This window comes from Sphingomonas sp. Leaf20 (assembly GCF_001421535.1).
Taxonomy (GTDB): domain Bacteria; phylum Pseudomonadota; class Alphaproteobacteria; order Sphingomonadales; family Sphingomonadaceae; genus Sphingomonas.
In genome coordinates this window covers 57,331-113,707 of sequence record NZ_LMKN01000009.1, presented here as the reverse complement: position 1 = coordinate 113,707, position 56,377 = coordinate 57,331, and the positions used below count along the sequence as shown (strand labels likewise).

Here is a 56,377-nt window from a genome sequence, read left to right as displayed (position 1 = left end):
CGGCGCTGACGATGGCCAGGTTGCGCAATGCCCCGCCAAGGGCGATCGACGCGTCGGGCATCATCAACGCCAGCGTCAGTGCGGTCATGTTCGCGACCGAATGCTCGAAACCGGGCGCGACGAACGCCAGCAGGATCCAGGCCATGCCGATGCACTTCGCGGCATCCCCCTTCATCCGCGCCGACGTCCAGATTGCCAGACACACGAGCCAGTTGCAGAGCACGGCACGCGCAAACAGCGCGCCCGCGTCGGCGTCGACCTTGTGCGCGACGAACGCGCTGAACATCGTGTCGGCGTGATCGAACACGGGCCCGTCCCCGCAGGCAGCGAAGATCGCCGCGAGCATGATGCCGCCGACGAGATTGCCGATCCACACCACGACCACGAGACTAATCGCCTGGCTCGCGGTGATCGTCCTGCGCGCAAGCCCGAACCCGAGATACATGACATAGCCCGTGAACAATTCGGCGCCGGCAAATACCGTCAGCACCAGCCCGACGCCGAACGTCGCGCCCATCACAAGCGGTCTGATCCCTGCATCCAGCCCCGCGGCGGCGCTCAGCGCAAGGATCATCGCGATACCGATATACGTTCCCGCCAGCATCGCCCCGACGAAAAACCCGCCTGGCGATCGACGCAATGCCGCCATCTTGGCGGCAGCGGTTTCGGCATAGGTTTCAATCAGCGGCGTATAGCCCGCACTCATGCCGGTACGCGTTCCTGCTGCCCCACCACGCCTTCCCGAACGACGCCGCGCTCGACGCCCATGTCTGCTTCAGCCGGCCGGACCACCACCGGCACCGACTTGTAGGACGGCGTGAAGCTCTGCGGATCGTGATCCTCGAGCGCGATCAGCGGCTGCGTCTCGGGGTAATAGGACGCGATACACCCATCGGGCAGTGCATAGCGGACCAGCGTCAGCTTCTGCACGACGCGGTCCGGCGCGGCAAATTGCAGCGCGGTGGCGACGTCCACCACGTCGCCCTCGGCATAGCCCAGCCGGGCCATGTCTCGTTCGTTCATGAACAACACGTCGCGACGGCCAAACACGCCGCGATAGCGATCGTCCAGACTGTAGATCGTCGTATTGTACTGGTCGTGCGCGCGGAGCGTGGTCAGGCGCAGGACATTCGGCTCGTTCGCCGTCTCGTCCTTCTGGACCCCCTCGGCGACGATGAAGTTCGCCTTTCCGCTTTCCGTCTTCCAGATCCGCAACGCAGCGGAGTTGGGAAGATGGAACCCGCCCGGCTGGCGAATGCGCTCGTTATAGTTGGCAAAATCGGGAAAGACCGCCTCGATCTTGTCCCGGATGAGATCGTAATTCGCGGCGTAGCCGTCCCAGTCGATCCCCCCCTTGCCCTTCAGCGTCGCCTTGGCGATCTCGGCGACGATCCAGATCTCGGACTTCACATTCTCGCCCGGCGGCATCAGGAAGCCGCGCGACGCGTGCACCATCGACATCGAATCCTCGACGGTGACCGACTGCGGCCCGCTCGCCTGCGTGTCGAGTTCGGTGCGTCCGAGGCATGGCAGGATGTACGTGTCCTTCGCCATCAACAGCATCGTCCGGTTCAGCTTGGTCGTGATGTGTGCTGCGAGATCGAGGTTGCGAAAACCCTCTGCGCACGCCTGCGGATCGGACGAGGCGATCGCGAGGTTGCCGCCGAGGCAGACGATCGCCTTGGCCTTGCCGTCGCGCATCGCGGCGATGCTTTCGACCACCGAATGACCATGCTCGCGGGGTGGTTCGAAGTTGAACACGTCGCGCATCCGGTCCAGCAACAGCGGCATTGGCCGCTCGGTGATGCCGACCGTACGGTCGCCCTGAACGTTGCTATGGCCCCGCAGCGGGCAGATCCCCGCGCCCGGCCGGCCCATATTGCCGCGCAGCAGCAGCAGGTTGGCGAGCTGCTGCACGTTGCTCGTACCCGTGCGGTGCTGCGTGATCCCCATGCCGTAGCACGCGATCGTCGCCTTCGAGGTCGCGTAGATCCGCGCGACGTCTTCAAGATCGGCACGTGACAGACCGCTCGCCTGTTCGATGTCGGTCCAGTCGGCCGCCGCCAGATCGGCGATGTACGCATCGAGCCCCGCGGTATGTTCGGCGATGAACGCATGGTCGAGCGCCGGCGCGCCGCCCGAACTGCGTGCCGCGTCGTCGAGCGCGACGAGTGCCTTGGCAATGCCCTTCAGCGCCGCGGCATCGCCACCGACCTTGACCTGGAGATAGCTGCTGGCGATCTGGGTCGAAGTGCCGGTCGCCATCTCGACCACCGACTGTGGCGACTCGAACCGCTCGAGCGAGCGCTCCTTCAGCGGATTGAACACGATGATCTTGCCGCCGCGGCGCGATACCTCGCGCAGCGTCGCCATCATCCGCGGATGGTTCGTCCCCGGGTTATGACCGATCGAGAGGATCAGATCGGCATGATCGAAATCCTCGAGGCTGACGGTCCCCTTGCCGATCCCGATCGATTTCGGAAGACCGACCGACGTCGCCTCGTGACACATGTTCGAACAGTCGGGAAAGTTGTTCGTCCCGTACAGCCGCACGAACAGCTGGTACAGGAACGCCGCCTCGTTCGAGCAGCGACCCGAGGTGTAGAATTCCGCCTGGTTCGGATCGGGCACCGCGGCGAGGCCCGCGCCGATGCCGGCAATCGCCTCATCCCAGCTCACGACCTCATAATGGTCGGTCGCCGCATTGTAGCGCAACGGTTCAGTGACGCGTCCCTGCGACTCGATCCAGTGATCGCTCTGTTTCCAGATGTCCGAAACGCTGTGCTCGGCAAAGAAGTCCGCACCGATCAGTTTCGCGGTGGATTCCCACGCGACAGCCTTCGCACCGTTTTCGCAGAATTCGAACGACGACGTGTGCTTCGGGTCGGGCCATGCACAACTCGGGCAGTCGAACCCGTCGGGCTGGTTCGATTTCAGCAGCGTCTGGCCGCCACGGACCACGATCTGCTGCGCCTTCAGCGATGCAGCGACCGCACGCAGGGCTCCCCAACCGCCGGCGGCGCCCTTGTAATCCTCGATCCCGTCAGGGCGTTTGTTACGCATACCAGTCTCCAACTCTCTTTGCGCGACGCGAATATCGCCGTTCATACGCATTGAACCATTGGTGATGCTATTAGCTGCCTAGGCTATGGTCGCCAAAGCGGGATTATCGCGTCCGGTGATCGCCTTACTAGGTCAGGGAAGATAGGCCGACACCATCGATCGAACATCCACACGCGCCTTCAGCCGCGCGGCGAGCAGCGCGGTACCGCTGATCTTGCGCTGAACCAGGAGCATGTCCGCGGACGGAATATGCCAGCTCGCCCGGTCGCGCGCGACGGTCGTGCCTTCGTCGCGCAACACGGAGACAAATCCACGATCGCCGAAGTCGAACGCGCCGGTCCGGTTCATCTCCTCAAGGATCACGTCGATCATCCGGTCGATCGCCGGTCGATGCGCAGTGACGGCATTCTCGCCCAGGAACCCGGCCGCGACAGCCGCGTCGCGCACCGCGTCGCGGTCACCGGCCAGCCCGGCGGCCAGGAGGCGCCGATACCCGTCGGCGACGACGGCGGGCACCGCGCGCGCCGCGCCGAAATCGAGCAGCACGATCCGTCCCGTCTCGGGCTGCCAGCGATAATTCGCGAAATTGGGATCGGTCTGCATCAGCTGCCAGTCGAGCAGTTCGCGCAAGGTCAGCGCAATCAGCCGCGCCACCGTCCTGTCGCGGACATCCTGCGGCTCGGTATCGAGCGTCTCGATCGGGACGCACTCGATATAGTCCATCGCGAGAACGCGCGATGTCGACAGGGCCGGCTCGAGCTTGGGCACGATCAGCGTGGGATCGTCGCCTACCAGCCCGCGATAGCGTTCGAGCATGGCGCCTTCGCGCTCGTAATCCGCCTCGTCGTGCAGCTGCCGCTTCGCGTCAGCAAGCAGTGCGGAGATATCGAGGCCCTTGGGCAGCAGTCCCGACACGCGCAACAAGGTCGCGACATTGTCGACATCGGCGTCAATGCTTTCCTTTACCCCCGGATACTGGACCTTGATCGCCAGCATGCGCCCATCGGGCAGTTTGGCGCGGTGAACCTGACCGATCGACGCCGCGGCGATCGGGTGTGCCTGGAAGTGCGCGAAGCGCCGCCGCCAGTCGCGCCCCCATTCGGCGGTGAGAACGCGGTCGAGCTGCGGCGGCGGCATATGGTGCGCATTGTCGCGCAGGCGCGCCAGGATCGCAGCCAGTTCGGGCGGGAGCATGTCGCCCGCGTCCATCGACACCATCTGCCCCAACTTCATCGCCGCGCCACGCAGATGCGCCAGCTGGTCAGCGACGCGCACCGCATTGGCGGGGGTCATCAGCAGATCCGCCATGCGGGGCCGCTCCCCGCTCGCCAACCGACGCGCGCCCTCGCTGACGACACCGCCCGCGACGCCGCCCGCCATCCGCCCGAACACACCGAGCCGCGACAGGCGCCCCTTGGGGACGGATCGCCCTGAACCGGCGCGCGCCGGGTCGCGCGCGCCATCGAAATCGTCGTTGCTCATAGTCTCCTTGATCGGGCTGGCCCCGCAAAACGTGTCGACGATCGGATCAGGCGGGTTGCTCGTTGCCGCCCGTCGACCCGAAGATCTGTCCGGTCGAATAGCTCAATGATGGATCGGCCGCCGCCACGTACAGCCCGGCAATCTCGGCGGGCTGACCGGGGCGCCCGAGCGGCGAGGTTTCGCCGAAGGTACGCTGTTTTTCCGGCGTCGCACCGCCGCTGACCTGCAACGGGGTCCAGAACGGCCCCGGCGCGACGGCATTGACGCGGATGCCCCGCTCGGCGAGCTGCTTGGCCATGCCCTTGGTGAAATTCAGCACGGCGGCCCGCGTCATTGCATAATCGATGATGTCCTTCGACGGTGACCCGGCCTGCTCCGAAGAGGTGTTCACGATCACCGCGCCTGCGGTCATGCGCTCGAGCGCCGCCTTGGTCAGCCAGAATGGCGCATAGACGTTGGTCTTCATCGTATCGTCGAAGTCCTGGCTGGTGATGTCCGCAATGCCGGGCCTCGTCTGCTGCCGCGCTGCGTTGTTCACGAGGATATCGAGCCCACCGAGCTGATCCGCCGCCTGTTGCACCAGCCGGCGACAGAATTTCTCGTCACGCAGATCGCCGGGGATCGCGACCGCCTTGCGGCCGGCCGCGCGGATCAACGCGACGACTTCGCGCGCGTCGGGCTCCTCGGCAGGCAGATAATTGATCGCGACGTCGGCGCCCTCGCGCGCATAGGCGATCGCCGCCGCGCGGCCGATACCGCTATCGCCGCCGGTGATCAGCGCCTTCTTGCCATTCAGCCGCCCCGACCCCTTGTAGCTCGTCTCGCCATGATCGGGCCGCGGCGACATCTTCGATGCGAGCCCCGGCCAGGGCTGACGCTGCACCGCGAACGGCGGTTTCGGGTAGGCGGCAGCGGCAGGCGCGGTCGCGGCTTGAACGCCACCGCCCGCCTGTGCGGACGCGGAGTTCGCACCGGCTGCGGCTGCGCCCGCGACAAGCGCTGCGCCCGTCACAAATGTACGGCGATTGGTATCGGTCATGTGGAGCTCCCGCTGGTCTGTCATGGACACCAAAGGCCGGTCGCTGCTTACGTTCCCGATTCTGCGCGCTATTTCGAGAATGTGCGCAAAGGATAACGCGCATCATCCCGCCGCAGCCGGACCACGCGCGAGCAATACTGGTACGAATTCGGGGATTGTCCGATGATAGCGCTATCGATAGGTTCGTCCCAATAAGAAAAATGGGAGAGCGCGATGAGAACTGTACACGGCATCCGTCGGAAGATCGCCTGGCGCCTGACGATGACCGCGCTCCTCCCCCTGCTTGCTGCAGCACCGGCGCTGGCGCAGTCCGCGACATCGATCTCAGCCGACGCGATGACCCCGTTGCCCGTCCCCGATCAGCCGACTGCGATCATCCTGGATACCGGCAAGCTCGCTGGCACGAACGCCCCCGAGGCCTGGCATAGCCAATATGGCAGCGTCTTCGCGCGCAACGTCACCGTCGCCACGCTGACGCCGTTCCTGCCCGACCCTGCAAAGGCGACGGGTACCGCCGTCATCGTGGCACCCGGCGGCGGGTTCCGTACGCTGTCGATGGAGAATGAAGGCTGGGATGTCGCGAAAGCGCTGGAGGCGCGCGGCGTTGCCGCGTTCGTCCTCAAATACCGGCTCAACCCGACACCCGTCGATATGCCCGGATTCGAGCAGTCGATGCGCGCGATGTTCGCCCCCGGCGCACGCCCCCCGCGACCCGACCCTGCCACCATGATGGCGAGTCTGAAACCGCAGATCGCGGATGCCCGCGCCGCGTTCAGCCTGGTCCGCAAGCGTGCCGGGGAATGGCACGTCGATCCGGCGCGAGTCGGCATGGTCGGATTCTCGGCGGGCGCGATGCTGACGATGGCGACGACGCTGGTCGGCGAGGATGCGAAACCCGCGTTCATCGGCAACGTCTACGGCCCGCTCTCCGCCATGCCGGTGCCCGGCGATGCGCCGCCAATGTTCGTGGCGCTCGCGGCGGACGATCCGTTTTTCGGCAACGCCGGCTTCGGCCTGATCGATGCCTGGCATGCAGCGAAGCGCCCCGTCGAGTTCCATTTGTACGAACAGGGGGGACACGGATTTGGCATGTATCCGAAATCCACGACCAGCACCGGATGGTTCGACGCGTTCACCCGCTGGATGACGATGCATGGATGGATGAAGCCCGCGTCGTAGCGGCATAGCCGACGCCGTGGTTCATCCGATCCAGGAAGTGATTCCCGCGCAGGTGCGGAAGTCGTCAACCGCGCGGACATCGACCATCGGATAGGTCGCGCGCACCATGTCGGCCAGCGCGGTGCCGGGCCCGAGTTCGAGCATCCGGTCGACACCGCGCTCGATCAGCGCTTCGAGCGTCGCCGCCCAGTCGATTGTCGTGTCGATCTGCGCTGCAAGCCCCTCGATCGCCTGCTGCCCCCCCACGATGGTCGGGCCCGTCGTGCTGAGCAGCGTCCGTCCCGGGGCCGGTCTTGCCATATCCGCGGTCAGCAGCGCGTCGCGAAAGGTCGGGACCGCCGCCGACAGGCGTCGCGTGTGCGAGGCGACATGAACCGCAATCGGCCGCGCGCTGGTCGCGCCTGACGCGAGCGCCGCCTCGCAGCAGCGCGCGACGTCGTCGCGGATACCGCCTATGACGAACATCTCGCCGGGATTGACGATCGCGATCGCGCAGCCGAATTGCGCGGTCAATCGCGTGACGGCATCGATCGGCAGTCCGCGGACGAACCCGAGTCCGTCATCGGGCCCGCCCGCGGCGTCCATGATCTCGGCCCGCAGCGCCGTCAGCCGCAATGTCCGTTCGGGCGACCAGAGCCCCGCGACACCCCAGGCCGTCATTTCGCCGACGCTGTACCCACTCACGATGAGCGGCGCGCTGGGTGCGAGGCAGGCAGCGGCTGCCAGACCGCGCGCGACGCACAGGATCTGGCTCGTCCGGTTGGCATGCCACGCCGCATCATCGCTCGTGCGCAATACCGACCGGACATCTTCGCCAAGCAAACGACTGGCCTCGGCGAGGATCGCCCCCGCGGCGGGCGCATCGGCGAACAGATCGAACATCGCCGGATCCTGGCGCCCCTGCCCCGAACACAGCAGCGCCAGCGTCACGTCAGACGCTCGACAAATATCGCCATCGCGAGAAGATCGGCGCAGCCACCCGGGCTGAGCCGACGCGCGGTGAAGCGCTCGTGGATCGCTACCGCGCGGTCATGCCATCCCCTGGTCGCAATGCTCCCGCCCTCGAGAAATGCCCGTGCCTCGGCCTGCGCGTACGCCAGCCCCTCGGCGCCGCCGCGATAAAGGAGATTGGTATCCGCGACGTCGGCTATCAGCACCATCACCGCGTGAACCTGCGCCGCATGCGGCCAGGTCTTCGCGTGCAGGCGCGCCAGGCTCCGTCCCTGGACGAGCGCGGGTATCGCCAGTTGATAGAGCGACGGGAAGCCGGCGGCTGCTTCCGCGCGCGCGCCGCCGGCCGAATGGCGGCGTGCGACCTCGCTGCCGTGGCTGTGCGGCTGCGTCGGGCCGCGCTCGATCGCGGCACCCCACCGGTTCCTGACGATCGCGCCAAGCGACGCCGCCACGTGATACCGCGCTCGAAATCCTGCCGCCGCGCACAGCAACCCCATCCCGAAGATGGCACCCCGATGCGTATTCACGCCGCGCGTCGCAACCATCATTGCCGCCTCCGCCTCGATGCCGATCGCGCGAAGGCGGCTCATGTCCGCACCGTCTGCGCCCGCACCCGCCAAGGCCGCGAAATAGGGCTCGAGGGCGTCCGCGCTCCGGTTCATCAACGCCGCGTCCATATCGTCATGCGCGCCGGGATCGACGGGACTGACCAGGCCGGGCTTCGGATAGGTCGCCACCTCTGTCTTGAGACTTAGGGTCGCGAGCGAGGCGAGCAATTCGGCATCGCCTGTCGGCGCGAGACGTCGCAACGCCGTCATGCAAACACCGCGTCACGGCGTACCAGCCGATTGCCATCGGCCGTCTTGGCCAGCAGGTCGGCGGCGTCGCCGCGCCATTCCTGCCACTGGATCGCCAGTCCGGCAGGCGTGACCATTTCGCCGTCGATCCGCATCGGCGCCGCAGCGGCAATCGCGACCAACGCAGGTAACAGCCGGTCGACATCGCCGGCACGGCCCACGCGCCACACCAGATCGAGGTCCGAAGTGGCAGTCAGGTAGGACAGCCCGGTCAGATATGCCCAGGCAAGGCCGCCGAAACACCGCGTCGCAGGATCGAGCGCAACGACCGCCTCGATAGCGTCCTGCCAGCCAGCGGGTGCTGCGATACGCGCATCGGCGAGCAGGGGTGGCGGCTCGATCGACAGCAAGGCGTCCGACGGGACAATGAACGCAAGGCGCTGCTTGCCGTGTGACGGCGGCAGCGGGAGGCCAAGCGGCACATGGTCGCGCACATCCTCGAACAGCGGCCGCCGGACGATCAGCGGGCGCCCCGCCCTCACCCACTCGACGACCAGCGGGATCCGGCGCGCCTCGGCGTGCCCCGCCAGAATCTCTGGCCAGCGTTCCGGGTCGAGCCGGACGATGTGGTGCCGGTCGAACCGCATTACCCCTGCGCCGCCGCGACGACCGCAGACGCGATGCGGGCGGACACTGGCCGCCCGCCGCGCGCGGCACCACGCGCGCCGCGTTCGTCCTCCTTGGCGGGCGAATGATCCAGTATCATCGCCAACTGCTCCGCAAGACCGTTGGCCGGATCCCAAGTCTCCGCAATGCCGCCGACCTTGACGATGTTGTCGAGGCCCGGCGCAAATACCGGCGTCGCCGCGGCCTTCGCCTCGAGCACATCGAGCGGCAGCTTTGTGACGCGCGCCATCGAGGCGAGGTCCATCACTTCGGGATGCGCGCCGGGCAGCGCGACCAGCGTGCCGCACGCCAGCGCGGTCGCGATGAACGCGCCCGCCGCGCTGCCACCATAGAGCAGCCCGATCGTGCGATGCCCCTGCGCCTCCGCCAGCAGCAACGACTTGGCGAGGTGCGCGAGATATTCGCTTAGCCCGAGCAGTTCGTCGCGCCGGCTCATCCGCTGGCTCGCGCTGTCGACGAGGAACAGGATCGGCGCGGCGTCGTCGGTCGACGCGATCTCCAGCACCGCGGCGGACAGCCGGATCGCCTGGTCGATCCCGATCGGTGCGCGGCCGGTCGCGCCGACGACATGGACGACGCCGTCGCCGAACGCCGCGCGGCCGAACAGAAGATCGCCTTCGGGCGTGACGTCGTGCCCTGCGGGGAAGAGCGAATCGAGGATCTCAGCGGGCGTCATCGGCGCTCTCCCGGTACTGGGCGGCTAGGGTCGCGAAGGCGTCGGCGGGCATGTCGGGAATCGCCTTCGGATTGTCGATTCCGAGCGCGTTCCAGATATCGGTCGCATCGCCCAGATCGCCGAACCGCGTGATCCGCCGCTCGAGTCGCGCCTGTTCCGCTGCCAGCGTGGCGGCGTCGAGCCTGGCCGGTCGCGCGAGCGCCGCCGTCGCCGCGGCACGGAACGCCGCCGCGTCGTCGTCGACGAACACGTCCGCGCCGCCGATCAGCGTGCGGTGCTTGCCGCCCATCGTCCGCCACACCAGCGCGCGGTCGCGCGAGTCGAATTCCTCGACGCCCTTGTTGGTCTCGATCACCTCGGGCCCGGTCACGCTGATCCGGCCCTGTTCGGACACGATCAGCGTCGAGCAGCACCCCGCGATCAGCCCGCCGCCGCCGTAGCAGCCTGCGCGCCCACCGATCAGCCCGACGACGCGGATGCCGTCCAGCCGCGCTTCGGCGATCGCGCGCATGATCTCGGCGATCGCGATCTCGCCCGCGTTGGCCTCCTGCAAGCGCACGCCGCCGGTGTCGAACGCGATGACGACGTCGCGTGCCAGCGCCTTGGCCGCTCGCAGCAGCCCGGTGAGCTTCGCGCCGTGGACCTCGCCGAACGCGCCGCCCATGAAGCGGCCTTCCTGCGCCGCAACGAGGACGGGCGTGCCGTCGATCGTGCCGCTGCCGACGACAACGCCGTCGTCGAACTGCGCGGGCAGGTCGAAGATGCCCAGATGCGGGCTCGTCTCGCGGCATTCGGGCCCGACGAACTCGGCGAAGCTGCGCGGATCGACCAAAGCGGCGATCCGCTCGCGCGCACCCGCTTCGTACCAGCTCTGGCGAATATTGCTCATGCCTCGGGCTCCTCGATCAGGCGAACGGCCTGCGCCAGCCGCAACGACACCGTATCCGGCCGCGCGCCGCCGTCGTTGATCGCGATCCGCAAGCCCCCCGCCGCGCGCCGGCCGACGAAATCGGCGACCACCGCGTCCCACAGGTCGCGAAACCCGTGTGCCGCGGTGCTGATCTCGATCGCGCACCGATCGGCCGCGTCGCCGCGCTCGACCAGCACCTCGAGATTGCCCGACGCGACGACGCCGACCAGCGCCATCGCGCGCGTCCCGCCCGCCGGTATCGGCGCCGCGATATCGAAATGGAGAATTTCCATGCGTCGTCTCCTACCAGTTCCGGAACCGGCTCGGCGGCCGGTAGAGCCCACCCGAGGCGAGCATGAGATCCTTGATCGAACGCGCGGCCAGCATGTTCCGGTTCGCGTCGAGCGGGTCGATCCCGAGGTCCTCGGGCCGCTGGATGATCTTCCGTTCGCGCAACCGCTCGACCATCGCCCTGTCGCGGCCGCGGCCGATCTCGGTAAAGCCCGCGACGCCGCGGATCGCCTGTTCGCGCTCGTCCGCATTGCGGCACAGCAGCAGGTTGGCGATGCCCTCCTCGGTCACGATGTGCGTCGTATCGTCGGCGTAGACCATGACCGGCGCGAGATCGAGATCGAGCTTTTCCGCAAGTTCGAGCGCCCCCAGCTTCTCGACGAACAACGGCGCATTGCCCTCGCCGAACGTCTCGCCGATCTGGACCACGAGTTTGCGTCCGCGCCGAAGCGGCGCCGCGGTGTCGGGATCCGCCTCCGCGCCGGCCTGCAACCAGGGAGCGCTGGGATGGCGCCGGCCCCGCGCGTCCGATCCCATGTTGGGCGCGCCGCCAAAGCCCGCGATGCGGTTCGCGGTGATCGTCGAGCTGTGCCCGGCAAGGTCGATCTGCAGCGTCGAGCCGATGAACATGTCGCAGGCGTACAGACCCGCGGTCTGGCTGAACGCGCGGTTCGAGCGCAGCGAGCCGTCGGGTCCGGTGAAGAAGATGTCCGGCCGCGCGGCGAGATAATCCTCCATGCCGACTTCGGAGCCGAAGCAATGGACCTGCTCGACCCACCCCGCCTCGATCGCGGGGATCAGCGTCGGGTGCGGATTGAGCGCCCAGTGCGTGCAGATCTTGCCCTTCAGCCCGAGCTTCTCGCCATAAGTCGGCAGCAGCAGCTCGATCGCCGCGGTGTTGAAGCCGATGCCGTGGTTCAGCCGGCGCACGCCGTAGGGCTGATACAGTCCCTTGATCGCCATCATCGCGGTGAGGATCTGCGTCTCGGTCATCGCCGCGGGATCGCGCGTGAACAGCGGCTCGACATAAAAGGGCCGCCCCGCGTCGAGCACGAAATGGACCTGGTCGCCGGGGATATCGACGCGCGGCAGCGTATCGACGATCTCACCGACCTGCGCGATCACCAGCCCGCTGCCGAAGCTCGTTGCCTCGACCACGGTCGGCGTGTCCTCGGTATTCGGACCCGTGTAGAGATTACCGTGGCGATCCGCGCTGACCGCGGCGATCAGCGCGACCTGCGGCGTCAGGTCGACGAAATAGCGCGCGAACAGTTCGAGATAGGTGTGGATCGCGCCAAGCTCGATCTTGCCCCCGAACAGCATCTTGGCGATCCGCGCCGATTGCGGGCCCGAATAGGAGAAGTCGAGCCGCTTCGCGATACCGCTGTCGAACACGTCGAGATGCTCGGGCAGCACGACGCCCGATTGCACCATGTGCAGGTCATGGATCCGCGCCGGGTCCATCGCGGCCAGCCCCTTGGCCAGCACGTCCGCCTGCTTCTGGTTGTCACCCTCGATGCAGACCCGGTCACCGGGCCTGAGCACCGCCTCGAGAAAGTCGACGAGCGTTTCGGGATCGACCAGCTTGTCGGTGGCAAAGCCACGACCCGCCGCGATCCGCTCCTCGCGCATCTGCTTGCGCGTATTCCATTGCCGCACCGCATCGTCTCCTGACGCTTATTCCACCGCTCTTGTATTCCCTATTGCTCGAAACGCAACCCTGTGCATACTTAAGGAGGTATAAGACGCTAGATCGAATACATTGAGAGGATATGCCATGAGCGAGTCCCTACCCGTTGCCGCCCCATATGCGGGACGCGGCGCATGATTGCCGGAGTCGCGCTGCTCGCGATCTGTACATTGATCGGGCAATTGCTCGGCGAAGGCCTTGGCGTGCTGCTCGGCGTGAAGGCCAATGTCGGCGGGGTCGGCATCGCGATGATCCTGCTGATCGCCGCACGGATGTGGCTGAAGACGCGCGGCCGCTACAACGAAGGCGTGTCGCGCGGGATCGGCTTCTGGGGCGCGCTGTATATCCCGATCGTCGTCGCGATGGCGGCGCAGCAGGATGTCGTCGCCGCGGTCGAGGGCGGTCCGATCGTCCTGATCGCGGGCGTCGGCGCGCTGCTGCTGTGCTTCAGCGCGGTGGCGATCATCAGCCGGATGTCGGGCACGCCCGAGACGATGGACGAGATCGAGGCGCGCGAGACGCGTGAAGCCGAGATGGCGATCGCAGCCGGATCCCCCGCCCCGATCACCCTGCGCTAAGGACCGAACCCATGGAAATGATCACCAAGGTTCTCACCGCCAATGCGCTGCTCACCGCGTTCGCAGTCGTCGGCATCGTCATGTGGTTGTCGAACATCCTGTCCGCCAAGCTGACGATGGGCCGGGTCCATGGCTCGGCGATCGCGATCCTGATCGGGCTCGCACTCGCCTTCTGGGGCGGGATCGCGACGGGCGGGCACAAGGGGCTTGCCGACCTGCCGATGCTCGCGGGGATCGGCCTGATGGGCGGCGCGATGCTGCGCGACTTCGCGATCGTCGCCACCGCGTGCGAGGTCGATGTCGAACAGGCCAAGAAGGCAGGGCTGATCGGCGTCGTCGCGCTGCTGCTTGGCACGATCCTGCCGTTCATCGTCGGCGCGCTGGTCGCGGCGTCGTTCGGTTATACCGATGCGGTGTCGATGACGACGATCGGCGCAGGCGCGGTCACCTATATCGTCGGGCCCGTCACGGGCGCGGCGATCGGTGCGAGCTCACCCGTCATCGCGCTGTCGATCGCGACGGGCGTGTTCAAGGCGGTGATGGTGATGGTCGGAACCCCGCTCGTCGCAGGGCTCATCGGTCTCAACAACCCGCGCAGCGCGATGGTGTTCGGCGGGCTGATGGGCACGGTCAGCGGCGTATCCGGCGGGCTTGCCGCGACCGATCGTCGCCTCGTTCCCTATGGCGCCTTGACCGCGACCTTCCATACCGGGCTAGGGTGTCTGGTGGCGCCGTCGATCCTCTACCTGATCGTCCGCGCGATCGTGGGGGGCTGAGGACACGTGGCGGATATCGACACCGAAGACACGGGCCTGTTGTCCGACCGGATCCGCAACGCGCTGACCGACGCGATCTCGTCAGGCGAGCTGGCACCGGGCACCACGCTCGACGAACAGCAGCTCGCCGACCGCTACGGCGCCTCGCGCACCCCGGTCCGCGAGGCGCTGCGCCAGCTGGCGACCAGCGGCATGGTCGAGGTCCGCCCGCGCCGCGGCGTGATCGTCCGCCACGTCACCGCCGACGAGGTGATGGACATGTTCGAGACGATGGCGGAGCTGGAGGCGGTGTGCGTCCGCCTCGCCACCTACCGCATCACCCCGCTCGAACGCAGCCGCCTGCTCCGCATTCACGAGGCGAGCCAGGCCGCGGTCGAGCAGGACGACGTCGACGCGTATGATGCGCTGAACCGCGACTTCCACGAGGCGATCTACCGCGCCGCGCATAACGACTTCCTCGCCGACCAGGCGATCGCGGTCCGCACGCGCCTCAACGCCTTCCGCCGGATGCAGCTGCGACAAGCCCGCCGCCTCGCCAGTTCGCGCGCGGAACACGATGCGGTGATGCAGGCAATCGCCGAGGGCAATGGTGAGGAGGCCGGTCGCCGCATGCGCGCGCACATGCTCAACGCCGCCAGCGCGCTCGACAGCTACATCGCGCATCAGGATCGCGCGCACACCGGCGCCACAACCTAGCTCGGGCGCAGTTTAAGCTGGGCGCGCCGCAGGCTTCGCGGCTGTTTCCCAGAGGATCAGCATGCTCGGCGCAACGGCAAAACGTCGCTGCGCAGGAGCACGACGTTTTCCTTCAGCAGTACGGCTCTGACGCTCAGGCTTGCGCGATCAGCGCTCGCCTTCCCCCTCACCTTCGCCACGTTCGTTTTCGCCACCCTCATACTCGCCCTCGCCGCGCTGGCCGGCGTGTTGCCGCGCGGCCTGGGCGCGACGGGGATTGCGAACGATCTGACGCGCCTTGCTCGAGCGTGCGACGGGGCGTCGTCCTTCGCCCTCCCCTTCACCTTCGCCGCGCTCGTTCTCGCCGCCCTCCCCGGACCGGCCCGCGACCTGGTCGGCGACGGCCGAAGATGGCGAAGCGGCATGGGCGATGACGGCCTGCCCGGACTGCGCCACGACGAACGCACCAACGCCGACCCATAATTTCGTACGCATATACTTACCATTTCCGACGCGCATTCCCGCGCCTGCTTGGCTAGAGCCTCGTGCCCGGCATCATGCCGCAGCGAGAGGGTTCCAGATGTTGATCATGATCGCAAACGTTCTGGATGCCGAGAATGTTCAGTGGCTCCGGGATAACCTTGCGCAAGTCCGCTATGTCGATGGCCGCCAGACAGCGGGGCGCGAAGCGCGTCTCGTCAAGCGCAACGATCAGGTCGATCGCGCCGATCCGCTGCTCGCACGGATGCAGGATCTCGTGACGGACCGACTGCTCGATCACCAGCTTTTCCGGATGGCGGCACGGCCTCATCTCGTTCGCCCGCCGCTCTTCAGCCGGTACGAACCCGGGATGGCGTATGGCAGCCATGTCGACGACGCGATCATGGGCGGCATGCGTACCGACCTCTCCGTCACCGTGTTCCTGTCCGATCCCGAAGACTATGACGGCGGTGAACTCGTCATCGAGTCCGCAGCCGGCGAGCAGGACGTCAAGCTCGCGGCAGGCGACGCGGTCGTGTATCCAACCACTTTCCTGCACCGCGTCGCGCCGGTCACGAAAGGCGAACGCCATGCCGCGGTGACGTGGGTCCGCAGCCTCGTCCGCGATGCCGCCAAGCGTGAAATGCTGTTCGACCTCGAAACCGCACGGCATGCGCTGTTCGAGCGCCTCGGCAAGACGCCGGAACTCGACCTGCTCGCAAAAACGCAATCGAACCTGCTGCGGCGCTGGGCCGAGGACTGATACTGCCAGGCGCGCCGGCCGCGCAATTTCGACGCATCGACAACGCGTTCGCGACATTCCCGGCGTTTGCGCGCTGGCGAAGGCCACACTCGCAACAGGCTGCGGCGATGCCGGGGTTGACGACGGCGCGCGTTGCGCGAACTAGGACAGGCATGATCGAAGCTTCGGGTGGCCCACATGAACGATAGCACGGCCGTGACGACCGACGGCGGAGGAAAGCTGTATCGGCGGATCGTCAAGGCGATCATCGCCGACATCGAGGACGGCGCCTATCCGGTCGGATCGCGGTTACCGGCGGAACGCGATCTGACCGAACGGTTCCAGGTAAGCCGGCCGACGATCCGCGAGGCGATGATCGCGCTGGAAATGAAGGGCATGGTCGAGGCGCGCAAGGGATCGGGCGTGTTCGTCCTCGCCGCGTCCACCGCGAACGCCGACCAGGAACTCGACATCGGCGCGTTCGAGATCACCGAGGCGCGCCGTCTGCTCGAGGGCGAGGTTGCCGCCGTCGCCGCGACCGAGATCACCGAACCGCAGCTCGCCGAACTGCGCAAGATGCTGACCGAGATGGAACAGGAAGACGTCACTGCCGCCGAAGACGCCGACCGGCGGTTTCATATCGCCATTGCAGAAGCGACCGGCAACGCAGTTATCATCTCCGCCGTCACCGATTTCTGGGACCTGCGCTATCGGTCGCCGCTCGCGCGCGAAGTCCTGCTCAAGGCGGGCAGTCTCGGGATCGAGAACCGGATGGAGGAACATGGCCGGATCCTGACCGCGCTCGAGGCGCGGTCACCGGTCGATGCGCGACTGGCGATGCGCGATCACCTCGCGCGCGTGATCGATCATCTGCTCGACGTGACCGAGACCGAGGCGGTCGAGCGCGCCCGCGCCGCAACGACACAGCGCCGACGCGCGCTGGCCCGTCGCTCGGTCTGATCCACTACCGGATCGCTCGCCGGTCGGCCGGCCCCTTCAGAGAGGCGGCGTCGCTTTCTCCCGAGCGATCCAGGCGAGCATCTCGCGCTCCATCGCCGGAAGCGGCACGGACCCCAACCCGAGCAGCCGGTCGTGGAACCGACGCTGATCGAACCTCGGGCCAAGCTCGCGCTCGGCTGTCGCCCGAAGCGCACGCATCTTCATTTCGCCAAGCTTGTAGGCCAGCGCCTGTCCAGGCCAGCTGATATACCGGTCCACCTCGATCTCGACGTCGAGCTTGGCGAGCGCGGTATGGCTGGCGAGATAATCGATCGCCTGCTGCCGCGTCCAGCCCTGGCTATGAAGCCCCGTATCGATCACCAACCGACACGCACGCCACATCTCGAACGTCTCGCGTCCGAATTCCTCATACGGCGTCCGGTACATGCCGAGCTTGGTGCCCAGCCATTCGGCATACAGCCCCCACCCCTCGCCATAGCCCGAGAAATATGTCGCGCGCCGAAAGGCGGGGCGATCGGGCGCCTCGAGCGCCATCGCCGCCTGGTGACTGTGCCCGGGCACGCATTCGTGCAGCGTCAGCGCGACGATATTATAGAGCGGCCGCGACTTCAGGTCGTAGGTGTTCATCAGACAGCCGCTGAGCCCGCCCCGGCCCGACGTGTAGAGCGGGGCGATCGCATCGGGCACGGGCTGAATGGTGAACCGATAGCGCGGCAGGACGGTGAAGACATCCTTCAGCCGTCCATCCATGCGCTTGGCGACGTAGGATGAAAAACCGAGCAGCTCGTCGGGGGTCCGCGCATAGAATTGCGGATCGCTCCTGAGAAAAGCGAGGAAGTCGGCAAAGCTGCCCGTGTAACCGGTCTGCGCGATCGTCGCCTTCATATCGGCATCGATCCGGGCGACCTCTTTCAGGCCGATCGCGTGGATTGCCGCGGGCGTCAGGTCGAGCGTGGTATATTCGCGAACCTGGCTTTCATAGAAGGCCTTGCCGTCGGGCAGCGCCGATGCGGCGAGCGTCTCGCGCGCGCCGGGCAGGTAGACCTTGCGGAAGAAGTCGAGCAATCGGGCATAGGCCGGTACCGCCTGCGCGTCGATCGCCCGCGCCGCCTCGGCGCGCAGCGCGGTCTGTTCGGGCACAGGGATCGAGGCCGGCATCGTCTCGAACGGGTCGTAGAGCGGGTTCTCCGGCCCGGTCACCGCGAACGCGGCGATCGTCGCATCGCGGCCAGCGAGCGTAACCCGCGGCGGCGTGTACCCGCGCTTCAACCCGGCCTGCATGTTGAGCGTGTTCTCGGCAAACCAGCGCGGCACGTCCCGCAGCCGCGCGATATAGCGGCGATATTCGGTGGCGGTCTGCAACGGCGAATAGGGTTTGACCGAACTCCAGAACGCGGAGTCGCTGTTGAGCGGGGCTTCGTACGTCCGATACGCGATGTTCGCGATATCGGCGCGCAGCGTTTCGGTCAGCACAGCCGCATTCAGGCGCTCCTCGTCCGAATAGCCAGCCGGAGCAATCCGGGCGATCTTCGCGAGCACGTCCTGCCAATATGCCTTGCGCCGGGCCCAGTCGGCCGCGGTCACCGCGGGCCAATGATCGTCGGCCTTGGTCTCCAGGCCGTCCGTGAGTTCGGCAAACTCCTTTTGCCGCCACTGCCATTCGGCATCGTACAGCGCCTTGAGCTGTCGGTCCGCCGCGCTCGCAGTCGTTGCCCCCTCCGCCCCCGGCGCGATGGTCAATGCGAGGACAAACCCCAGCGTCGCATGCATCCTCGTCATGTCCTCAACCCTTCCAGCTCAACCGAGCGATGGTCATTACCCAATGCAAAAGCCCCGCCGACCCGCTTTCCCGAGGGTATGCGTATCCAGGCGCGCGGTGCAACGGGAGACGGCGTTTTTGCGGTGGAGGATGGCGCGGCGCGGAGCGCGCGCTGTCTCGCGTTGCGATGCGATCGTGCCTAAGGACGCGCGATGCGCCTGTGTCGACATGAGCCTTGCGAGGAGCGATGATAGCCCGTCGTTCGATCCTGCTGTTCGCCTCGGGCGATTTCGCGTTCAATCTCTATTGGCAGAGCATCAACCTCTACCTGCTCTTCTTCTACATCGACGTGCTGGCGCTACCGCCTGCCACGGCGGGGCTGGTGTTCATGGTCGGCGCGCTCTGGGACGGGGTTGCGGATCTGCTGACGGGCATCTTTGCCGAGCGCACGGGGGTGTCGTACGCGCGGATGATAGGGTGGCTGACGGTGCCGCTGGGCATGGGTTTCGTCTGGGCGTTCTGGGGGGGCATGACGTCCGTGGGGGGACTGATCGCTGCGCAGGTCCTGTTCCGGTCCTTCTACGCCGCGACCAACGTCCCCTATGCCGCGTGGACAGGACGGCTGAGCGCACACAGTGCGACGCGGACGATGCTGACGGGACTGCGGATGACGTTCGGCGCCGCCGCCGCCGCCGCGGTCGCGATGGGTCTCCCGGCGCTCGCGCGTCTCACCGCATCGTCGCCGGTCCTCGGCTATCCGCGCGCCGCCGCGATGCTCGCAGGCCTCGCGACACCGATCCTGCTGCTGATGGCGTGGCAGGTACCCGAACCCCGCCGGCCCGCGCAGCAGACGCGCCGCGCCGAAGGACCAAAGCTCGCCGCGCTGCTCCGGAACCGGGCGTTCATGCTGCTCAACATCGCCGCGGCGGCAGGCGGTGCAGCGGCGGCGTTGCTGGTCCAGTCGGTCCCCTATTATTTCCGCTATGTCGCGCATGATCCGGGCCGCGGCGCGCAGGCGTTGGCGGCAATGGGCGTGGCAAGCGCGCTGGCACTGCCGCTCTGGACCGCGCTGGCCACGCGCATGGGCGCACGCGCCGCATGGCTTGTGGCGATCGCACTCGCCCTAGCGAGCCTCGCTGCGGCCTTCGTGCTCGGACACTCGACGGCGGACCCGACGCTGTCTACGGTGGTGCCGATCATCCTCGCCGCGATCGCGTTTGCCGGCATCAACCTGACGGCATGGTCGTTGCTCCCGGACAGCCTCGACTGGGGGGAAATCCAGGGGCAGCCCAGGGTCGAGGCGCTTGCCTTCGGTGCGTTCGCCTTCCTCCAGAAAGCCGCGCTCGCAGGCGCGGGCATGGCGATCGGCGCGGTATACGCCTCGAACGGCTTCAACGCGGGCGTGACGCAGACTGCGGGCACGATCGCCTCGATCCGCTGGCTAATGCTCGCCGGGCCAGGCATCCTGATCCTCGCCTCGGCGCTGGCGATCGCGGCGCACCCGTTGCGCTGCGATACGCTCGCAACGCTCGGGGCACGGCGCGACGCTGCGCGAGCAATCAGACCAGCGTAATCGTTCCCGCGACGCCTTCCGCCTGCGCGGACGGCGCGATCCAGACGCGGAACTGACCAGGCTCGACCGTCGCGACGAGATCGCGGCCGATGAACAGCAGGTCGCTGCGCGTGAGCGTGAACGTCACGACGCGCGCCTCGCCGGGCTTGAGCGCGATCCGACGGAAGCCCTTGAGCGCGCGGACGGGCTGCGTGACGCTTGCGACGACGTCCTGGATGTAGAGCTGGACGACCTCGTCGGCGGCGTGGCTGCCGCTGTTCGTGACCGTCGCGGACAGCGTCAGCCCGGCCTCGGCGGTCAGCCGCCCGCCCCCCGTATCAAGGTTCGAATAGCTGATCTTGCCGAACGTCAGGCCGTGCCCGAACGCGAACGCCGCATCATTGGCAAATTCACGGTAATGCGCCTTGTACTCGGCAAGCGGCCCCGGACCATTGGGGCGGCCCGTACTCTTGTGCGCATAGTGATAGGGCTGCTGTCCGGTGGCGTGCGGAAAGCTGACCGGAAGCCGTGCGGAGGGCGCGACGACCCCGAACAGGACATCGGCGATCGAGCGTCCGGCCTCGGATCCGAGGAACCACGTCACCAGCAGGCTGGAGGCATCGAGCACTGCGCCCGACAGCGCCAGCCCGCGCCCCGTCGAGAGCAGCACGACGACCGGCTTGCCCGTCGCCACCACCGCCTCGACCAGCTGTAACTGCGCCGCCGGGATGACGATGTCCGACCGGCTCTGCGCTTCGCCCGACATGCGCTGGCTTTCCCCGACCGCAAGGATGGCGACATCGGCCGCGTTTGCCGCCGCGACCGCCGCGGCAATGCCGCCGGGCAGCGCGGTTTCGATACCCGACCCGTCGACGACGGTCACCGCGCGGGGATCGGCAACGATCTCGCGCACGCCGGTCGCGAGATCGACCGCGTCGGCGTCGGTGCCGTAGACGTTCCACGGTCCGATCAGGTCGTGGCGCCCTTGCGCGAACGGTCCGATCAGCGCGACGCGCTTGCCCGACCGGGGCAGCGGGAGGAGATCCCCTGCGTTCTTGAGCATCACGATCGACCGCGACCCCGCCTCGCGGGCGAGCGCGAGCGTCTTTCGCGTCCGCACCTCGGTCTTTTCACGGCGCGGATCGATACGCCGGAACGGGTCGTCGAACAGGCCGAGCGAGACCTTGAGCGCGAGCACGCGCCGCACCGCCTGGTCAAGCCGCGCCATCGGGACCTCACCGGTGCCGACGAGATCGGGAAGATGCTTGATATACAAGCCCGACTGCATGCTCATGTCGACGCCCGCGAGGAACGCCAGCCGGGTCGCCTCGCGTGCGTCGGCGGCAAAGCCGTGCGCGATCAGTTCCTCGTCGCCCGTGTAATCCGAGACGACGAGCCCGCCGAATCCCCATTCGCGGCGCAGCACCTGCGTGAGCAACCAGTCGTTCGCGGTCGCGGGCACGCCGGAGATCTCGTTGAACGCCGCCATCACGGTCGGCACCCCCGCCGCCAGCGCCGCCTGGAATGGCGGGAAATACACGTCGCGCAACGTCCGCTCGGATATGTCGACGCTGTTGTAATCGAGCCCGGCCTCGCCCGCGCCATAGGCCGCGAAATGCTTTGCGCAGGCGGCCACCGCATCGACAGCGGCAAGCCCGCGCGTCCCTTGGAATCCCTCGACGCGCGCCCTGGCCATCATGCGGCCCAGATACACGTCCTCGCCGGCGCCCTCGACGCCGCGGCCCCAGCGCTGATCGCGCGCGATGTCGACCATCGGCGCGAACGTCCAGTCGATCCCCGCGGCCGCCGCCTCCGCGCCCGCCGCGCGCGCCGTTCGCCGCGCGAGGTCGGGGTCGAAACTGCCCGCCTCGGCCAGCGGCACGGGAAACACGGTGCGGAAGCCGTGGATGATGTCGGCGGCGAAGATGAGCGGGATCTTCAGCCGCGACTCGCGCATCGCAGTCGTCTGCATACGCTGCGCCATCGCTGCACCGTTGCCGTTGAACACGCCTGCGAGACGCCCCGCCCTGACGTCCGCGAGCTGCCCGTCAAAGCTTGCAGCGGCACCCGCCGGATTGAGCGCCGTCGCGCTGCCCCCCGCCCAGGCCGCGGCCATGATCGTCAGCTGCCCCGCCTTTTCCTCGACCGTCATGCGCGCGAGCAGCGCCTCGACCTTCGGCGGCAGCGCGGTGGCCGCAGTGCCGGCCGCGAGCGCCTGAAGCGGCGAAGAGGCCCAGGCCGCGGCCATCGTTCCACCGAGTACCAGCGCGCGTCTTGAAATGTGCCGATCGTCCATGAAGCCTCTCCAAAACCACGTCTTTGAAATATTTTGCGTGGCAAGCCCTAGGTTATTGTAACCGGTTACATCAAGGTCTTATAGACGATCCCAGACCCGCGATGCGACGCAGATCGCCGTCGAGAGGATGAAGGAAGGGAATGCCGCACGCCACGATCCGCGATGTCGCTCGCGTTGCCGAAGTGTCGGTGGCGTCGGTGTCGCGCGTGCTCAACGGGCATGCCAATATTCGCGACGCGATGCGCCTCAGGGTCGAGGAGGCCGCGCGCCAGCTCGGCTATGTCCCGCATGCCGGCGCACGCAACCTCAGCCTTTCGCGGTCGGGTGCGATCGGCGTGGTGTTGCCCGACCTCCACGGCGAGTTCTTTTCGGAACTGCTGCGCGGGATGGACGAGGAAGCCGCGGCGCGCGGTCTCCACCTGCTGCTGACGGTGATGAACGACCGCCCGGGTCGCGGGACGGAGGCGCTGCAGGCGATGCGCGGTCGCGTCGACGGGCTGGCGATCATGGCGCCGCACATCGCCGCGGACGAGCTGGTCGCGCGGTTGCCCGCAGGGATACCCGCGGTCCTGCTCAACTGCGCGCTGCGCACCGGTCCCCACACCGCGATGCGCGTCGACAACGTGTCGGGGGCGGAGGCCATGATCGACCACCTCGTCGCGACCGGGCGTCGGCGGATCGTCCATATCGCCGGTCCGGCGACGAACATCGATGCGATCGAACGGCGGCGGGGCGTCGAGCAGGCCGCCGCGCGTGCGGGGCTTCCGGTCCGGATCATCGAGGGCAATTTTCTCCAGGACGCAGGGATCGCCGCGGCCACGACGGTGCTCGCGGATCCGTCGAGCGTCGATGCGATCTTTGCGGCGAACGACATGATGGCGCTGGGTGCGATCGTCACGCTGCGGCGCGCGGGGATCGCCGTCCCCGACCAGATCGCCGTGGCCGGTTTCGACGACATCCCGCTGGCCCGGCTCGTCTCGCCCTCACTCACTACCGTCCGGATCGACATCGCGGCGATGGGGCAGCGCGCGGTTGCGTCCCTCGACGCCGCGATCGCCGCAGAGGCACGGCGGCGCAGCGCGGCGAAGGCCCGCGGCCCCGCCGCGCCATCAGCCGCCGTCGACCGGGACACCGACATGATCGTCCCGTCGCTCGTCGTTCGGGAAAGCACAGCTCAACCAAGCCTCAAAAAGGGGCATAACGCAGGGGAATACAGGACATGACACGACATTTCAGGATGGCCTTGGCCGGTGCCACGATGCTCGCGAGCGCAGGCGTCGCGCTCGTTCCGGCAGCGGCGCAGACCTCGACCGCGTCGATCCGCGGCCAGGTCAGCGGTGCGGATCGCGCGCCGCTGTCCGGCGCGACCGTCGCGGCGGTCAGCACCGGTACCAACCAGACCTATCGCGCGATCAGCGACGCGAGCGGCCGCTATATCCTGAACGGTCTGCGCCCCGGCGAATATCGGATCACGATCAAGGGGACCGACGGGGCGCGGTTCGAGCGCGTCATCGTCGTCGCGATCGGCCAGTCCGCCAGTCTAGATGCGACGCTCGTCGCCGCCGCACCGGCAGCGGCCGAGGGTGGTGCCACGGCAGCCGCACCGGGCGCCACCGGCGATGTGGCAGCAGCGGCCCCGGTCGCGGGTGATGGCGGCGAGATCGTCGTGCGCGGCGGCCGGCTGGTCGAGACGCGCACCAGCGAAATCGCCACCAACGTCAGCCAGGAACAGATCCGCACGCTGCCGCAGACCGACCGCAACTTCCTGACCTTCGCCGCGCTCGCGCCGGGCGTGCGCTATAACGACAGCGAGACCGACAAGAGCTTCAGCTCGGGCGCGTCGACCGCGAGCCAGGTCAACGTGTTCATCGACGGCGTCAGCCTGAAGAACAAGCTGCGCGAAGGCGGCGTCGCCGGGCAGCAGAACAGCCGCGGCAACCCGTTCGGCCAGCTGGCGGTGCAGGAATTCCGCGTCCTGACGCAGAACTACAAGGCCGAATACGAGCAGGCCGGTGCGGCGATCATCACCGCGGTCACCAAGTCGGGCACGAACGAGCTGCACGGCGAGGTCTTCGGCCAGTATACCGACCGCAGCCTGAGTGCGAAAAGCTTTCTCGACCGCCGCGACGGCAACGCCAAGCCCGCGTTCGAGCGCAAGCAATATGGCGCGTCGCTCGGCGGCCCGATCATCAAGGACAAGCTGTTCTTCTTCGCGGCCTATGAGGGCAACAACCAGGACCGCGCGTTCAACGTCAACACCACCGGGTCGGATGCCGCGGTCGCGCAGTTCGAGCAGTTTTCGGGGCGCCGTCTGTCGGACTTCGAGGGCGCATTCGTCAGCCCGTTCCGCGGCGACTTCTACTTCGGCAAGCTGACGCTGACGCCGGATGATCGCCAGGTCTTCGACCTGTCGTTCAGCCGTCGCACCGAGACCGACATCCAGGGCTTTGGCGGCAATGTGGCGTTCGAGAATGCCGAGAACAAGCGCAACAAGGTCGACACCTACCTGTTCAAATGGACCTATTCGGGCGACAGCTTCGTCAACGAGGTCAATCTGAACTATCTCGATTACCAGTTCCGGCCGACTTCGATCAATCCCGGCCTGCCGACCTTCGACTACGACTCGGTGCTGGTGTTCGGCGGACGCGATTCGACGCGTCGCGAGATCCAGCAGGGGTACACGATCCGTGACGACCTGACCTATACGGGGCTCCAAGGCCACGCGATCAAGGCGGGCGCGCGTGTCGAGATCACCGACATCGAGTTCAACAACATGTCGTTCGTCGAGCCGCGCTATACCTTCCGCATCGACCAGGCGGGCACGCCGACCGACACGAGCGACGACACGAGCTTCGCGTTTCCAGCCGAAGCGCGACTGGGCCTCGGCAATGGCCGGATCTTCGGGTCGAACACGCAGGTCGGGCTGTATCTGCAGGACGACTGGGACGTGACCGGGCGGTTGCAGCTCAATCTCGGCGTGCGGTGGGATTACGAGACCAACGGCGTCAACAACGACTATATCACCCCCGCCGCGGGCGTGGCGGCATTGCGCGCGCTGCCGCAGACCTCGTATTTCAAGGCCGAGGATTACATCTCGACGGGCAACAACCGTAAGCCCTTTACCGGCGCGATCGCCCCGCGCCTGGGCTTTTCGTGGGACGTGAAGGACGATCAGTCGACGGTGATCTTCGGCGGCTTCGGCCGTTATTACGACCGCAACAACTTCAACAACACGGTCGACGAGCTGTCGCGGACGATCAACCCGATCGGCGTCTTCCGCTTCTCGCAAAACGGGACGCCGCGCTCGAACCTGCCGACGGTGAAGTGGGATCCGTCCTATCTGACGCGCGACGGCCTGCTGGCGCTTGCCGCAAGCTCGACGCAGGGGCTCCCCGAGCTGTTCGCGGTGAAGAACAACGCGCGGCCGCCGGTCAACGATCAGGCGAGCTTTGGCGTCCGGCAGCGCGTGGGCGCGTTCCAGGCGGCGGTGACCGCCTCCTACCAGCGCGGTCGCAACGGCTATACCAACGTGTTCGCGACCCGACAGAATGCGGGGCTCGGCAATTGCTGCGATACCGCCCCCGCGCTCGCCAACGGCTATTCGAACGTCATCATCGGGCTCGACGGGCTCGATACCCGCTACAAGGCGCTCTATTTCACGCTCGACAAGAATTACAGTCAATCGTCGGGCTGGGGTCTGAACATCGCCTATACGGTGTCGGAGTCGGAGCAGAATGGCGGCGATCTGTTCAGCCTCGATGCGATCACCCCCGATGCCTATGGCTGGCGTCGCCGGGCGGGGGACGAACGCCACCGCGTCGTCATCTCGGGGATCGTCGACTTGCCGCTGAATTTCCAGCTGTCGACACTCACCACGCTCGGAAGCGGCCAGGCCTATCAGGTCACCGACGCGCGGAACGGGTTCGACACCGGGCAGCTGCGCTTCACCTCCGCCTATCCGGAGAAGAACTGCATCGGCGGCGTCTTCGCGTTCTGCGAGGTCAACCTGACGCTGGCGAACAAGTTCAAGCTGTTCGGATCAAACGATCAGGTCGAGGCCGCGGTCGACCTGCTGAACGCGTTCAACACCAAGAACCCGAGCGGATTCGACGGGTTCTTCAGCAACACCGATCCGCTCGAAGCCGCCAATTCGCGGACCGGCAGCAGCGCGCTCACCCTGCCGCGCCGCGTCCAGTTCCGTCTGGGCTACCGCTTCTGATCCGACGGGGGCGGCGTCCGCCGGCGCCGCCCCCGTCCCGTACCGCGTAACAGGAGCGTGCCGATGCTTGGCAGACGAGATTTCCTTGGCCGCAGCGGGCTCGCACTCGCCGGCCTGACAACGGGCTGCGCGACGACCACGCGGCTTGCCGCGCCGACAGGGCAGATAACCGGCAACGCGCTGGTCGCCGATCTGCAGGAGCGGACCTTCCGCTTCTTCTGGGATACCACCGATCCGGCGACGGGGCTTGCGCCCGACCGCTGGCCGACGCCGTCCTTCTCGTCGGTCGCGGCGATCGGCTTTGCGCTGACCGCCTATCCGATCGGTGTCGTGCACGGCTGGATCACGCGCGAACAGGCGCGGGCGCGGACGCTGACGACGCTGCAATTCCTCGCGGACGCCCCGCAAGGCGACGGCGCGACCGGCTTCAGCGGCTATCGTGGCTTCTTCTATCATTTCCTCGGCGTCACCAAGGGGCAGCGCTTTGCACGCTGCGAACTGTCGACCGTCGACACCGCGCTGCTGCTCGGCGGGACGCTGTTCGCGCAAAGCTGGTTCGATGGCGATCATCCCGACGAAGTTCGGATCCGCGCGCTGGCCGAGCGGCTCTACACCGCCGTCGAGTGGACCTGGATCACCCCGCGCGCACCCTTGCTGTCGATGGGCTGGCATCCCGAGACGGGGTTCATCAAGAGCGACTGGGATGTCTATAACGAGGGAATGCTGTTGTACGTGCTGGCGCTCGGATCGCCGACGCATCCGCTGCCCGAGGGGACGTGGCAGGCCTGGTCGAGCCGCTTCGAGTCGTCGTGGAGCGACCGCTGGGGGCAGCCCCATCTCCATTTCCCGCCGCTGTTCGGGCATCAGTACAGCCATGTCTGGATCGACTTTCGCGGCATTCGCGACGCGTACATCGCGACTCACGACATCGATTATTTCGAGAACAGCCGGCGCGCGGCGCATGCCCAGCGCGCCTATGCGACGGCAAACCCGGGCGGCTGGCGCGGTTATGACGCGGAGGTCTGGGGCCTGACCGCGTGCGACGGTCCGGGCGACTTCACGACGCGGATCGCCGGCGTCGATCGCACCTTCTACAGCTATTCCGCGCGCGGCCCGGGCGACCGCGACGACGGCACGATCGCGCCGACTGCGGCGGCCGCGTCGATCGCGTTCGCCCCCGATATCGCCACGCAGGCGATCGGCGCGATGCATCGCCGCTACGGCGCGGGCATCTATGGCCGATACGGGTTTGCCGATGCGTTCAACCCGACGCTGACCGCACCGCCCGGGCCGCTCAAGCATGGTCGCATCGTCCCCGGCATCGGCTGGGTCGACGGTGACCAACTCGGCATCGACCAGGGCCCGATCGTCGCGATGATCGAGAATGCGCAGTCGGGGCTCATCTGGAACACGATGCGTCGCAATCCGCACATCCGGCGCGGGTTGCAGCGCGCGGGCTTTTCCGGCGGCTGGCTCGGCTGAACATCGCCGTCGGCGCGGCTTGCGGCGGGCGGTATAAGCGGGAACAATGGCAGCACCGCTGCCCCGGGCAGCACAGCACAAGGGACCCTGCGTGATCCGTACCCATCTTGCCCCGATACTCGCCGCCGCCATCCTCGTCCCAGCCCTGGCCTCTTCGCCGCTATCGGCACAGGACACGCCGGCGCGGCCGAAGGCGGCCAGCGCCGCAGACCGGGCGAAGGAGGAGGTCGAAGCGGCCTGGGCGCATGCGCCGGTCGACGAGCAGGAAGTACGACACCGGGATTCGGTCACGATCGCGGGTCGCCGCTATCCCTATACCGCGTCGGCGGGCACGCTGACGCTGCGCAACGTCGAGGGCAAGCCGACCGCATCGATGTTCTACACCGCCTACACGCTGGACGGGACCAAGCCGGGCACGAAACGCCCCGTGACGTTCCTGTATAATGGCGGCCCCGGATCGCCCTCGTTCTGGCTGCGGATGGGATCGTTCGCACCGATCAGGATCCGCACCACGAACCCCGAGTTCATCCGCCCCGCCCCGTATGACGTCGGCCCGAATCCGGACTCACTGCTCGACAAGACCGATCTCGTCTTCCTCGACGCGATCGGAACGGGTTATTCGCGGCCGCTCGGCGATACCAAGCCCGAGGCCTTTTACGGCACCGACGAGGACGCGGATGCGTTTGCCAGGGGCATCCTGCGCTACGTCACCAAATATGGCCGCTGGATGAGCCCCAAGTTCCTGCTGGGCGAAAGCTACGGCACGCTGCGCTCGGGCGCGCTCGCCTATCAGTTGCAGGAGCGCGGCATGGCGCTGAACGGGGTCGTCCTGCTCAGCTCGATCATGAACTATGGCTATCGCCAGCCCGGGCTCGATCAGGTGTATCTGAACTATCTGCCGAGCTACGCCGCGACCGCCTGGTATCACAATCGCATCGCCAACCGCCCTGCCGACGTGGCGACGATCGTCGCCGAAGCGCGCGCCTTCGCGACCGGGCCGTACATGTCCGCGCTTGCAAAGGGCCAGTCGATCTCGGATGCCGAACGCGATCAGGTCGCGCAGCGGATGAGCCAGCTGACGGGGCTCGGCGTCGACTTCATCAAGCGGGCCAATCTGCGTGTCGACCTGCCGCGGTTCCAGAAGGAGCTGCTGCGCGGATCGGCCCGCACCGTCGGCCGGTTCGACTCGCGCTACACGGGCATCGACGCCGATGCGGCGGGCGAGCGGCCGGAGACCGATGCGTCGTCGGATGCGATCTCGGGCGCGTATATCGCGTCGTTCAGCGACTATCTGGGCTCGACGCTGAAGTACGAGACCGAACTGCCGTATCGTCAGTCCGCGCGCGATGCCGCCGGCTGGACCTGGAACTGGAAACACGCCGCCCCCGGTCCCGGCCAGCCGCAGAACAACCCCAATACGGCGATCGACTTGGGCGCGGCGATGCGCGCCAACCCGTATCTCAAGGTGCTGTCGATGAACGGCTATTACGACATGGCGACGCCGTTCTTCGGGACCGAAAACGACCTTGGCCATATGATGCTCGACCGGGCGCAGCAGGCGAACCTGCGCTTTACCTATTATCCGGCGGGCCACATGACCTATCTCAACCCCGAGGCGCTGCACCAGATGAAGGCGGATCTGGCGCAATGGTATGACGAGGCGGTCAGCGATGCCCGGTCGGCGACACCGCCCGTCCCGGCAACGACATCGTCCGCGACCCCGCCGAACCAGATGCCGAACTGATCGGCGCGCGGATGGCCAGCCCGTTACCCGACGGCTGCGCCATCCGCCGCCGCAAGCGCCAGCGTCTTGAGGTCGACTGTGGCGTCGGCGAGCGATGCGGGGTCGAGCCGCGCTGATCCGACAACCAGCGCACGGCCCTGCACGTAATCCTTCACGCGGTTGACGCAGTCGAGCGCGATCACGCGCCCCGCCTTCAGATAGATCAGCGAGAAGCTGCGCGTGCCGGGATCGCCGCGCGTCACGATGCCGTCATACCCTGTCGAGAGACCGACCGTCTGGAGCTTGAGGTCATATTGATTCGACCAGAACCACGGCACCGCGTGATACGGCTCGGGAGCGCCGGTCAGCAGCTTGGCAACGGTCATCGCCTGGTCGTTCGCGTTCTGGACCGATTCGAGCCGGATCACCTGCCCCTCGGCAAACGCGCTGGCGTGCGCTGCGCAATCGCCGATCGCGAACACGTCCGGCAGCGACGTCCGGCAATTGTCATCGACCGTCACGCCGTTGTCCCCCTCCGCACCAGCCTGGATGAGCGGCGCGACCGCAGCGACGATGCCAATGCCGACGATCACCATGGTGCATGCGAGCAGCTCGCCGTCGGCAAGCCGGACGCCGCATACCGCGCCATCCGCCTCCTCGATACAGGACACCGCAGCGCCGGTGCGTACGTCGACGCCGTGCGCGCGATGTTCGGCTTCGAAGAAGCGCGACAGTGGTTCGCCCGCCACGCGCGCCAGCACCCGGTCCTGTGCCTCGATCACCGTGACCGACTTGCCGAGCTTGGTCAGGACGGCCGCCGCCTCGAGCCCGATATAGCCGCCGCCGATGACCACGACGTTGGTGACGCCGGGCAGTTCGGCGCGCATCCGATCGGCGTCCGCACGCGTCCGCACGGTATGGATCCCCGCCAGGTCATGGCCCGAACAGGTCAGGCGTCGCGGCGCTCCCCCCGTCGCCCAGATCAGCGAGCCGTAGCGCAGGACATCGCCGTCGGCGGTCGTGACGCTATGCGCCTCGGCATCGACGTGCGTCACCGTCGTGCCCAGCAGCAGCTCGATCGCGCGATCCGTCCAGAACGAGGGCGGTCGCAACAAGATGCGCTCGAACGGCTTGTCGCCCGCCAGATACTCTTTCGACAAGGGCGGCCGTTCATAGGGCAGCGAGGCTTCGTCGCCGACGATCGCGATCTTGCCGGCAAAACCGCGTTGCCGAAGCCCGATCGCGGCCTGCGCGCCCGCATGTCCCGCACCGACGATGAGCACGTCATGGCAGACCGGTTCAGCCATCAGCGATAGTCCTTCCGAAATTTGAGCCGGTTGATGCGTCGGACGATCGGAATGATCAATGTCCATGGCCTGCCCTCCCCCCGAAATCGCATGGGCATGCGTCGGACGAAACCATATTCAACTGCGGGGCGCGGACGCCGATCCTGGTTGCGGCATTCGAACGCAACGACGATACGGGATCCCGACTAGCGGAAATACCAGGAAATTTGTCGATGCAGCGCCACCCTTTGCTTCCCCTGGCCGTCATCACGCTGATGGCGGGGTGCGGTCAGGCTCAGAACGCCCCGCCACCCCCGGCGGAGGCCAAGATACGACCGGTCAATTACGGTACGTCTGCACCGAGCGCGAACAAGCCGTTCAAGGCGACCGAGATTGCCGCATTCGATGCGCCATGGGCGCTCGCCTTTCTGCCGGATCGCCGCATGCTGGTGACCGAGAAAACGGGTCACCTCTGGCTTGTGACCCCCGCCGGCGCGAAGACCGAGGTGGGCGGCGTACCGACGGTCCATGACGAAGGACAAGGCGGCCTGTTGTTCGTCGCGACGTCGCCTGCATTCGGCCGGGATCGACAGGTCTACCTGACCTATTCCGAACCCGGAGAGGGCGGCGACGGGCTCGCGCTGGCGAAGGCGACACTCGGCACGGTCGCGGGCAAGCCGGTCTTGCAGGGGCTGCAGGTGATCTGGCGGCAGCTTCCGCGCGGCGCCGGTGGCCAGTTCGGCGGCTATATCGCGTTTTCGCCCGACGGCCGGTATCTGTTCCTGACCTCGGGCGAGCGTCAGCGCTTCAACCCGGCGCAGGATCCTGATCAGGCGCTCGGCAAGATCCTGCGGCTGACGCTCGATGGAAAGCCTGCACCGGGTAATCCGGGTCAAGGCAAGACGGGCGCGACCACGATCGGCGTCATCGATCCGCCCGAAAACACCGCGTCCGCGGCGACCGCACCCGTGCGCAAGGCAACGATCCCCTCGCCAAATCTCACGCCTGCGGAAACATGGTCGACCGGGCATCGCAATCCCTATGGTCTGGCCTTCGATACGCAGGGCCGCCTGTGGGAAACCGAGATGGGGCCTCAGGGTGGCGACGAACTCAACCTGATCGAGCCGGGCCGGAACTATGGCTGGCCGATCGTCTCCTATGGAAAGAATTACGACGATACGCCGATTGCCAAGCCAGACACCCGGCCGAACTTCCAGGAGCCCGCCCTGTACTGGGACCCCGTCATCGCACCGGCGGGGCTCGCATTCTATGACGGCACGATGTTCCCGCAATGGCGCGGGTCTGCGTTTGTCGGGGGGCTGGCCGCGACATCGCTGATCCGGATCGCTTTCGATGGCACGACCGCGAAGGAAGTCGAGCGATGGGACATGGGCGCGCGCATCCGCGCCGTGATGGCGGGGCCGGACGGGGCACTCTGGATCCTCGAGGATGGCAGCGGCGGACGCCTGTTGCGTCTCACCACGACCCGCGGCGCCTAGGAACCTCGCCACGATCGCGGGGCGGTCGCGCGGATCGGACCCTACGTGTTTTCCGACGCTCGGGGCGCGCGGGACTTTCGGCTAGGCGCATCGGGCGGCCGGTTCTGGGACGCGCAGGATAAGGGACGCCACGATGGTCGAACATGTGAGCCAACACACGGCCGCCGGGGCTCCGCCCCCCAGGTCCTGGACGCGGGACCTGACGACCCGCAGCGGCCTGGTCTTTCACGTGCGCCCAGCCGCGCCGGAAGACGAGCCCGCGCTCGATGCGTTCTTCGGCCATGTCGACGCGGAGGACCTCCGCTTTCGTTTCCTGAGCGCTGTCCGCAAGGTCGACCATGACCAGCTGAAGGCGATGGTCACGATCGATCACGATCGCACCGAACATTTCCTCGCCTTCGATCCCGCCTCCGGCCAGATCATCGCAACCGCGATGCTCGCAGCCGACCAGAGCTTCCGCCGTGCCGAAGTCGCGATCGCGGTCCACCGCGATTTCAAGCGGATGGGGATCAGCTGGACGCTGCTCGACCATGTCGCGGAATTTGCCCGCTGGAAGGGCATCCTGACACTCGAATCGATCGAGAGCCGCGACAATCACGACGCGATCGATCTCGAGCGCGAACGCGGCTGGATCGCGTCGGCCTGCCCGGGCGACCCCACCTCGACGATCCTGCGGATGACGCTCTAGGCGGGCGCCTCGGGCCGGGCGTCAGACCGCGCCGCCGATCAACGCCCCGATCGCCGCGGTCGCGATCATCGCGAACGCACCCCAGAAGGTGACGCGCACCGTCCCGCGCCAGACGGTCGCGCCCCCGGTTTTCGCTCCGACCGCGCCGAGCAGCGCGAGGAACAGCAGCGACCCCGCACCGACCGCCCAGATCAGCACACCCGGCGGCACGACGAACACGCTCAGCAATGGCAACGCCGCGCCGACCATGAAGCTCGCCGCCGACGCGAACGCCGCCTGTACCGGCCGCGCGCGCGCGCCCAGCGTGATGTCGAGCTCGTCGCGTGCATGCGCGCCGATCGCGTCCTTTGCCATCAACTGCGCCGCGACGCTCGCGGCGGTCGCGGCGTCGACACCGCGCGCGACGTAGATCGCCGCGAGTTCGGCCAGCTCGCCATGGGGATCGTCGACGAGTTCGCGACGTTCGCGGTCGAGCTCGGCCGTCTCGGTATCCGCCTGCGCGCTGACCGAGACATATTCGCCCGCCGCCATCGACATCGCCCCCGCGACCAGCCCGGCCGTTCCGGCGATGACGATCGCGCTCGTGTCGCCCGCGGCCTCAGTCGACGCTGCCGCAACGCCGATGATCAGGCTCGCGGTCGAGACGATCCCGTCATTGGCGCCGAGCACGGCCGCACGCAGCCAGCCGATCCGGTCGGCGACATGACGCTCGCGGTGCGACGACAGCGCCCGCATCTCAGGCGATCTCGAGCATGTTCTCGACCTTCACCGCACCCGGCGCGGCCCAGGCCGTGCGCTCGGCGACCATCCGGTCACGCGGCGAATCGACCGATCCGGTCAGCCGTATCGTGCCGCCGTCGACCGAGACCTTGATCGTGTCGCCATCGAAGAACCACGAACGGTGCAGCGCCGCGCGGATGTCGTTGCTGACATCGGTGACGTCGACGCGCGGCTGAAGGACGATATGGTTCGTCACGCCCACCACGCCCGCAAGCGTCCGCACCGCGGCCTCGGCTGCATCCTTCTGGAAATGCCAGCGCACAGTCCCGCGCAGGCTCACCCAGCCATCCTCGACCTGGGCCTTGATGCAGTCGTGCGGGACGATCGTGTCCCAGGCCAGCCGCTCGACGATCGCGGTGGCGATGGCCTCGTCCCCCCGCTTGAAGCGGTCTTCCAGCCGGACCTCGATCTCTTCGGCGACCGCCTTGACGCCGTCGACGCGCGCCGCCGCGCGTTCGGCGGCATATTTCGCCGCATAGCTGCCGGCGTGGCCGCTGAGCGTGACGACGCCGTTGTTCGCGGTGACGCCGATATGCCCGGCGGGGACGCTCGGATCCCAGTTGAGTTCGGCGAGAACGGCTTTCTGCAATCTGGCATCGTGCGACATGACACTCTCCTGAAGGGGCGCGGCGCGTGCCGAACCGTTGGCCACAAGCCTATCGACGCACCCCGTCGCCGACAGAGTCGGGAACTACGCACACGCCGCCGACTGCGTAGTTCCCGATAGTTTCGCACGCGCGCCCGATCGCCGACGATGGACGTCCAAGAGGGAGACCGCGCATGACCTATCCAACGCTGCTGGTGCATCTCGATGGCGGACGCCGAAACGCCGCCCTGCTCGATGTCGCCGCGACGCTCGCCGACCGGCATGACGCCGCGGTGATCGGAGTCGCCGCATGCCGCCCGGTCCCGTTCGCGATGGGCGACGACTATCTCGGCGGCGACTATGCGGTGATCGAGCGCGAGATCGTCGCCGACGAACTCGCGCGCGCGAAGACCGAGTTCGAGGCGCATCACCGTCTTGCGCGGCATGTCCTCGAATGGCGCTCGATCCCGACGCTGTCCAACATCGCGCACGTCGTCGCGCGGCATGCGCGCGCCGCCGATCTGGTCATCACCAGCGCGGGGCCGGGATTCGCCGATCTCGCGACGCATGCGGATACGGGCGACCTGATCCTGCGTGCGGGCCGCCCGGTGCTCGTCGTTCCCGACAGCGGTGCCACGGCGACCTTCTCGACCATCATGGTCGCCTGGACCGACACGCGCGAATGCCGCCGCGCGATCAGCGATGCGCTGCCGATGCTCAGACTCGCCGAGCGGGTCGTGATCGCCGAAGTCGCGATCGATGCACTCGACGCACGCGCGGCGATCGACGAGGTTGCCGGCTGGCTCGCGCGCCACGGCATCGCGGCCGATAAGATCGTCTCGCGGCCGAAGCGCTCGAGCACCGACACGCTCACGGCGCTCGCCGACGAGGTCGGGGCGGACCTTGTCGTCGCCGGCGCGTACGGCCACAGCCGGATCCGCGAATGGGCGTTCGGCCGCGTCACTCGCGACCTGCTGTTGCGCGACCGGCGCTGCACGCTGCTGTCGCACTAGGCGATGACCCGCCTCGCAAGCCGCAAGTATCTGAAAGCATTTGCGATACTAAATCCAAGACTAAGTATCGGCGGTACGATCCTGTTCGCGATCACGGCGATCGAGGGAGTGTTGGCGTATAGTGCGTAATTCGCCTAGCGTGTATCCTGTCGCGATGTCGGCGGTCGAGACCTCGATCCCCGACAGATCGCAACCGTTCGCCGAACAGGGCCCATCGCGCAATGACTTGCCGCTCCGTGCCACGAGCAACCGTATCACCCGCATGAACGCGCCCCGGTCGCAGCAGGAGCACGACAGCGCCGGAACCGTCGCGCGCGGCGATGCGACGCTGGCGGAGGAACTCGGGCTGCTGATCGACGGTGCAACGACCTATGCGATCTACATGCTCGATCCTCAGGGGCGCGTGACGATCTGGAATCGCGGCGCCGAGCGGATCAAGGGCTGGGCCGAGGCGGAGATCATCGGCCGCGACTTCGCGATCTTCTACCCCGCCGACGATATCGCCGCGGGCAAACCCGAGGCCGACCTTGCCCGCGCGCACGCCTGCGGACGGATCGAGGAAGAAAGCTGGCGGGTCCGCAAGGACGGCTCCGAATTCCTCGCCGCCGTCACGATCACCGCGCTTCACGACGATGCGGGTGCGCTGCGCGGGTTCGGCAAGGTCATCCGCGACATCACGCACGAAAAGGCGGCCGAGGCCGCGATCGTGCGGCGCGAGCATCACTTGCGCTCGATCCTGAACACCGTCCCCGACGCGATGATCGTGATGAACGAGCATGGCATCGTCGCCTCGTTCAGCGCCGCGGCCGAGCTGGTCTTCGGCTACGCCGCCAGCGACGTGATCGGGCAGAACGTGGCGATGCTGATGCCGCAGTCCGAGGCGCGCGCGCACGACCGGCATCTGCACACCTATCGCCGGACGGGCGAGCGTCACGTGATCGGCAATGTCCGGCTCGAGAACGCGATGCGCAACGGCGGCGAGATCTTTCCGATCGAGCTCGCGGTCGGCGAGGCGTCGATTGCCGGCGAGCGGATCTTTACCGGCTTCATCCGCGATCTGACGCATCGCCGCGCGACCGAACGCCGCGTGCAGGAGCTTCAATCCGAACTCGTCCACGTCTCGCGCGTCAGTGCGATGGGAACGATGGCCTCGACGCTCGCGCACGAGATCAACCAGCCGCTGACCGCGATCGCCAATTATCTGGAGGCGGCGCGTGCGATCATCGGCGACGATGGCAATGCGCTGCTGACCGACATTGCCGAGGCGCTGGACCTGGCGGCGGCGCAGTCGTTGCGCGCGGGGACGATCGTCCGGCGGCTTCGCGCGTTCGTCGATGGCCGCGATACCGGGTTCCGCGACGAACCGCTCGACCTGCTCGTCGAAGAAGCGACCAGCCTTGGCCTGCTCGGCGCGCACGAGGCGGGTATTGCAGTCTGCACGCGCGTCGCACCGGGCGGCGCGATCGTGCTGGTCGATCGCATCCAGATCCAGCAGGTGCTCGTCAACCTGATCCGCAATGCGATCCAGTCGATGGCGGGCTCGCCCGACAAGGTGCTGACGATCGCCACCGCGCGCGAAGGCGACGGCTCTATGCAGATTACCGTCGCGGACACCGGCACCGGGATCGACGCCGCGGTGCGCGCGCGCCTGTTCGAAGCGTTCGCGACCACCAAGGAGGACGGCATGGGGCTCGGCCTGTCGATCTGCCGGACGATCGTCGAGGCGCATGGCGGACGGATCTGGGCCGAGGGCATCGCCACCGGCGGCACCGCCTTCCACTTCACCGTGCCCCTCGCGCGGGGCCAGGACACCGACACCGATGACTGACCAACGCCGCACCGTCCATATCGTCGACGACGACGAGGCGATCCGCCAGTCGGTCGGCTTCCTGTTGCGCAAGGCCGGTTATACGGTCGAGACCTATCCCTCGGGCACGCTTTTCCTGAAGGCGGTCACGCGCGAGACGCGGGGCTGCGTGCTGCTCGACGTCCGGATGCCCGATCTCGACGGCCTCGCGGTGCAGGCGTGCCTTGCCGAGACGGGCATCGCGCTCCCGGTGATCATGCTGACGGGGCACGGCGACGTCACGCTCGCGGTGCGCGCGATCAAGGCAGGCGCGGTCGAGTTCCTCGAAAAGCCGTTCGAACGCACCGTGTTGATCGGCGCGATCGAGACTGCACTCGCGCAGGCGGCGCGCGCCGACCGCGGCGATCTGACCGCGGCGGACGCGGTCGTCCGGCTTGCCGCGCTGACGCAGCGGGAACGCGACGTGCTCGACGGCATGGTGCTCGGTCGGCCCAACAAGCTGATCGCGTACGACCTGTCGATCGCGACGCGTACGGTCGAGGTCCACCGCGCCAACCTGATGGAAAAGCTTTCGGCGCGCAGCCTGTCGGACGTGCTGCGCATCGCCTTCGCCGCCGGGCTGGGCGACCCCGCCGATCGCGCCTGACGCGCCGCGCCCTCGCCTACTACGTACAGACGCCACGCCGCGCCGCTGCCATCCAGGGTCTTGGAAGAGGACGCTGCGATGACCGAGGAAACACCCCCAGCGCATGACGGCATCGGCGTCATGCTCGTCGAAGGCGATCCGAGCGTGCGACGCGCGCGCCAGATCATGCTGCTGTCGGAGCAGTACGACGTCCGCTCCTATGCCACGGGTGCGGCGGTGCTGGCGGATCCGCGATCGCGTGCCGTTCCGTGCATCGTCGTCGATACCGACGGATCGCCGGGGGCCGGCATCGACGTGGTCGAGGCATTGCGCGCTTCGGGTTGGCGGGGAACGGCGATCCTGCTCGACGGCAGCATGCCTTCGACAGCGCTGCTCCGCGCCGCCGAACGCCACGGCGACCGGGTGCTCGACCGCACGACCGGCGACGCCGCGCTGCTGAGCGCGATTGCAGCATCGCTCGGGGGCGACCGGTCCGGCAGGCCTGCATGCCGATGCGCACGCGACAGCACCGAATAACGTCCGTCGTGACGCCGCGAATGCCGCCGGATCCGCGCGATCGGGCATCGATACGCCGTGCCCAATACGCGACGTAAACGCATCGTATTCCGGTTTAAATTCGCCTCCGATATGGCGCTAATCCGGGCGATGTGCTTATTGTTACGCATCGGTATCGATGCAGCCCACAGGGGTCTTCTGGTGGAAGATGTCAACGACGGCCATGGTTCCACGGTCGAGCCTCTCGCCAAGGCGCGGCGCGCCGAGTCGATCGACGTCGTGCCGCGAGGAAATGCCGCGCTGCTCCAGATGGCGGAATATACCGGCGACCTGATCGGCCTGTGCGATGCCGGGGGCCGGCTGGTCTATCTCAACCCCGCGGGCCGCCGCCTGATCGGGATCGAGGACGCCGACATCTTCCCGATGCGGCTGACCGATTACGTCGTTCCGGACCAGCGCCATCTTGTCGACGAGGTCGTGGTGCCGACCGCGCGGCGGGACGGCGTCTGGAGGGGCGACATGCAGCTCGCCAATGTCAGGACCGGCGCCATCATCGACGTGCAACGCTCGACATTCGCGACGCGCGACGAACGCGGCGCGGTCACGGGGTTCGTATCCGTCATGCGCGACGTCACGCAGGCGAAAGCCGAGGAACACCGGCTTCGCCGCCAAGTCGAGACGTTCGAGGCGTTGATCGCGAACAATCCTTTCGGGGTGTATCTGGTCGATGCCGACTTCACGCTGCGCGTGGTCAGCCGGGGCGCGCAGACGGTGTTCGCAAATGTCCGTCCGCTGATCGGGCGCGATTTCGCCGACATCCTCCGTTCTGTCTGGCCCGAGCCATTTGCCAGCGAAGCGATCGGCCACTTCCGACGGACGCTCGACACCGGCATCGCCTATCAGGCGGGACCGACGTCCGAGCAGCGCGCCGACGTCGAAGCGCGCGAGGCGTATGACTGGCGGATCGAGCGCGTGAGCCTGCTCGACGGGCGGTACGGCGTCGTGTGCTATTTCTACGATCTCACCGAGCGCGAAGACTGGACGCACATCCTCGCAGAACGCGAGGCCGAGCTCCGTGATCTGACCACCGACCTCGAACGGCGCGTGCGCGCGCGCACCGCGGCGCTCAACCTCGCCAACGAACGCCTCGCCACCGAGATCGAGCGACGCGAGGCGGTACAGGCGGCGCAGTTGCAAAGCCAGAAGCTCGAAGCGCTAGGCCAGCTCACCTCGGGCGTTGCGCACGACTTCAACAACATCCTCGGTGCCGTGATCGGCGGGTTCACGATCATCCAGAACCGCAACGACGACCCGCGCATCCAGCAGATTGCGACGATGGGGCAACGTGCCGCCGAGCGCGGGGCGGCGCTCGTCCGGCAGCTTCTCGCGTTCGCGCGGCAGGAAGACGTCGTCGCGCAGCACATCGATCTGGCCGGGGCGATCGGCGAGATCTCCGACCTTATCAAGCATGGCATGCGCGGGACCGTGGCGCTCACGCTCGAATGCGACACCGGGCTCTGGCCCGTCCATGCCGATCCGACGCAGCTGCAATCCGCATTGCTCAATCTCGCCAACAATGCCAGCGACGCGATGAATGGCGTAGGCCATCTGCGGATTGCGGTGAGCAACTGCGCGGCAGCCGCGGCGGATCATCCGCTCGAGCTCTCAGGGCAGGACGCCATTCGGATCGTCGTGGCCGATGACGGCCCCGGCATGTCAAGCGATACGCTGCAACGGATTACGGAGCCATTCTTCACGACGAAGGAGCGCGGCAAGGGAACCGGGCTTGGCCTCGCCATGGTGCAGCGCTTCGTCGAGCAATCCGGCGGTGCGCTCCGGATCGAGAGCCGGCTTGGCCAGGGAACGACCTTTTCGATCTACCTGCCGCGCGCGGTCGATCGGGGCGTGTCGGCTGCGAGTCTGGCGAGCGAGGACACAAGCAGCGACGTGGCCGGGCGCGCGTTCGAGACGGTGCTGCTGGTCGACGACGACGACGAATTGTGCGCGATGATCGCCGAGGGGCTGGCAGACGAGGGGTTCGACGTGGTGGTGGCCCACGACGCGCGCGCAGCCCTCGACGTGTTGCGAACACGTGGCGTCGATGCGCTCGTCACCGATGTCGCGATGCCCGACATGACGGGGATCGATCTGGTCGCGCGGGTGCGCGCGTCGGGACCCGACATCCCGTGCGTGTTCATGACGGGCATCACCAATGACGCCGCTCTCACCGGCGAGACGGTGGTGCAGAAGCCTTTCAGTCCGGCGGTCCTGCATTATGCATTGCGGCGTATCCTCATCGCACGCGATCGCCGCGCATCGGATGCCGAGCGGCTCGATCGGCTCGCGTTGCGGCTGAAATCGGACTGCACGCGGTCGTTGCTCGACCATTGGCGCGCCGTCCGCGGGGCCCTGACCGTACCGTTGTTCGACGCCTTCGCGATCACCGCGTGCAGCGAGCCACACCGGATCGTCGTCGCGCGGATCGACCTCGGGAAGGTGCCGATCGACTTCACCTTCACGCTGGTCGGCAACACCCTGCGCGATGCGGTACCGGACGGCATCGACGTGGCCGACATGCCCGTCAGCGGCAATGACGCGCTGGCGGCGCGCGAAGCTGCCTATCGCCGCTGCGCGCTGACCGGGAAGCCCTCGTACGAACATGCCCGCATCGACCTTGGCGACGGGTATCGCGAAACGTTCGAGCGACTGCTGCTCCCCTTCTCGTCCGACGGCGTTGCGGTCGATCATATCGTCGGGGCCGTCGTCATCGAGCGTGAGGCTGTGGAGGAATGATCGTGATCGACGCGTGCGAACTACCCGATTTCGACGCACCGCGCCTCGCGATGGCGATCGAGGCGCTTCCGAGCGAGGCGGTCGATACGCTACCCTTTGGCGCGATACGTCTCGGCGACGACGGCAAGGTCGAATATTACAGCGCGGCGGAGCGGCATCTGTCGGGCTCCGGCGATCATGACCGGATCGGACTCGACTTCTTCAGCCAGATCGCGCCGTGCATGGACAATGCCGACTTTCGCGGTCGCGTCGAGCGTGCCCGGGCGTCGGGCAAACTCGACCTGGAGTTCAGCCATGTCGGCGACTTCGAGGATCGCGACCGCGAGCTGACCGTGCGGATCCAGTCCGCGAGCACGGGCGGCTACTGGATCTTCATGCGCCGCGACTGAGCGCGGCGTCACGCTTCGCGACGTTGCACCGGTCGGGCGCGCACGCTCAACGTCGGCTTCGGCATTGTCGGCATCCTGTCGCCGCTGGTGTCCGGTACTGCGGTGGCCGCACCGCGCCCCCCGGGATCGGTCGAAAGCCGCGAGAGAACGGCCTGCCGCGTATCGGGCCAACCGCATTGCGCCGTCGACCGGGAAGCGACAGCATGCGCGCTCAAGGAACGGGAGACCGCATTGTGTCTGTTGCTGTTTTGGATAGCCGACGGCTGAACCTCATCGCGCTCGTCCCCGAGAACGCCGTGTCGATCTTCGACCGGTTCCGCGAATTTCCGCGGTTTGGCGAGATGCAGCAGATCGCGGTTCGCGGCCGTACCGTGGCGGAGCGAAACGCGATGGCGGCGCGCATCGATGCCGCGGTGTCGATGTCAGACCGTGCCGTCATGCTTCTGGCGCAGGGAACCGCATGCGCGGCCGCCGCATGGTGGGCGCGCCTGTCGCCGAGATCCTATACGGCAAACGTCTCCGGCGCATTGCTGGTGGCCCCCGAAGGCGCAGGCCGCGGTCGTCAGAGTTTTGCGTCGCCCAAATTGACCCTCCCCTTCCCCTCGATCGTCGTCGGCGCGGATGACGAAATGCAGCGGCTCGGCGTGGAGTGGGGAAGCCGGTTGATCGACGGCCCGCTTCTGACCACGGCGACAGCGCCGACCGGTCGCCTGCGCACGATCATCGAACGTTTTACCGCCGCGGTCGTCGAGCGCGACGTGGAGGCGGCGTATCGCATCCTCCATGCGATCGGTGATCGCTAGGCACCGCTGGACCAGGGTCTGAGCCGGGGGCAGGAAGCGGCGTGTGGCGACCCGATCGGCGCTGCTCTCAAGACGATGGATCGGTCGCCTCGACATATCGACGCGGCCTAACCACATGCAGGTCAACGGAGTTTTCCCATGACCAGCTATCGCAAGACCGACGCCGCAGTCGCCGCGCTGACCCCCGAGCAGTTCCGCGTGACCCAGCAGAACGCCACCGAGCGTCCCGGAACCGGCGCACTGCTCAACACCAAGGCCGCAGGGATTTACGTCGACATCGTGTCTGGCGAACCGCTGTTCGCGAGCGCCGACAAATATGATTCCGGTTGCGGCTGGCCCAGTTTCGCCAGGCCCATCGACCCCGCGAGCGTGACCGCGAAGCGGGACTGGTCGATGCTCATCCCGCGCACCGAGATCCGCTCGACCCACGCGGACAGCCATCTCGGCCATGTCTTCAAGGACGGCCCGCGCAGCCGCGGCGGGCTGCGCTACTGCATCAACTCGGCGGCATTGCGGTTCGTCCCGCGCGCCGCGATGGCGGAGCAAGGCTATGCCGCGTATCTCGACCAGGTCGAGGACGTCCCCGCCGATACCGAGCGCGCGGTTCTCGCCGGCGGGTGTTTCTGGGGCATGCAGGATCTGATCCGCGCGTTGCCGGGCGTGGTGTCGACGCGCGTCGGCTATTCGGGCGGTACGGTCGCCAACGCGACATATCGCAATCACGGCACGCATGCCGAGGCAATCGAGATCGTGTTCGACCCTGCCCGCACCGACTTCCGGACATTGCTCGAATTTTTCTTCCAGATCCACGATCCGACCACCCCCAACCGGCAGGGCAACGACCGCGGCGTCAGCTATCGGTCGGCGATCTTCTACACCGACGAACGCCAGAAGGCGGTCGCCCAAGAGACGATCGGCGACGTCGACGCATCGGGCCTCTGGCCGGGCAAGGTCGTCACCGAACTCTCCCCGGTCGGCGACTTTTGGGAGGCCGAACCCGAGCATCAGGATTATCTCGAGCGCAAGCCGAACGGCTATACCTGCCACTTCGTCCGCCCCGGCTGGACGCTTCCGCGCCGCGAGTCTGCGGGCTGAGGTGCCTCTTGCCGCTTCGCAACGGTTCGTGGCACGAGCGGTCTGCTTTTCTCCTAGGCGTGTCCAAATGCCCGGCTTTCAGCTAGGCGGTGTGCGGTCAGGGTTGGAAGCATGATGAACGCAGTGTCGAAAGCATGGGATGGCGCGCTGGTGCGCAAATGGCTGGAGAGCCGTGTCGATGCCGCAAGGCTGGAGCAGGCCGCAGCGGACAGGCGCGGTTATGCGGCGCAGGACGATTATGACAAGGCGGCCGCCGAGGAATGGGTCTGCCAAAGTCTGAAGACGTCGGGACATACCGACGACCAGGCGGGGTTCGCGGCGCGGATCAAGACATTGCTCGTGCAGGAGGAATATCGGACGACGGGCATCCATGACGACCGCCGGTTCGAGCGGTACGTCCGCGCCAACCTCCGGAAGATCGCCAAGATGACCAAGGCGAATGATGGGTTCGCCAACACGCTGCGGTATCAGGGCTGACGCTTCGCCACGCCGTCATGCATCGGTGATGATGCTCTAGCGGCACCCGCGCTTGGCAGGCCTAGGCGTGCACCACCCCGTGTCCGAGAGCCCGGATGCGGCAATCGTCATCGCCGTTTTCGGGTCTTTCCAGCGCGCGAGCGACGCCCCGCCGCGGTGCCGCTGTTCGCCGCATCCTCCTCGGCGAGCTTGCGCCACCGTTCGACGCGCGCGGGATCGAGCGTTCCCGCCGCGATCGCGGCACGGATCGCGCATCCGGGCTCGTCGGCATGGACGCAGTTCGCGAACCGGCACTCGAGCGTCACCGCCGTGACATCGTCGAAGACCTCGTCGACGCCCGAGGCCACTTCGGACATCTGGATCTCGCGCATCCCGGGCGTGTCGACGAGCCAGCCGCCCTCGCCCGCATGACCGGCAACGCGGTGCATCTCGCGGACGGTGGTCGTGTGCCGGCCCTTGCCGTCGTTCTCGCGGACCGCCTGCGTCGCGATGCTGTCGGATCCCTTCAGCGTGTTGACGAGCGTGGACTTGCCGACGCCCGACGATCCCACCACCCCGACCGTTTCGCCAAGACCGCAATATTCCGCGAGGTGCGCGGCGCTCGTCAGATCGCGCCCGTCGACCAGCTCCACCCGCAGTCCCGACTGGAGCGCGCGGGCCGCTTCGACCAGATGCTCGGGGGCCGGCAACAGGTCGGCTTTCGTGAGCACGACCACGGGCCGGACGCCAGCCTCGCGCGCGAGCACGAGATAGCGTTCGATACGCGCCACGTTGAAGTCCTGGTCGCAGGCGGTGACGATGAACAGCGTATCGACGTTCGCGGCGATAAGCTGGATCCGGCGATCGTCGCCCGGTGCGGGCCTTTTGAACAGGCTCGTCCGGTCGAGAATGCGCACGAGGCTCCGCGTCGTCCGGTCGATCAGCAACCAGTCGCCGACGGTCGGTCGGTCTTCCGGCCCTTTCTGCACATGCCCGATCGAGGAAATCGAGTCCTCGACCCCTTCCCCGGCTATGGTCACCCGTCCGCGGTGGACCGACATGACGCGAACGGGCTGGTAGGCAAGGCTCTGCTCGGCGGAGACCTGATCGCTGAAGAAGGGCTTCCAGCCGAGCTGCGCGAGCGTGGGATCGGACAAGTTGATCATCGCGTCAGCCGACTTACGATCCGCCGGGCTCATCCGCGTCCGGCACCTTCTGTTCAGCCGCCCGCTTGTCGACCTTGGCCTGCGCCTTTTTGGCGGAGCCCGAAGCCTTTGCCATTTCGCGCTCGCGGCGCTCAAAGTCGTAATTCGGTTTGCGTGCTATGTCGGTAGCTCCGGACTCGGGGTCCCGGCTTGAGCAACACGCTCGACCTGAGGATCCGTACCTCCCGGTTACACGGATCGAGCGCGCGCGACTAGGGTTGCAGCAAAGGTCGCGGGTGTCTGTGCGTCGTCATTGGCAAACGCGCCCCCCGCTCGCCTTTCGCATCGATGCATGGGGAGACCCGGCCGCGGGCGGCGGCGTTCGATAGCAATACACCTTGCCGCCACGGCCTTGTGGATTACTGTGGCGGCATGATCACACGTCGCACCGCCATCGCTTCTTCTCTCGCTTTGTGCGCGACCGCGGGGATGGCCGCGGCGCCTGCGCGTCGCGGCCGGCTGAAGCAGTCCGTAAGCCGCTGGTGCTACCAGAATATCCCGCTTGATACGTTGTGCGCCGCCGCCGCGCGCATCGGGCTCCAGGGCATCGATCTGCTGGAGCCCGCGGATTACGAGGTGCCGCGCCGGCATGGATTGCGCTGCACGATGGGCTATGCCGCCGACATCATGACGATCCCCAACGGTCTGAACCGGCGTGAAAACCACGCGGCGATCGAACAGGCGTTCCGCATCGGCATCCCGCAAGCGGCCAAGGCGGGCGTACCCAATGTGATCGCCTTTTCGGGCAATCGCCGCGGCATGTCCGACGAGGAAGGCGCCGACAACGCCATTGCGGGGCTGAACCGGGTCAAGCGGATCGCCGAGGATCATGGCGTGACGATCTGCATCGAGCTGCTCAACAGCAAGGTCGACCACGCCGACTATATGGCCGACCATACCGCCTGGGGCGTGCGCGTCGCCAGGGCGGTCGCCTCGCCGCGCGTCAAGCTGCTCTACGACATCTACCATATGCAGATCATGGAAGGCGACGTGATCGACACGATCCGGAAGAATATTCAGTGGATCGGCCATTTCCATACCGGCGGGGTTCCGGGGCGCCATAACCTCGACGACACGCAGGAGGTGAACTGGAATGCGGTGGCGCGCAGCGTTGCCGATGTCGGCTTCCAGGGCTTTTTCGCGCATGAGTTCGTGCCGGTCGGTGATCCGCTGACGGCACTCGCGCAGGCGGTCCGGACCTGCACCGTCTGACCATCATCGGGTGTTGCTCGCCAGGTCGGGGCGTCGCCCAATAGCAGTCGGTCGGGGCACGGCGTGACCGCCTGACCGCAGGCGCGAGCGGCCCATTCCCGCGTCGGCTTTGCAAGCGACGAGCGGCGTCGCCATGTCACCAGCTCGACGATGTGCGCAGTCGGTGGCGCTGGAGAATGCCTGTGGAGAAGATCGGTTTTGGCGGTGGGTGCCATTGGTGCACCGAGGGCGTCTTCCAGGCATTGCGCGGCGTCGTCAGCGTCGACCAGGGCTTCGTCCGGTCGGAAGCGCCGTCCGACGCCTGGGCGGAAGGCGTCATCGTCACGTTCGATCCCCGCGTCATCGGCCTGGCAACATTGGCAGAGGTTCACCTGAGGACCCATTCCGCAAACGGGACCTATTCGCCCGGCGGACGGTATCGGAGCGCGATCTACATCTTCGATGCGAGCCAGCGTGACGAGGCTGCACGGACGGTCGCTCGCTATGCACGGGAAACGGACGAGCCCGCCCGGACGCGCGTATGTCCGTTCGTCGGCTTCAAGCCATCCGACGCGCGGTATCAAGACTATTACCGAACCGACCCGAACAGACCGTTCTGCCAGCGGTACATCGATCCCAAGCTCGACTATATCCGGAAGAACTTCGCGGACATCATGCTGCCCGATGCAAGGGGTCATCACGTCGAACAACGCGGCTCTTCGACCGCGGCGTCTCCTGTGCCGCCGGAGGGCACCGGCGGGTCCTGATTCCCTCACGCCATTCCGAGCGCCGCCGCTGCGTCTGAAAAGTCCTGCGACGCGGTTGTCCGGCACTGGATAGGATGCGATAAGGCTATCGGGTGTTCGCGTTGATGCGGGCAGGTTTTCCACGCTGGTCGGGCCGCCAGTGCCGACAACCTGTGTCCGGAGATCGTCACGATGGGCCACGCGCCGCGCATCACGCCAAGTGCCATTCGCCGTTTTCTCGAAAGCCAGTCCTCGGCCGGCCTGGTGCTGATGGGCGCGGCCGTGCTGGCGCTCGTCCTTGCCAACTCGCCGGTCGGGCCCAGCTACGACACGATCCTCCACGCCTATGTCGGGCCGCTGTCGATCGGGCACTGGATCAACGACGCGCTGATGGCGGTATTCTTCCTGCTCGTCGGGCTCGAGATCAAACGCGAGATGCTCGACGGTCAGCTTTCGACATGGCCGCGTCGGGTGCTTCCCGGGATAGCGGCTGCGGGCGGCATGATAGTGCCGGCGCTGGTCTATCTCGCGCTCAATCGCGGCCCGACCGCGGCCGGCTGGGCTATTCCTGCCGCCACCGACATAGCGTTCGCGCTCGGCGTGATCGCGCTGCTCGGGACACGCGTCCCCGCATCGCTGCGGGTGTTTCTGGCCGCGCTCGCGATCATAGACGACCTCGGCGCGGTGGTGATCATCGCGCTGTTCTATACGGCGAAGTTGTCGATACCCGACCTTGCCGGGGCGGTTGCCGCGACCGGCGTCCTCATAGGGCTCAACCGGCTCGGCGTGCGACGCCTCACGCCATATCTGCTGGTGGGGGCGATCCTCTGGGTGCTGGTATTCCGTTCGGGCATCCACGCAACGCTGGCCGGCGTGATCGTCGCACTTACCATCCCGATGCGATGCACGCCCGGTCGTCCGGACGGGGACGCGGATAGCCCGCTGCATACGCTCGAACACGCCCTGCACCTCCCCGTCGGCTTTATCGTCGTGCCGATCTTCGGCCTCGCCAATGCCGGTGTACCTGTACTGACGCTCCCGGCCGAGGCGCTTGTTGCGCCTGTCACGCTTGGCGTCTCGCTGGGGCTGCTGCTCGGCAAGGTGACGGGCGTCTTCGGCTTTTCGATGCTGGCGGTTCGGCTGGGCCTCGCGGACATGCCCGCTCACGCCGGAAAGCGGCAGCTGCTCGGTGTCGCATTGCTGTGCGGGATCGGCTTTACGATGAGCATCTTCATCACCCTGCTGGCCTTCCCGACCAGCCCGATCCTGCAGGCAGAGGCAAAGGTCGGCGTGCTCGCCGGATCCTTTGTCTCGGGGCTTCTCGGTTACGCCCTGCTGCGCAGCGTACGCACGCGATAGCCGGTCCGCCGGGGTGGCGCCGCGACCGGCCGGCACGACGCCGTGTCAATCAGCGTCCCAGCGGTGAGGTTGCATAGCCGGCGAGCAAGGCCGCGACGTCGTCATAGATCGCGACCGCGCCTGCTGCCTGAAGTTGTGCGTCCTCGAACTTGCCCGACCGGACGGCGACCGCGGCGATCCCGCACTTCGCCGCCGCCTCGATATCATAGGGCGTGTCGCCGACGACGATGACCTCCGACGGATCTATCCCCGGCAATTTCTCGAGCGCGGTTGCGAAGATATCCGGCGCGGGCTTGGTCTTCTCGACGTCGTCGCTGCTCGTCGTCGCGGAGACCAGGTCGCGCGCGTTCAGCAGGCCGATATAGTGGTCGAGTTCACCTTGCGAGGCCGAGGACGCCAGCACGACCTGCTGATCCAGACCATGCGTATGCGCCAACAGGTCGTGCGCCTTTGCGAACGGCTTGGCGGTCTCGAGGTATTGCGCCTTGAAGATCGCACCGTGCGTGTCGCCGAGCTCTTCCTGCTGGTCGTCGTCGGCGTCGGGCAGGAGCGTCGGCACGAGCATGTCGGTGCCCTTGCCGATCTGGTCGTGGATCACCTGGCGATCGAACGACGCCCCCACGCGCGCGAAAGCCTCCTCCCATGCAAGGACGTGCATGTCGTTGGTATCGACCAGCGTACCGTCGATATCGAAGAGAATGGCTTTGATCTGCATGACATTATCCCGGGTCCAAAGGCCTGCCGCCGCACGCCAGAACGTCGAGGCCCGTGGAGGTCGTCGCGTTCGAACAGCGTCGGCAGTGGGCGGTACCGTCCTAACGACCGGTTCGCCGAATGGTCCCCGTCTTCACTAATCTCGCATGTCGCGGAGCCGGCTTTGCCGTCGCCCTCCAGAAGCGCAAATTGTCGCGTCAAACTGTCCGGCGCTTCGGAAGCCAGATCGGCGTCACCGCAAGTCCTTGCAAAATAGGGACCTTTATCTCGCAGCCCAATTTATCTTCAGGCGATCGATACTGATATCTATCAATGCAAAATATAATCGCCCGTTATCGGGATTTTTGCTGGAACGATACCGCAGGTAAGATCGCTATCTTATCCGACTACAACAAGACGGGGTAAACACAGCACATCGAGGTCCTGCAGTACTTGCAGGTAACGTCCGATGTCGCCTGAGGTGATAGATTTGTCATTCGACGATCACTGATCACCGAACGCGCTGGCACTTGTATGGGTGCAAGTAACTTACCCCGATTTCAAGACGGAGACTTTCTGATGCGCGCACTGGTTTGGCATGGAAAAGGCGATGTTCGAGTCGATACCGTTGCAGATCCCGAGATCAAGCATCCACGCGATGCAATCATCAAGGTCTCGGCCTGCGCGATCTGCGGGTCCGATCTTCATCTGCTCGACGGCTACCAGCCGACAATGCAGGCAGGCGATATTCTCGGGCATGAGAATATGGGCGTCGTCGTCGCACTCGGATCGGAAGTTACCAACCTGAAGATCGGCGACCGCGTCGTCGTGCCGTTCACGATCAGCTGCGGCGATTGCTTCTTTTGCCGCAAGGGATTGTTCTCGGCGTGCGAGCGGACCAATCCGAATGCCGAACTCGCGATCAAGGCGATGGGCCATTCGCCCGCCGGTCTGTTCGGGTTCAGCCACATGCTGGGCGGCTATTGCGGCGGCCAAGCGGAATATCTGCGCGTGCCAATGGCCGATATCGGCCCGATCAAGGTGCCCGACAACGTCACGGACGATCAGGCGCTGTTCCTCTCCGACATCTTCCCGACCGGCTATATGGCCGCCGAGAATGCCAATATCGAAGAAGGCGATACCGTGGCGATCTGGGGCTGCGGCCCGGTCGGCCAGTTCGCGATCCGCTCGGCGCTGATGCTCGGCGCAGGCCGCGTGATCGCGATCGACGAAGTGCCCGAGCGCCTGGCGATGGCCGAGGCGGGCGGTGCCGAGACGATCAACTTTGCCGAGGTCGACAGCGTGTATGACGAGCTCCAGTTCCGCACCAAGGGTCGCGGTCCGGACAGCTGCATCGACGCGGTCGGTGCAGAGGCTTCGGGTCATGGTGCGATCGATGCGGTCATCGATAAGGTCAAGGCCGCGACATTCCTCGCCACCGACCGTGTCCATGTCCTGCGCGAGGCGATCATGAGCTGCCGGATGGGCGGGACCGTGTCGATCCCCGGCGTCTATGTCGGGATGGGCGACAAGATCCCGATCGGCGCGATGATGAACAAGGGTCTGACGATCAAGACCGGCCAGACGCACGTCCAGGCCTATACCAAGCCGCTGCTCGCGCGGATCGGGGCTGGCGATATCGACCCGAGCTTCGTCGTCACGCACCCCGCAAGCCTCGAGGATGCGCCCGAGATGTACCAGAAGTTCCGCGACAAGCAGGACGGCGTGATCAAGGTCGTGCTGCGCCCGTAATCCCGCCCGGTCCGATCCGCGCATGTCAAAATCAACCGCCGGGCATTCCGCCCGGCGGCGTCCAGAGGACGATCCCATGTCTGCACCCGAAGATCTCAAGGACATCTACACCGACGAGCTGAAGGACCTGTGGTCGGCGAACGACCAGATGAAAAAGGTCCTGAAGAAGATCACGACCAAGGCGAGCGACGCGTCGCTGAAGGACATGCTTACCAAGTCGCAGGCGGACATCGAGATGCACACCGAACTCCTGAAGGCACTGATTGCCTCGAATGACGAAAAGGTCTCGAAGGAGCATTGCAAGGGCATGGAGGGCCTCGTCGCCGAAGCCACCAAGCATGTGCTCGAGGAAGGCCCCGACAAGGGTCCGCTGCTCGATGTGATGATCATCGCGCAGTATCAGCGGATGACGCATTACGGGATCGCCGGGTTCGGCACGGCCGCGGCTTATGCCAAGGCGCTGGGCCTGAAGGATGACCACAAGAAGCTCAACGCGGCGACCAAGGACATCTATGGCGGCGACGAATATATGACGAAGCTCGCCGAGACGAGCGTCAACATCGAGGCCGAAGACGCCTGAACCACCTGTGGCGCCCGCCGGCAGCGGGCGCCACCCGATGTACCCAGACGACGGGATCTACGACGATGACGACCTACCCCTTGAGCGAACCGGCCAGCATTGTCCCGGTCACGGCGTCCGGTGACCCCAGCCCCGCGGACATCGGAAGGGGAACGCTCGAGGAGTGCGTCGCGATCGTCGCCGCGCAGTCTGCCGACAGACAGCGCGCGATGTTCATACGGATGGACGATCTCGACCTCGAGTTCGGGCCGGACGAGATCGGCGAACTCCTGCAATATCTGGGTGCGGAAAAACCGGGGCTCTCGGACACGCAGATTACGGAGATCAAGGCCGATCTCTAGCGGTCGTCGCAATTGACGGCATCGTGAATGGCGGTGCCTTCGCCGATCCTCCGTCGCGACGGCGTGGATAGACGCCGCGGCCAGCCTGGCGATTGCGTGGGCGCAGCGGTCCTCGTAGGTGCGCAATTCGCATTGCGAGGCGAACGCCGTCCCTCCCCTTCCTCCCTTGAAAGCATGTCCATGGCCGTAGCTCCCGACGAACGCGCGGCTGCGCTTTTGCGCACCCGCTCGCTCAAGATGGCGCGATCGGTCCACGCGTATGTCCGCGGCAATACCGCGCAATTCTACGAATGGCTTGAAGAGTCCCTCGTCGCTGCGCGCATTCCGGAAGGCCCGCCGGTATGGATTTGCGGCGACTGCCATCTCGGCAATCTTGGCCCCGTGGCCGATGCCGATCACCGCGTCGACATTCAGATCCGCGATCTGGATCAGACGGTCATCTCCAACCCTGCCTACGACCTGATCCGCCTCGGGCTGTCGCTGGAGACCGCGGCGCGGAGTTCGGACCTGCCCGGCGTCACGACCGCGCAGATGATCGAGGCGATGATCGACGGGTATAGCCGCGCGCTGACCCCGACAATCGACGACGATCCGCGCGAACCCGACGTCGTCCGGTCCGTGAAGCGCGAGGCGATCGGCAGACGGTGGCGGCATCTGGCGAAGGATCGCCTCGAAGACGTCAAGCCCGTCATCCCGCACAACAAGCGCTTCTGGAAGCTCGCAAGCGCGGAAAAGACGGTAATTGCCGCGCTGTTCGCCGATCAAGCCATTCGTGCCCGGTGCATGGAGCTCGCCGGAGTGGTCGGCGACGGGAGGCTTCGCGTCGTCGACGCCGCCTATTGGCGCAAGGGGTGCAGCTCGCTCGGGAACCTCCGGTTCGCGGTACTGATCGGCATTTCGAGTGGGAAGGCAAAGGAGGAACGACTGGCGCTGGTCGATATCAAGGAGGCGGTCGCCTCTGTCGTACCGGTGGCGGGCAAAATGACGATGCCGGCTGACCCCGGCGAACGCGTACTCGCAGGGGCGAGGGCATTGTCGCCAAACCTCGGGCAGCGAATGATTGCGGCGGACCTCATGGGGAAGCCCGTGTTCCTGCGCGAACTGGCGCCGCAGGACCTCAAGATCGAAGTTGCCCAGTTCAGCCGGAAGGAAGCCGTCGCCGCCGCATCCTATCTGTCGTTCGTCGTGGGCCAGGCGCACGCGCGACAGCTCAGCGACAGCGCCAGACTGACATGGCGCGAAACGCTGACCGCCCGCGACGACGGCATCGATGCGCCGTCATGGCTGTGGCAGGCCGTCGTCGCGATGGCCGGTGCCCATGAGGTCGGCTATCTCGAACATTGCCGCCGCTTCGGGCTGAACGGGTAATAAAGTCGCCGGGAGACGGGGTCCGCCCGCCTCGATCGCAGAAGTCCGTGCGAGAAGATGCGCAGAGCCTGATGGTGCTTTTTTGTAAAGGACATCACGCCGGATCGGGGCGGCAGATGCCGACCTCGATCCGCCGCTCGCCATCATCGACATTCCGACGGGCGCGCCGGTGCGGACGCCTTGTACGTCAGGATGAACTCGGAATGCCCGAGCGCTTCAGACTTGGTCTGCGCGCCGTTTGCGACTGCCGTGATGAGATCGACGATCTCGGCACCGACCTCGTCGAGCGAGCCACGCCCTTCGAGGATGCGGCCCGCGTCGACATCCATATCGTCGGCCATCCGACGATAGGTGTCGGGATTGGCGCAGATCTTCACCACCGGCGAGATCGCCGAGCCAACCACCGAGCCGCGCCCGGTGACGAACAGGTTGATATGCGCGCCGCTTGCCATCAGTTCACCGATCTCGGCATTGTCGACGATGTTGGGGAAGCCGAACTTGGGATCGCCCGGCGGCACCACGTCGAGCAGGTAGAGGCCGGGCCCCGGCACCAGTTCGGCCGGATCGATCACGCCGTCGATCGGACGGCTCCCCGATTTGGCATAGGCGCCGGCGGACTTCTCTTCCTGGCTCGAGAGCCCGCCCTCGGCATTGCCGGGCGCAAAGCTGCCATAGCCCATCGCGCGGTAATAGATCTCGGCCTTGTGGACCGAGGCGATCAGCGCGTCCGCGACTTCCGGCGTCGCGGCGCGGCTTGCCATATGGCCTTCGCAGCCGATCATCTCGCCGGTTTCCTCGAAGATGCACGCAGCACCCGCATCAATCAACGTGTCGAAGGCGCGGCCGACCGCAGGGTTGCCGGTGATCCCGCTGGTCCCGTCCGACCCGCCGCAGATCGTGCCGATCACGAGTTCGGACATCGCCATCGGCACGAGGCGCGCGCGCGCATCGGCCTCGGCGCGGACGCGCTCGACCGCAGCCATACCCGCCGCGATCGCCGGGCCGGTGCCGCCGACCTGCTGGATCACCACCGTCTCGACCGGACGGCCCTGCTCCCTCGCGTTCGCACCGAGCAATTCGCGGTTGAAGCTTTCGCAGCCCAGCGACAGCAACACGACCCCGCCGACATTGGGGTGCGTCGTCAGCGCCTTCATCATCGCCAGCGCATAATCGTTGGGATAGCAGCCCGGAAAACCGATCAGCTGGACGCACGGATCGTCGATCTTGTCGACGATCCGCCGCGCGACGTGATGCGCGCATTCGACCAGATACACGACCACGATGGCGTCGCGGATGCCCTTGCGACCATCGGCGCGCAGCCATGCTTGCATCGTCATGTCGTTCATGAGTGATCTCCTGCCGCGTCACGCAGATGCGCGGGGATATAGTCGCTTTGCATGTTGTGCATGTGCACCCAGCCGCCCGCCGGCACGTCCGCCGTGGCCGAGCCAATCGGCATCCCGTATTTGATGATCTTGTCGCTCATTTTCAAGTACGAGAGCGCGATCTTATGACCGAGATCGACCTTTTCGGTGATGGCCAGTGCGACACCCTCGACCGCAATCGTCTCGCCGGGGGTCAGGTTGCGGCAGGCGACTGCGACATTGTCGCTGGGCGACAGGCGGATTGCGGCGGCGGTCATGCCGCGCCCCCCGGCACCGGCGCATCGGGGCGCAGCAGCCCCTCGCCGCGCAACTCGTCCCAGAACGCCGCCGGGATGACGGCGTGATAGAGGTCGACGGTCTGCGTCACGCGCGCGGCGCTGCCGATGCCCGGAATGACGCTGGCGACGAGCGGATGCGCGAGCACGAACGCGAGCGCCGCGGCGGGTAGAGCGACGCCGTGACGATCGGCGACCGCCTCGATACCGCGCACGCGCGTCAGCACGGGCTCGGGCGCGGGGCCGTAGTCATAATGGACCGTGCCGCCGCGCCGCGTGCCGGTTGCCAGGATGCCGCTGTTGTACGGGCCGCCGATGACGATCGACGTGCCCGCTGCCGCGCAGGCCGGAAACAGCGCATCGAGCGCCGCCTGTTCGAGCAACGTATAGCGCCCGGCGAGCAGGATCGCGTCGAGCCGCGCCTTGGCCATCACATCGAGACAGACCTGGATCTCGTTGACGCCGATGCCGAAGCCCGCGATCGTGCCCTCCTCGCGTAACCGGTCGAGCGCCTTCAGTCCGCCGCCGCTGGTCAACTGCTGCCAATAGCCGTCCGCGGCATCGCCATGCGTGTACTGCCCGATATCGTGGACATAGAGCAGGTCGACCTGCGCGACGCCCATCCGCTGCAGGCTGTGCTCGTGACTGCGCAGGATGCCGTCATGCGTATAGTCGTAGCGCATGCGGAACGGCATCGGCGAGCGGAAGCCGTCGCGTTCGCTGTGGTCGATGACCGACGCGTCCGGATCCATCAACCGGCCGACCTTGGTCGAAACGACGGTATCCGGCTGCAACCGCACCGCGTCGCCGACACGGCGTTCGGAGAGCCCGCGACCATAATGCGGCGCGGTGTCGACATAGCGCAGACCCGCGGCGAGCGCGGCATCGATCGCAGCGCGCGCATCGGCGTCGGCGACGGGCGCGTAGAGATTCCCGAGCGAGGCGGCACCGAAGCCGAGTTCGGGCACCGACAGCGCGGTGCGGCCGATCGGCCGGTGGGGAATATGGGTCAAAGGTCGAGGTCCAGTCGATAGATACGGTTGGCGTTGCGGCCCCACAGGTCGGCACGCTCGTCGTCGCTGCGATTCGCCAGCAGGGTCTCATAGGCCCCCAGCGTCTCGTCGAGAGTCGCGAAC

The 56,377-nt window shown here is 66.7% G+C and carries 52 protein-coding genes (2 of these 52 running past the window's edge); 29 read left to right on the top strand and 23 right to left on the bottom strand.

Annotation, left to right across the window (positions count from 1 at the left end):
- The 4 genes from ASE72_RS14050 to ASE72_RS14035 all read right to left on the bottom strand — a co-directional run.
- Window positions 1–706: the 5' portion of a formate/nitrite transporter family protein gene (locus ASE72_RS14050; RefSeq protein WP_056022659.1), read on the bottom strand. The gene continues 89 nt to the left of window position 1, outside the view; 706 of the gene's 795 nt are visible here — the first part of the coding sequence; its start codon is at window positions 704–706; its stop codon lies off the left edge, out of view.
- The gene (locus tag ASE72_RS14045; RefSeq protein ID WP_056022656.1) at window positions 703–3,063 is read right to left on the bottom strand and encodes an FdhF/YdeP family oxidoreductase; all 2,361 of its coding nucleotides are present in this window, start codon (window positions 3,061–3,063) and stop codon (window positions 703–705) included. The genes ASE72_RS14050 and ASE72_RS14045 overlap by 4 nt, the downstream gene beginning before the upstream one ends.
- A 132-nt stretch (window positions 3,064–3,195) precedes the next feature.
- Window positions 3,196–4,545: an ABC1 kinase family protein gene (locus ASE72_RS14040; protein WP_056022653.1), complete on the bottom strand. Its 1,350-nt coding sequence runs from the start codon at window positions 4,543–4,545 to the stop codon at window positions 3,196–3,198.
- Between the two features lie 46 nt (window positions 4,546–4,591).
- Entirely contained in the window at window positions 4,592–5,584 is a 993-nt protein-coding gene (locus ASE72_RS14035; RefSeq protein WP_082446080.1) for an SDR family oxidoreductase, read from the bottom strand.
- A 261-nt stretch (window positions 5,585–5,845) separates the two neighbouring features.
- Between ASE72_RS14035 and ASE72_RS14030 the strand changes: the two genes are divergently transcribed.
- Window positions 5,846–6,763 carry an alpha/beta hydrolase gene (locus ASE72_RS14030; RefSeq protein ID WP_443024781.1) on the top strand — a complete coding sequence of 306 codons (918 nt, stop codon included), beginning with the start codon at window positions 5,846–5,848 and terminating at the stop codon, window positions 6,761–6,763.
- A 21-nt stretch (window positions 6,764–6,784) separates the two neighbouring features.
- Here ASE72_RS14030 and ASE72_RS14025 read toward each other — a convergent pair whose 3' ends face one another.
- Genes ASE72_RS14025 through mdcA form a run of 7 tightly spaced genes read right to left on the bottom strand, consistent with a single transcriptional unit; the run spans window position 6,785 to window position 12,737 of the window.
- Window positions 6,785–7,693 (bottom strand): ACP S-malonyltransferase, encoded by a 909-nt coding sequence (locus ASE72_RS14025; protein WP_056022644.1) that lies wholly within the window; start codon window positions 7,691–7,693, stop codon window positions 6,785–6,787.
- The gene (gene mdcB, locus ASE72_RS14020; RefSeq protein WP_056022641.1) at window positions 7,690–8,535 is read right to left on the bottom strand and encodes a triphosphoribosyl-dephospho-CoA synthase MdcB; all 846 of its coding nucleotides are present in this window, start codon (window positions 8,533–8,535) and stop codon (window positions 7,690–7,692) included. Before mdcB ends, ASE72_RS14025 begins: the two co-directional genes overlap by 4 nt.
- A complete protein-coding gene (gene mdcG / locus ASE72_RS14015) occupies window positions 8,532–9,161 on the bottom strand; it encodes a malonate decarboxylase holo-[acyl-carrier-protein] synthase (protein WP_056022638.1) in 630 nt (209 codons plus the stop codon). The genes mdcB and mdcG overlap by 4 nt, the downstream gene beginning before the upstream one ends.
- Window positions 9,161–9,877: a biotin-independent malonate decarboxylase subunit gamma gene (gene mdcE / locus ASE72_RS14010; RefSeq protein WP_056022634.1), complete on the bottom strand. Its 717-nt coding sequence runs from the start codon at window positions 9,875–9,877 to the stop codon at window positions 9,161–9,163. The genes mdcG and mdcE overlap by 1 nt, the downstream gene beginning before the upstream one ends.
- On the bottom strand, window positions 9,864–10,766 hold the full coding sequence (locus ASE72_RS14005; RefSeq protein ID WP_056022631.1) for a biotin-independent malonate decarboxylase subunit beta: 903 nt from the start codon (window positions 10,764–10,766) through the stop codon (window positions 9,864–9,866). The genes mdcE and ASE72_RS14005 overlap by 14 nt, the downstream gene beginning before the upstream one ends.
- The gene (gene mdcC / locus ASE72_RS14000) at window positions 10,763–11,080 is read right to left on the bottom strand and encodes a malonate decarboxylase acyl carrier protein (RefSeq protein ID WP_056022628.1); all 318 of its coding nucleotides are present in this window, start codon (window positions 11,078–11,080) and stop codon (window positions 10,763–10,765) included. Before mdcC ends, ASE72_RS14005 begins: the two co-directional genes overlap by 4 nt.
- Before the next feature lie 10 nt (window positions 11,081–11,090).
- Window positions 11,091–12,737 (bottom strand): malonate decarboxylase subunit alpha, encoded by a 1,647-nt coding sequence (mdcA, locus tag ASE72_RS13995; protein ID WP_082446078.1) that lies wholly within the window; start codon window positions 12,735–12,737, stop codon window positions 11,091–11,093.
- A gap of 165 nt (window positions 12,738–12,902) precedes the next feature.
- On the opposite strand from mdcA, the gene madL reads away from it, so the two are divergent.
- Genes madL through ASE72_RS13980 form a run of 3 tightly spaced genes read left to right on the top strand, consistent with a single transcriptional unit; the run spans window position 12,903 to window position 14,818 of the window.
- A complete protein-coding gene (madL, locus tag ASE72_RS13990; protein ID WP_056022625.1) occupies window positions 12,903–13,346 on the top strand; it encodes a malonate transporter subunit MadL in 444 nt (147 codons plus the stop codon).
- Between the two features lie 11 nt (window positions 13,347–13,357).
- A complete protein-coding gene (madM, locus tag ASE72_RS13985) occupies window positions 13,358–14,122 on the top strand; it encodes a malonate transporter subunit MadM (protein ID WP_056022622.1) in 765 nt (254 codons plus the stop codon).
- Between the two features lie 6 nt (window positions 14,123–14,128).
- Window positions 14,129–14,818: a GntR family transcriptional regulator gene (locus ASE72_RS13980; RefSeq protein WP_056022618.1), complete on the top strand. Its 690-nt coding sequence runs from the start codon at window positions 14,129–14,131 to the stop codon at window positions 14,816–14,818.
- Window positions 14,819–14,965: 147 nt separating this feature from the next.
- On the opposite strand, the gene ASE72_RS13975 is transcribed toward ASE72_RS13980, so the two are convergent.
- Window positions 14,966–15,292, bottom strand: coding sequence for a hypothetical protein (locus tag ASE72_RS13975; protein WP_156350500.1), 327 nt, complete (start codon window positions 15,290–15,292; stop codon window positions 14,966–14,968).
- A 94-nt stretch (window positions 15,293–15,386) separates the two neighbouring features.
- Here ASE72_RS13975 and ASE72_RS13970 point away from each other — a divergent pair, with 94 nt between their 5' ends.
- Together ASE72_RS13970 and ASE72_RS13965 are read left to right on the top strand one after the other, a co-directional pair.
- The gene (locus ASE72_RS13970; protein ID WP_200916302.1) at window positions 15,387–16,040 is read left to right on the top strand and encodes a Fe2+-dependent dioxygenase; all 654 of its coding nucleotides are present in this window, start codon (window positions 15,387–15,389) and stop codon (window positions 16,038–16,040) included.
- Between the two features lie 177 nt (window positions 16,041–16,217).
- On the top strand, window positions 16,218–16,979 hold the full coding sequence (locus ASE72_RS13965) for a FadR/GntR family transcriptional regulator (protein ID WP_056022610.1): 762 nt from the start codon (window positions 16,218–16,220) through the stop codon (window positions 16,977–16,979).
- A 36-nt stretch (window positions 16,980–17,015) separates the two neighbouring features.
- On the opposite strand, the gene ASE72_RS13960 is transcribed toward ASE72_RS13965, so the two are convergent.
- Window positions 17,016–18,749: a DUF885 domain-containing protein gene (locus tag ASE72_RS13960; protein WP_056024116.1), complete on the bottom strand. Its 1,734-nt coding sequence runs from the start codon at window positions 18,747–18,749 to the stop codon at window positions 17,016–17,018.
- A 236-nt stretch (window positions 18,750–18,985) separates the two neighbouring features.
- On the opposite strand from ASE72_RS13960, the gene ASE72_RS13955 reads away from it, so the two are divergent.
- Window positions 18,986–20,311 (top strand): MFS transporter, encoded by a 1,326-nt coding sequence (locus ASE72_RS13955; protein WP_082446074.1) that lies wholly within the window; start codon window positions 18,986–18,988, stop codon window positions 20,309–20,311.
- Here ASE72_RS13955 and ASE72_RS13950 read toward each other — a convergent pair.
- Window positions 20,298–22,586, bottom strand: a complete 2,289-nt coding sequence (locus ASE72_RS13950; protein ID WP_056022607.1) for a glycoside hydrolase family 3 N-terminal domain-containing protein — start codon at window positions 22,584–22,586, stop codon at window positions 20,298–20,300. The two genes, ASE72_RS13955 and ASE72_RS13950, sit on opposite strands and share 14 nt — an antisense overlap.
- A 140-nt stretch (window positions 22,587–22,726) precedes the next feature.
- Between ASE72_RS13950 and ASE72_RS13945 the strand changes: the two genes are divergently transcribed.
- The 4 genes from ASE72_RS13945 (at window position 22,727) to ASE72_RS13930 (ending at window position 30,031) form a co-directional block, all read left to right on the top strand.
- On the top strand, window positions 22,727–23,809 hold the full coding sequence (locus ASE72_RS13945; protein ID WP_056022604.1) for a LacI family DNA-binding transcriptional regulator: 1,083 nt from the start codon (window positions 22,727–22,729) through the stop codon (window positions 23,807–23,809).
- Window positions 23,806–26,805 carry a TonB-dependent receptor gene (locus ASE72_RS13940; RefSeq protein WP_056022601.1) on the top strand — a complete coding sequence of 1,000 codons (3,000 nt, stop codon included), beginning with the start codon at window positions 23,806–23,808 and terminating at the stop codon, window positions 26,803–26,805. The genes ASE72_RS13945 and ASE72_RS13940 overlap by 4 nt, the downstream gene beginning before the upstream one ends.
- Window positions 26,806–26,868: 63 nt before the next feature.
- Window positions 26,869–28,287, top strand: coding sequence for a glucoamylase family protein (locus ASE72_RS13935; protein ID WP_056022598.1), 1,419 nt, complete (start codon window positions 26,869–26,871; stop codon window positions 28,285–28,287).
- A gap of 91 nt (window positions 28,288–28,378) precedes the next feature.
- Window positions 28,379–30,031, top strand: coding sequence for a S10 family peptidase (locus ASE72_RS13930; protein WP_082446194.1), 1,653 nt, complete (start codon window positions 28,379–28,381; stop codon window positions 30,029–30,031).
- Between the two features lie 23 nt (window positions 30,032–30,054).
- On the opposite strand, the gene ASE72_RS13925 is transcribed toward ASE72_RS13930, so the two are convergent.
- A complete protein-coding gene (locus ASE72_RS13925) occupies window positions 30,055–31,317 on the bottom strand; it encodes an NAD(P)/FAD-dependent oxidoreductase (RefSeq protein WP_056022595.1) in 1,263 nt (420 codons plus the stop codon).
- Between the two features lie 212 nt (window positions 31,318–31,529).
- On the opposite strand from ASE72_RS13925, the gene ASE72_RS13920 reads away from it, so the two are divergent.
- Both ASE72_RS13920 and ASE72_RS13915 read left to right on the top strand, forming a co-directional pair.
- Window positions 31,530–32,795, top strand: coding sequence for a PQQ-dependent sugar dehydrogenase (locus ASE72_RS13920; RefSeq protein WP_056022592.1), 1,266 nt, complete (start codon window positions 31,530–31,532; stop codon window positions 32,793–32,795).
- A 229-nt stretch (window positions 32,796–33,024) separates the two neighbouring features.
- On the top strand, window positions 33,025–33,483 hold the full coding sequence (locus ASE72_RS13915) for a GNAT family N-acetyltransferase (protein ID WP_235532365.1): 459 nt from the start codon (window positions 33,025–33,027) through the stop codon (window positions 33,481–33,483).
- Between the two features lie 21 nt (window positions 33,484–33,504).
- On the opposite strand, the gene ASE72_RS13910 is transcribed toward ASE72_RS13915, so the two are convergent.
- Window positions 33,505–34,218, bottom strand: a complete 714-nt coding sequence (locus ASE72_RS13910; protein ID WP_056022587.1) for a VIT1/CCC1 transporter family protein — start codon at window positions 34,216–34,218, stop codon at window positions 33,505–33,507.
- Between the two features lies 1 nt (window position 34,219).
- Window positions 34,220–34,870, bottom strand: a complete 651-nt coding sequence (locus ASE72_RS13905) for a BON domain-containing protein (RefSeq protein ID WP_056022584.1) — start codon at window positions 34,868–34,870, stop codon at window positions 34,220–34,222.
- A 173-nt stretch (window positions 34,871–35,043) separates the two neighbouring features.
- Between ASE72_RS13905 and ASE72_RS13900 the strand changes: the two genes are divergently transcribed.
- The 9 genes from ASE72_RS13900 to ASE72_RS13860 all read left to right on the top strand — a co-directional run bounded on the left by ASE72_RS13900 (window position 35,044) and on the right by ASE72_RS13860 (window position 44,367).
- Window positions 35,044–35,862: a universal stress protein gene (locus ASE72_RS13900; RefSeq protein WP_056022581.1), complete on the top strand. Its 819-nt coding sequence runs from the start codon at window positions 35,044–35,046 to the stop codon at window positions 35,860–35,862.
- Between the two features lie 262 nt (window positions 35,863–36,124).
- A complete protein-coding gene (locus tag ASE72_RS13895) occupies window positions 36,125–37,690 on the top strand; it encodes a PAS domain-containing sensor histidine kinase (protein ID WP_200916300.1) in 1,566 nt (521 codons plus the stop codon).
- Window positions 37,683–38,315 (top strand): response regulator transcription factor, encoded by a 633-nt coding sequence (locus ASE72_RS13890; protein WP_056022578.1) that lies wholly within the window; start codon window positions 37,683–37,685, stop codon window positions 38,313–38,315. The genes ASE72_RS13895 and ASE72_RS13890 overlap by 8 nt, the downstream gene beginning before the upstream one ends.
- 78 nt (window positions 38,316–38,393) lie before the next feature.
- Complete coding sequence (locus tag ASE72_RS13885) at window positions 38,394–38,831, top strand: response regulator (protein ID WP_056022575.1); 438 nt, start codon at window positions 38,394–38,396, stop codon at window positions 38,829–38,831.
- A 180-nt stretch (window positions 38,832–39,011) separates the two neighbouring features.
- A complete protein-coding gene (locus ASE72_RS13880; protein ID WP_056022573.1) occupies window positions 39,012–41,603 on the top strand; it encodes an ATP-binding protein in 2,592 nt (863 codons plus the stop codon).
- A complete protein-coding gene (locus ASE72_RS13875; protein WP_056022570.1) occupies window positions 41,600–41,992 on the top strand; it encodes a hypothetical protein in 393 nt (130 codons plus the stop codon). Before ASE72_RS13880 ends, ASE72_RS13875 begins: the two co-directional genes overlap by 4 nt.
- A gap of 203 nt (window positions 41,993–42,195) precedes the next feature.
- Window positions 42,196–42,795 carry an alpha/beta hydrolase gene (locus ASE72_RS13870; RefSeq protein ID WP_082446072.1) on the top strand — a complete coding sequence of 200 codons (600 nt, stop codon included), beginning with the start codon at window positions 42,196–42,198 and terminating at the stop codon, window positions 42,793–42,795.
- A gap of 138 nt (window positions 42,796–42,933) precedes the next feature.
- Window positions 42,934–43,890, top strand: coding sequence for a bifunctional methionine sulfoxide reductase B/A protein (locus ASE72_RS19725; protein WP_082446071.1), 957 nt, complete (start codon window positions 42,934–42,936; stop codon window positions 43,888–43,890).
- Window positions 43,891–44,001: 111 nt separating this feature from the next.
- The gene (locus ASE72_RS13860) at window positions 44,002–44,367 is read left to right on the top strand and encodes a hypothetical protein (protein ID WP_443024775.1); all 366 of its coding nucleotides are present in this window, start codon (window positions 44,002–44,004) and stop codon (window positions 44,365–44,367) included.
- Window positions 44,368–44,474: 107 nt separating this feature from the next.
- On the opposite strand, the gene rsgA is transcribed toward ASE72_RS13860, so the two are convergent.
- Window positions 44,475–45,512 carry a ribosome small subunit-dependent GTPase A gene (rsgA, locus tag ASE72_RS13855; RefSeq protein WP_082446070.1) on the bottom strand — a complete coding sequence of 346 codons (1,038 nt, stop codon included), beginning with the start codon at window positions 45,510–45,512 and terminating at the stop codon, window positions 44,475–44,477.
- Window positions 45,513–45,923: 411 nt separating this feature from the next.
- On the opposite strand from rsgA, the gene ASE72_RS13850 reads away from it, so the two are divergent.
- The 3 genes from ASE72_RS13850 (at window position 45,924) to nhaA (ending at window position 48,847) form a co-directional block, all read left to right on the top strand.
- Window positions 45,924–46,763: a hydroxypyruvate isomerase family protein gene (locus tag ASE72_RS13850; RefSeq protein WP_056022563.1), complete on the top strand. Its 840-nt coding sequence runs from the start codon at window positions 45,924–45,926 to the stop codon at window positions 46,761–46,763.
- 176 nt (window positions 46,764–46,939) lie between these two features.
- Entirely contained in the window at window positions 46,940–47,509 is a 570-nt protein-coding gene (locus ASE72_RS13845; protein WP_082446067.1) for a peptide-methionine (S)-S-oxide reductase, read from the top strand.
- Window positions 47,510–47,680: 171 nt separating this feature from the next.
- Window positions 47,681–48,847, top strand: coding sequence for a Na+/H+ antiporter NhaA (gene nhaA / locus ASE72_RS13840; protein WP_056022558.1), 1,167 nt, complete (start codon window positions 47,681–47,683; stop codon window positions 48,845–48,847).
- Between the two features lie 49 nt (window positions 48,848–48,896).
- On the opposite strand, the gene ASE72_RS13835 is transcribed toward nhaA, so the two are convergent.
- Entirely contained in the window at window positions 48,897–49,562 is a 666-nt protein-coding gene (locus tag ASE72_RS13835; RefSeq protein WP_056022556.1) for an HAD family hydrolase, read from the bottom strand.
- 557 nt (window positions 49,563–50,119) lie between these two features.
- Here ASE72_RS13835 and ASE72_RS13830 point away from each other — a divergent pair.
- The 4 genes from ASE72_RS13830 to ASE72_RS13815 all read left to right on the top strand — a co-directional run bounded on the left by ASE72_RS13830 (window position 50,120) and on the right by ASE72_RS13815 (window position 53,581).
- Window positions 50,120–51,292 (top strand): zinc-dependent alcohol dehydrogenase, encoded by a 1,173-nt coding sequence (locus tag ASE72_RS13830; protein WP_056022552.1) that lies wholly within the window; start codon window positions 50,120–50,122, stop codon window positions 51,290–51,292.
- A 76-nt stretch (window positions 51,293–51,368) separates the two neighbouring features.
- A complete protein-coding gene (locus ASE72_RS13825) occupies window positions 51,369–51,872 on the top strand; it encodes a ferritin-like domain-containing protein (RefSeq protein WP_056022549.1) in 504 nt (167 codons plus the stop codon).
- 65 nt (window positions 51,873–51,937) lie between these two features.
- The gene (locus ASE72_RS13820; RefSeq protein ID WP_056022547.1) at window positions 51,938–52,213 is read left to right on the top strand and encodes a hypothetical protein; all 276 of its coding nucleotides are present in this window, start codon (window positions 51,938–51,940) and stop codon (window positions 52,211–52,213) included.
- Window positions 52,214–52,393: 180 nt separating this feature from the next.
- Complete coding sequence (locus tag ASE72_RS13815) at window positions 52,394–53,581, top strand: DUF2252 family protein (RefSeq protein WP_200916298.1); 1,188 nt, start codon at window positions 52,394–52,396, stop codon at window positions 53,579–53,581.
- Between the two features lie 143 nt (window positions 53,582–53,724).
- On the opposite strand, the gene ASE72_RS13810 is transcribed toward ASE72_RS13815, so the two are convergent.
- The 4 genes in view from ASE72_RS13810 to ASE72_RS13795 are tightly spaced (each overlapping or abutting the next) and all read right to left on the bottom strand, a layout consistent with a single transcriptional unit that may run on beyond the window.
- Window positions 53,725–54,927, bottom strand: coding sequence for a UxaA family hydrolase (locus tag ASE72_RS13810; protein WP_200916296.1), 1,203 nt, complete (start codon window positions 54,925–54,927; stop codon window positions 53,725–53,727).
- Entirely contained in the window at window positions 54,924–55,223 is a 300-nt protein-coding gene (locus tag ASE72_RS13805; protein WP_056022543.1) for a UxaA family hydrolase, read from the bottom strand. Before ASE72_RS13805 ends, ASE72_RS13810 begins: the two co-directional genes overlap by 4 nt.
- Window positions 55,220–56,254 (bottom strand): aldo/keto reductase, encoded by a 1,035-nt coding sequence (locus tag ASE72_RS13800; protein ID WP_056022540.1) that lies wholly within the window; start codon window positions 56,252–56,254, stop codon window positions 55,220–55,222. The genes ASE72_RS13805 and ASE72_RS13800 overlap by 4 nt, the downstream gene beginning before the upstream one ends.
- Window positions 56,251–56,377, bottom strand: partial view of an amidohydrolase family protein gene (locus tag ASE72_RS13795; protein WP_056022537.1) — the 3' portion only. The gene runs 752 nt beyond the window's last position; 127 of the gene's 879 nt are visible here — the last part of the coding sequence; its start codon lies beyond the right edge, outside the window — the gene reads right to left on this strand; the stop codon is at window positions 56,251–56,253. Before ASE72_RS13795 ends, ASE72_RS13800 begins: the two co-directional genes overlap by 4 nt.

What these genes read in the sequence shown, in the direction of transcription:
- ASE72_RS13875 (WP_056022570.1), top strand. Translation starts at nt 41,600, where the DNA reads ATGATCGTGATCGACGCGTGCGAACTACCCGATTTCGACGCACCGCGC.
- ASE72_RS13935 (WP_056022598.1), top strand. Translation starts at nt 26,869, where the DNA reads ATGCTTGGCAGACGAGATTTCCTTGGCCGCAGCGGGCTCGCACTCGCC.
- ASE72_RS13845 (WP_082446067.1), top strand. Translation starts at nt 46,940, where the DNA reads ATGCCTGTGGAGAAGATCGGTTTTGGCGGTGGGTGCCATTGGTGCACC.
- ASE72_RS13975 (WP_156350500.1), bottom strand. Translation starts at nt 15,292, where the DNA reads ATGCGTACGAAATTATGGGTCGGCGTTGGTGCGTTCGTCGTGGCGCAG.
- ASE72_RS14005 (WP_056022631.1), bottom strand. Translation starts at nt 10,766, where the DNA reads ATGAGCAATATTCGCCAGAGCTGGTACGAAGCGGGTGCGCGCGAGCGG.
- ASE72_RS13910 (WP_056022587.1), bottom strand. Translation starts at nt 34,218, where the DNA reads ATGCGGGCGCTGTCGTCGCACCGCGAGCGTCATGTCGCCGACCGGATC.
- ASE72_RS13920 (WP_056022592.1), top strand. Translation starts at nt 31,530, where the DNA reads ATGCAGCGCCACCCTTTGCTTCCCCTGGCCGTCATCACGCTGATGGCG.
- mdcC (WP_056022628.1), bottom strand. Translation starts at nt 11,080, where the DNA reads ATGGAAATTCTCCATTTCGATATCGCGGCGCCGATACCGGCGGGCGGG.
- ASE72_RS13955 (WP_082446074.1), top strand. Translation starts at nt 18,986, where the DNA reads ATGATAGCCCGTCGTTCGATCCTGCTGTTCGCCTCGGGCGATTTCGCG.
- ASE72_RS14040 (WP_056022653.1), bottom strand. Translation starts at nt 4,545, where the DNA reads ATGAGCAACGACGATTTCGATGGCGCGCGCGACCCGGCGCGCGCCGGT.
- mdcE (WP_056022634.1), bottom strand. Translation starts at nt 9,877, where the DNA reads ATGACGCCCGCTGAGATCCTCGATTCGCTCTTCCCCGCAGGGCACGAC.
- madL (WP_056022625.1), top strand. Translation starts at nt 12,903, where the DNA reads ATGATTGCCGGAGTCGCGCTGCTCGCGATCTGTACATTGATCGGGCAA.
- ASE72_RS13905 (WP_056022584.1), bottom strand. Translation starts at nt 34,870, where the DNA reads ATGTCGCACGATGCCAGATTGCAGAAAGCCGTTCTCGCCGAACTCAAC.
- madM (WP_056022622.1), top strand. Translation starts at nt 13,358, where the DNA reads ATGGAAATGATCACCAAGGTTCTCACCGCCAATGCGCTGCTCACCGCG.
- ASE72_RS13895 (WP_200916300.1), top strand. Translation starts at nt 36,125, where the DNA reads ATGAACGCGCCCCGGTCGCAGCAGGAGCACGACAGCGCCGGAACCGTC.
- ASE72_RS13885 (WP_056022575.1), top strand. Translation starts at nt 38,394, where the DNA reads ATGACCGAGGAAACACCCCCAGCGCATGACGGCATCGGCGTCATGCTC.
- rsgA (WP_082446070.1), bottom strand. Translation starts at nt 45,512, where the DNA reads ATGATCAACTTGTCCGATCCCACGCTCGCGCAGCTCGGCTGGAAGCCC.
- ASE72_RS13820 (WP_056022547.1), top strand. Translation starts at nt 51,938, where the DNA reads ATGACGACCTACCCCTTGAGCGAACCGGCCAGCATTGTCCCGGTCACG.
- ASE72_RS13950 (WP_056022607.1), bottom strand. Translation starts at nt 22,586, where the DNA reads ATGGACGATCGGCACATTTCAAGACGCGCGCTGGTACTCGGTGGAACG.
- ASE72_RS13860 (WP_443024775.1), top strand. Translation starts at nt 44,002, where the DNA reads ATGATGAACGCAGTGTCGAAAGCATGGGATGGCGCGCTGGTGCGCAAA.
- mdcG (WP_056022638.1), bottom strand. Translation starts at nt 9,161, where the DNA reads ATGCGGTTCGACCGGCACCACATCGTCCGGCTCGACCCGGAACGCTGG.
- ASE72_RS13925 (WP_056022595.1), bottom strand. Translation starts at nt 31,317, where the DNA reads ATGGCTGAACCGGTCTGCCATGACGTGCTCATCGTCGGTGCGGGACAT.
- ASE72_RS14035 (WP_082446080.1), bottom strand. Translation starts at nt 5,584, where the DNA reads ATGACCGATACCAATCGCCGTACATTTGTGACGGGCGCAGCGCTTGTC.
- ASE72_RS13815 (WP_200916298.1), top strand. Translation starts at nt 52,394, where the DNA reads ATGGCCGTAGCTCCCGACGAACGCGCGGCTGCGCTTTTGCGCACCCGC.
- ASE72_RS13810 (WP_200916296.1), bottom strand. Translation starts at nt 54,927, where the DNA reads ATGAACGACATGACGATGCAAGCATGGCTGCGCGCCGATGGTCGCAAG.
- ASE72_RS13825 (WP_056022549.1), top strand. Translation starts at nt 51,369, where the DNA reads ATGTCTGCACCCGAAGATCTCAAGGACATCTACACCGACGAGCTGAAG.
- ASE72_RS13835 (WP_056022556.1), bottom strand. Translation starts at nt 49,562, where the DNA reads ATGCAGATCAAAGCCATTCTCTTCGATATCGACGGTACGCTGGTCGAT.
- ASE72_RS14030 (WP_443024781.1), top strand. Translation starts at nt 5,846, where the DNA reads ATGACCGCGCTCCTCCCCCTGCTTGCTGCAGCACCGGCGCTGGCGCAG.
- ASE72_RS13940 (WP_056022601.1), top strand. Translation starts at nt 23,806, where the DNA reads ATGACACGACATTTCAGGATGGCCTTGGCCGGTGCCACGATGCTCGCG.
- ASE72_RS19725 (WP_082446071.1), top strand. Translation starts at nt 42,934, where the DNA reads ATGACCAGCTATCGCAAGACCGACGCCGCAGTCGCCGCGCTGACCCCC.
- ASE72_RS14045 (WP_056022656.1), bottom strand. Translation starts at nt 3,063, where the DNA reads ATGCGTAACAAACGCCCTGACGGGATCGAGGATTACAAGGGCGCCGCC.
- ASE72_RS13830 (WP_056022552.1), top strand. Translation starts at nt 50,120, where the DNA reads ATGCGCGCACTGGTTTGGCATGGAAAAGGCGATGTTCGAGTCGATACC.
- ASE72_RS13900 (WP_056022581.1), top strand. Translation starts at nt 35,044, where the DNA reads ATGACCTATCCAACGCTGCTGGTGCATCTCGATGGCGGACGCCGAAAC.
- ASE72_RS13945 (WP_056022604.1), top strand. Translation starts at nt 22,727, where the DNA reads ATGCCGCACGCCACGATCCGCGATGTCGCTCGCGTTGCCGAAGTGTCG.
- ASE72_RS13965 (WP_056022610.1), top strand. Translation starts at nt 16,218, where the DNA reads ATGAACGATAGCACGGCCGTGACGACCGACGGCGGAGGAAAGCTGTAT.
- ASE72_RS13850 (WP_056022563.1), top strand. Translation starts at nt 45,924, where the DNA reads ATGATCACACGTCGCACCGCCATCGCTTCTTCTCTCGCTTTGTGCGCG.
- mdcB (WP_056022641.1), bottom strand. Translation starts at nt 8,535, where the DNA reads ATGACGGCGTTGCGACGTCTCGCGCCGACAGGCGATGCCGAATTGCTC.
- nhaA (WP_056022558.1), top strand. Translation starts at nt 47,681, where the DNA reads ATGGGCCACGCGCCGCGCATCACGCCAAGTGCCATTCGCCGTTTTCTC.
- ASE72_RS13890 (WP_056022578.1), top strand. Translation starts at nt 37,683, where the DNA reads ATGACTGACCAACGCCGCACCGTCCATATCGTCGACGACGACGAGGCG.
- ASE72_RS13960 (WP_056024116.1), bottom strand. Translation starts at nt 18,749, where the DNA reads ATGCATGCGACGCTGGGGTTTGTCCTCGCATTGACCATCGCGCCGGGG.
- ASE72_RS13970 (WP_200916302.1), top strand. Translation starts at nt 15,387, where the DNA reads ATGATCGCAAACGTTCTGGATGCCGAGAATGTTCAGTGGCTCCGGGAT.
- ASE72_RS13805 (WP_056022543.1), bottom strand. Translation starts at nt 55,223, where the DNA reads ATGACCGCCGCCGCAATCCGCCTGTCGCCCAGCGACAATGTCGCAGTC.
- ASE72_RS13870 (WP_082446072.1), top strand. Translation starts at nt 42,196, where the DNA reads ATGCGCGCTCAAGGAACGGGAGACCGCATTGTGTCTGTTGCTGTTTTG.